The sequence below is a fragment of the Marinobacter sp. genome (genome assembly GCF_033722195.1).
Classification (GTDB): Bacteria; Pseudomonadota; Gammaproteobacteria; order Pseudomonadales; family Oleiphilaceae; genus Marinobacter.
In genome coordinates, this window is the sequence record NZ_JAWVZL010000010.1 from 1 (window position 1) to 56294 (window position 56294).

The window sequence follows — 56294 nt, forward strand, 5'->3', positions numbered from 1 at the left end:
CCCCCCCCCCCCCCACTACCACGCCAATCTTCTGTAATAGCTCGAAATTGAAAACTACGACCCTGTGGCCGCCGAACGATGAATGGCGAATGGCACAGAATCTGAAGCAGAGGGTGTAGGGGACCTTTCTGAAATCGTGAGTGGCCAGGGATGGCCACGCCCGAGCCGTACAGGGACGTATTTACAGGCGTGTTTCCGGAGGGACCCACCCCACTGCCACAAGCACCGGGCCATCAGGCCTGCCGCCGAAAGAAACTTGTTCAGCAATCGGCCCAGACGGCCCCAAAAACGGAGAAAAGAACAAAATGCCATTCACCGAAGCTGCCCTGTTCTGGGGATTCCTGGTGGTCTACGGGGGGGTCATGTACCTCCTGTCGCCCCGCAGCAAAAACGCCGCCTCTTTCTACCGGGGCGCCGACGACAAGGGCAATCCGGTGGGTCAGTGGTCACTGACCGCCAGCATCTTCATCAGCTGGATCTTTGCCAAATCCGTCACCAACGCCGCCAACCTGGGCGCCGCCTACGGCTTGGTGGGCGGCCTGGCCTACGCCACTTACTGGCTGTCGATCCCCGTTGCCGGCTACGTGATCTACCTGATCCGCACCCAGACCGGCGCCACCAGCCTGCAGAACTTCCTGACCTCGCGCTTTGGCCGGCTGGCCGCCCTGAGCTTTGCCGCCGCCATCCTGATCCGGCTCTACAACGAGGTCTGGAGCAACACCGCCGTGGTGGGCGGCTATTTCGGACTGCCGGGGCAATGGGAGTACTACACCGCCGCCATGCTGTTCACCGCTTTCACCCTGGCCTACAGCCTCAAGGGCGGTCTGCGCAGCTCCATCTTTACCGATGTGATCCAGGCCTTTGTGTTCGTGTTCTTCGTCGGCGCCGTGCTTTTCCTGATTATTCCCGCCAACGACACCAGCGTCCTGCTGACCGCCGGTGAATTCCGTCTCAATGCGGGCGTCGACCTGTTGCTTGTGGCCGGGCTTCAGATCTTCAGCTACCCCTTCCACGACCCGGTGCTCACCGACCGGGGCTTCGTCAATCGCGAGAAAACCATGTTGAAAAGCTTCGTGGTGGCCGGTCTGCTGGGTTTCGTGGCGGTCTTCGTGTTCAGCCTGGTGGGCGTGCATGCCCAGCTCAACGGCATCGAGGCGGCCGGCAATGCGCCGGCGGCGGTGGGCCAGTCCCTGGGCCTGGCCGCTCTCTTCTTCATGAGTGTGGTGATGATGACCTCCGCCGGCTCCACCCTGGATTCCACCTTCAGCTCGCTGTCCAAGTCGCTGGCGGTGGACCTGCCGCAACTGGTCAGGCGCAGTGCTGAGCGCATGCCCAGCATGCGGGTCGGAGCGGCAGTGATGATCATCTTTGCCATCCTGGGCAACCTGCCGATGTTTGCCGGCACCGACATCCTCAAGGCCACCACCATCTCCGGGACCATGGTGATGGGGCTGGCACCGGTCTTCCTGTTCTACGGCTTTACCCGGTGGTCCCCCTGGAGCTTCCACCTGAGTTTCTGGACCGGCATTGTGCTGGGCATTCTGCTGGCAGTGGGTCTGATACCCGACAGCTGGGCCATTGGCGAGGGTAATTACGCCACGTTACTGGGGGTCAATGCCTACGGTTTCCTGATCTGTTCGGCCGGCTTCTTCCTGCCCCTGCTGCTGCGCCGGCTTGCCGGCCGGTCGGTAGCGGTCGGTCAGGCCTGACGCCATGTCGGATGCGGCAGGCCGCAGTTGCCCTATCCATTATCGCTATCGGCCGGAAGCGCTGATGGCCGAGCCGGAACACTGGCCGGAACAGGTGCTTTACGTCGTGGGCGGGCTTTACGGCAATCCCTTCGCCCTTGATGAAATCGAGGCCATGGTGAACCGGGAGCGCCGCGCCGGCGCCAGTGTGCGGCTGCTGTTCAACGGCGACTTCAACTGGTTCAACGCTGAGGCGGACTGGTTCGCCGAGATCAACCGGCGGGTCCTGGCTCATGATGCCATGCTGGGCAACGTGGAGTACGAGCTGGCTCACCCCAGCGAAGGCGCCGGCTGTGGCTGCGCCTATCCGGACTTTGTGGATACCGGCGTGGTGGAGCGCTCCAACCGTATCATGGAGCGCCTGCAGGCGGTGGCGGCGGACCAGGGCGAGATCACCGGTCGCCTGGCGCAGCTGCCCCGCTGGCGGGCGGCATTGTTTGGTGGCCTAAAGGTTTTGGTTCTGCACGGCGATCCGGAATCCCTGGCAGGCTGGGGCCTGTCCCATGAGTTGCTGTCTGACGCCGGCGCCGGTCAGCTGGAACACTGGTTTCGCCGCTGCGATGCCGATGTGATCCTGTGCACCCACACCTGCCTGCCGGTGGTCTGGTCCGGCGTGGTGGCCGGGCGGCCCCGGCTTCTGCTCAACAACGGCGCCGCCGGCATGGGCAACCTGCAGCAGGACAGCCGCGGTCTGGTGCTGCGGCTGGCGCCGGGTCCGGCCCCGGCCGGCTCGCTGACCAGCCGGGAGCTGGCCGGAATGAGCGGCTCCCTGGAGCCGGTGGCGTTTGACACCGTTGCGTGGCTGCGGCTGTTCGATCGCCACTGGCCGGCGGGTTCCGATGCAGAGCGCTCCTACCGGGCCCGGATTGCCGGCGGAACCGGGCTGGCGCTGCGGGATCTGGCCCTGGACGGGCTGGCCTGAGGCGCCGGCCCGACCCCGCCGAGGGCCGGCCTTGAGTTCGCTTGCGCCGGATTTCTGGTTGATTTTTATTTCGAGGTCTATATAATTTGGAGGCATCTTAAGCAGATAAACGACCACTTATGACTGATAAAGCCTCGCAAAAAAGCGCCATCGAACTTCGCAAGCCCAACAAGGACGATGGCTTCAGGCTCCACCAGCTCGTGGAGGAATGTCCTCCCCTGGATCCCAATTCCATCTACTGCAACCTCCTGCAGTGCAGCCACTTTGCCGAGACCGGCGTGGCGGCCGAAATGGACGGTGATCTGGTCGGTTTTATCTCCGCCTATATTCCCCCCCTGCAGTCCGACACCATCTTCGTATGGCAGGTGGCGGTCCATGAGAAAGGCCGCGGCCAGGGCCTGGCCAAGCGCATGCTCAAGGAAATTGTGGCACGGGATGCCTGCCGCAACGTCACCCACATGGAAACCACCATCACCTGGGACAACAAGGCCTCCTGGGCCCTGTTCCGCTCCTTCGCCCGGGACATGGACGCAGAACTGACCTACCACGAGCACTTCGAGAAAGAGACCCACTTCGGGGGCAAGCACGACCCCGAGTACCTGCTCCGCATCGGGCCTCTGAAGAAGTCGTAAGCGGTTGAAGCCGGTGGGCGCTTGAGGAGCGCCCACACCCTGGCTTTTCCACGCGCGGATTCCGGGCCGCGACCGAAACCGGCCCCACTCCCCGCATTCCCCCTCGAACCTGACATGCTAAGAGGCAAGACAATGGAACTTCTTAAAGCGACTGAATCCCAGGTACGCGTGTATTCCCGCGCCTTTCCGATGATCTTCAACCGGGCCAAGAACGCACACCTGTACGCCGAGGATGGCCGTGAATACCTGGATTTCCTGGCCGGTGCCGGATCCCTGAACTACGGCCACAACAACGACGAACTCAAGAAGGCGCTGATCGAGTATATCCAGAGCGATGGCGTCAGCCAGGGCCTGGACCTGTGGACCACCGCCAAACACGACTTTGTCGAGGCCTACCAGAACATCATCCTCAAGCCCCGTGGCCTGGACTACAAGATGCAGTTCACCGGTCCCACCGGCACCAACTGTGTCGAGGCGGCGCTGAAGCTGGCCCGAAAGGTCAAGGGCCGTGACGGCATCATCTCCTTTACCAACGGCTTCCACGGTGTTTCCCTGGGTGCCGTGGCCACCACCGGCAACAAGAACCACCGCGGTGGCGCCGGCGTGCCCCTGAGCAGCGTCGAGTTCATGCCCTACTGCGGCTATTACGGCAAGGACATCGACACCATCAAGATGATGGACAAGCTGCTGAGCGACAACTCCTCCGGCACCGACCTGCCGGCTGCCGTCATCGTCGAGGCGATCCAGGGCGAGGGTGGCCTCAACGCCGCCAGCGCGGAGTGGCTGCAGGCGCTGGCCAAGCTCTGCAAGAAGCACGACATCCTGCTGATCCTGGACGACATCCAGGCCGGCAACGGGCGGTCCGGCGATTTCTTCAGCTTCGAGGCCGCCGGCATCGTGCCGGATATTGTCACGGTTTCGAAATCACTGAGCGGTTATGGTCTGCCCATGGCGCTGGTGCTGCTCAAGCCGGAGCTGGACATCTGGAACCCCGGTGAGCACAACGGCACTTTCCGCGGCAACAACATGGCGTTCATTACCGCACGCACCGCCATCGAGACCTACTGGCAGGACGATGCCTTCCAGAACGAGGTGCGCGCCAAGAGCGAGATCCTTGGCAAGCGTCTGAAGGCCATCTGCGACCAGTACGGCCCCAACCAGTTCCGGCTCAAGGGCCGCGGCATGATGCGGGGCATCGCCTGCGCCAGCGGTGAGCTGGCGGACAGGATCACCACCCTGGCCTTCGAGAGGGGCCTGATCATCGAGACCGCCGGTCCCGACGACGAGGTGGTCAAGTGCCTGATGCCGCTAACCATCAGCGAAGCCGACCTGAACAAGGGTCTGGACTTGCTGACCGAATGCGTAAGTGAAATCATGAAGGAAGAAATGAGCCAGGCGTCCTGAGGACGTCCATCGGGGAGGGCGCGGCAAGGCCGGGAAGCCCCAAGCAGGGCCCCTCTCCGATCGCTGTTTTTCCCGGCGCTAAGGAGCCGCTCCGGCGGTTCCCAACATTCATGCGACCGAAGACAGGATTATGACTACCAAACAGCAAGCTCGACAGCATACCGTGGAGAAGATCGGCGGTACTTCGATGAGCAATTACGAAGCCGTCCGCGACAATATCGTTCTGGGCAACCGCAGCAAGGATGAACTGTACAACCGTATTTTCGTGGTGTCCGCGTACGGCGGCGTCACCGACGAACTCCTGGAGCACAAGAAGACCGGGGAGCCCGGCGTCTATGCGCTTTTTGCCGATGCCGAGTCCGACTGGGCCTGGGGTGACGACCTCACCAAACTGGTGAAATTTCTCACCGACCTCAACGCTGAACTTTTCGACGACCACATGCTGCGCCAGCAGGCGGACCAGTTCATCACCGACCGGGTGGAAGGTGTCCGGGGCTGCCTGATCGACCTGCAGCGGCTGTGCTCTTACGGCCAGTTCCAGCTCGAGGAGCACCTGCTCACCGTGCGCGAGATGCTCGCGGGTATCGGTGAGGCCCACAGCGCCTTCAATACCTCCCTGAAGCTCCAGCACGAGGGCATCAATGCCCGCTTTGTCGACCTCACCGGTTGGCGCGACAACGAACTGCTGCCCCTGGACGAAAAGCTCAAGCAGGCCTTTGACGCCATCGACCTGACCCGCGAGATGCCCATTGTCACTGGCTACACCCAGTGCAAGGAAGGCCTGATGCGCACCTTCGACCGGGGCTACAGCGAGATGACCTTCAGCCGTGTTGCGGTCATCACCGAAGCCGCCGAGGCCATTATCCACAAGGAATACCACCTCAGCTCGGCGGACCCCAAGATCGTCGGCGAGGACAAGGTGGTGCCCATCGGCCGCACCAACTACGACGTTGCCGACCAGCTGGCCAACCTGGGTATGGAGGCCATCCACCCCCGTGCCGCCAAGGGCCTGCGCCAGAACGACATCGCCCTGCGGGTCAAGAACACCTTCGACCCGGAGCACACCGGTACCCTGATCACCCGCGACTACATCAGCGAGAAGCCGCAGGTGGAGATCATTGCCGGCCACAAGGGCGTGTTCGCCATCGAGGTGTTCGACCAGGACATGCAGGGTGAGCCCGGCTACGACCGCCGCATCCTGGATATCCTGACCCGCTTCAAGATCCGGTTCGTCACCAAGGACACCAACGCCAACACCATCACCCACTACGTGGATACCACCCTCAAGCACGTCAAGCGGGTGGTGCGGGCCCTCAAGGAGGAGTTCCCCAACGGCGAGATCAGCACCCGCAAGGTGGCGCTGGTATCGGCCATCGGCAGTGACATGCAGGTACCTGGCATCCTGTCCAAGACCGTAAAGTCCCTGGCGGACGAGGAAATCAGCATCCTCGCCATCCACCAGTGCCTGCGGCAGGTGGACATGCAGTTTGTGGTGGAGGAAGAGAACTACAAGCGCGCCATTACTAAACTGCACCAGACCCTGATTGAACCCCACAATCACGAGTACGCCATAGTCGCGGCCTGACCGGCCGCGCTGGCGAGGGCGCCTCAGCCGCGCCCCGACCTGATTGCCGGGGGCTGGAACCGGTCGCTCCGGTCCCGGGCAATGGAGGTGTCTTGCCTCCTGATCGGGCCGCCCGTGCCCCGGGCCGGGCGGGCCCGATCGCCTTCCTTTCCGATGCCGGGAACCCACCCGCCGATACCCTGTCCGACGCTTAGAGCCCGGCACCCGCCGGCAATCCGCCTGCCCATTTCACGCGTATTCTTGACAAACTTTTTCAAAACGGGATCAACGTCATGAACGACATTCAGGAACGGGTGGAAGCTTCCACCGGTGTCCAGAGCGGTGAGCTTGGCTCGCTGGTTGGGCATTACTTCCGGGATGCGGCCCAGCACGAGCTGCTGACCGAGCCGGGTGAGCGTCGCTTGAGCCGGCGCCTGGTTCGCTGCCTCGAGATTCTCGCCGGCGACCAGGGCCTGGCCGCGGACGTCCCCCGGACCATCAGGGACGTGGTGGGGGACCGCGGCGAATCCGATTTCAGCAGCCTGCGTGCCCGCCGTGCTTACCGCCTGGTGCGCGCCAGCCGCGAGCTGCTGATCCAGAGCAACCTGCGCCTGGCGGTTCACATTGCCCGTCGCCACGCCAACCGGGGTCTGTCCATGTCGGACCTGATCCAGGACGGCAACGTCGGCCTGATCAAGGCGGTGGAAAGGTTCGACCCGGGCAAGGGCTTCCGCTTCTCCACCTACGCCTACTGGTGGATCAGTGAAGAGGTCAAGCGCTGTCTCAAGCGCGGTCGGCGGGTGGTCCGGACCCCGGACCACATTGTCGACGAACTCCGCGCCCTGCAGGCCACCACCCTGCGCCTGAACCGCCAGCTTGGCCGCACCCCGCGCCAGAGCGAACTGGCCCAGGAGCTGGAGGTCTCGCCGATACGCATCAGCGAGCTGATGACCTACGCCGGTGCCGAGGTGTCCACCGAGGCGCCCGCCAACGACGACGGCAGCGTGGTGCTGGGGGACGCCCTCACCCTGGGGGACAGCGAGGCGCCGGAAGCAGCGCTGGTGCCCCGGGACCGGCGGCGGATCCTCGACAGTATCCTGGAGAATCTCAATCCGCGGGAGCAGGACATACTGTCCCGGCGCTTTGGCCTGGACCGGCCGGAACCGGAGACCCTGCAGGTCATTTCCGACGAGATGGGCATCAGCCGCGAGCGGGTACGCCAGATCGAGAAGACCGCGCTCGGCAAACTGCGGGAGAAGTTTGCCGGCATGGGGGAACTGGTGGGGAATTGATTTCCCCCCAGGGCCCGAGGGCAGACGCTCGGGCCACAGCCATCACAGCATAAAAAAGGCGCCGGATCAGGCGCCTTTTTCATGGAGAGCGGTTGCTCAGCTCACCAGCCAGCCCGCCACGACCAGCTGGCAGACCACCGCCACCAGGGTGAGCACCAGCCGCAGCTTGCGGTACCAGTCTGGCCAGTACAGGTTCATCCAGCGGATATCCACCAGGTACAGACCCAGGAAGGCCAGCGGGTACACCAGCATCTGGCCGGTGACCGGCAGCAACAGGCCCAGGCCGGCGGCCACAAAGAAGCACTGGCTGATCACCAGGGTGCTGATGGGGGACAGCGGGTAGCAACGGTCCTCCAGCTGCAGCGCAATGGGCCAGTAGACCCCCGCCATGAACGCCAGGATACCGGCGCTGTAGAGGTAGAAGTAGGACACCAGGGTGGCGCCGTACTGGGGCCAGACAAACACGGCCAGGGCGCCGAAAATGAATGGCAGCAGACCGGCAAGGCCGATCGCGATGGCCAGACGGGAGACCGAAATCATGATGGGTCGCCCTGAATGCGGATCCGCATGGGCTCCACATCGCTGGGCGCCATGCCCACCATTTCATGGTAGGCGGAAGGATGGACCATATCGGTTGCGGTGACCTCGAAGGCCCCCAGGGTGTCCTGGATCTCCCAGCTGCTGCGGAACAGGGCGGTTTTGCCGGCCTCATCGGACAGCAGGTAGAGGGCGTCGCCGATGTGGATGCGGGCCATGTAGCGCTGGCCCTCGATGGACACGATCTCCAGCAGGTCGATGGTCACGGTGTCGAGGGAGCGCAGCTCGGCCAGGGTAATTCTCACGTGCTATGACTCCGAGAGTTGAAGACTATGGGAGCCTATACGCCGCCGGTTGGATTCGAGATCAACCGGGGCTGGAAAAGCTCACCCCGGCGCCGGCCGCTGGCCCAGTTGACGGCAGGGCTCGTGGGCCGGGCACCGGACCAGGTGGTCATTGACCATGCCGGTGGCCTGCATGAACGCATAAACGATGGTGGGGCCGACAAAATTGAAGCCGCGCTTGCGCAAGGCATCCGACATGGCTTTGGCCTCCGGCGTGGTCACCGGCACCTCGGCCATGCTGGTCCAGGCGTTCTGTCGTGGCCGACCGTCGACAAAGCCCCACAGGAACTCGCTGAAGGACACACCGCTGTCCTGCAGGGCCAGATAGCCCCGGGCGTTGCGGATGACGGACTCGATCTTGAGGCGGTTGCGGACGATGCCCGGGTCCTGCAGCAGCTGCTGGATCTTGGCTTCGTCGTAGCGGGCAACCAGGGCCGGATCGAACCGATCGTAGGCGGCCCGGTAACTGTCCTGCTTGCGCAGAATCGTGATCCAGCTCAGGCCGGCTTGCTGGCCATCCAGGCAGAGTTTCTCGAACAGCGCCCGATCGTCGTATTCCGGCCGTCCCCAGACATTGTCGTGATAGGCCACGTAGAGCGGATCGGTGCCGCACCAGTCGCAGCGCTGGCGGTCATGGTCGGTCATGGTGAGCCTCGGTATCAATATGGGTGTGGGTCCACCAGGCCATGGCCGCGGGCTCCGGTGGTGGCTCCGGGGCGGGTCCGGTTGTGGCCCGGGTCGGCGCGGTCAGCCAGTGTACCGCCGGCGCACCCCGGCTTTGCCGCTCATCACTGTAGACCACCGCCAGCATCATGTCCGCCACGGTGCCGGTGCCGCCCCGCCAGGGATAGCGCCGGTCATCGCCGTGGAGCTGGCCGCCGGCGCCCACCTCCAGGGTCTGCAGGTGGCCGGCAATGCCGCGGCCGGTGGCTTTGAGCCAGGCTTCCTTGAGGGTCCAGACCCGGAGGAAGTCCAGGTGCTGTCCATCGGCCAGCAGCCAGGCCTGCTCCGCCGGCGTGAACCAGCGCCTGACCACCTGCTGCCAGGCCGAGCGCCGGACCAGGGGCTCCAGGTCCACTCCCACCGCGGTACCGGCGCTGATCGCGCAGGCCGCCACGCCGTGACTGTGGCTCAGTGACAGGCTCCAGCCTTCGGGCCGGGCCGAGCGCACCGGCCGCCCCGGCACCGGTGCGCACAGATCCGGCTCCAGGCCGCTGGCCCGGGCCAGGGCCTGCCGGATCAGCCAGCGGCTGAGGGCGAACTCCTGCTGCCGGACCGGCGCCAGGCCCTGCAGTCGGGTCCGTTCCGCAGCGTCCAGGCAGCGGCCCATGGCCGCCAGGTCCGGCTGCGCCGGCAGCCGACTGAGCCAGACACTGACGTCGCTGCCGCCGACGGTATCAGGGCTGGAGACGCTGGATGGTCCAGCCATCATCGGCCCTCAGGTATTCGAAACGGTCGTGAAGCCGGCTGGGCCGGCCCTGCCAGAACTCGATGCGCTGGGCCATGACCCGGTAACCACCCCAGAACGACGGCAGCGGAATCTCGCCATCGCCAAAGCGCTGTTTGATCTCGGCGACTTTCTGCTCCAGCAGCCCCCGGGAGCTGATGGCCCGGCTCTGCTCCGAGACCCAGGCGCCGATCTGGCTGCCCCGGGGCCGGGAGGCGAAGTACTTCAGGGATTCGGCCTTGCTGACTTTTTCCACCCGGCCCTGGATGGTGACCTGGCGATTGAGCCCGAGCCAGGGGAACAGCAGCGCGGCCTGGGGGTTTTCCGCCAGCTCCGCCGCCTTGCGGCTGCCGTAGTTGGTGTAGAACACGAAGCCGTCGCGGTCGAAATACTTCAGCAGCACGGTCCGTACATCCGGCAGGCCATTGGCACCGGCGGTGGCCAGTGACATGGCATTGGGCTCCAGGATGTCGGCCCGGCGGGCGTCATTGAACCAGTGCTCGAACTGTCGGAAAGGGTCGCTGTCCAGGTGCTCCCGGTTCAGACCCTCGCTTTCGAAGTCGCGCCGCATATCGCTGATATCCATCTACCTCACTCCGTTTCCAATGGCTGCCACACACCGCCGCGCAACGGCGCAGCCGGCCCCGTCTCGGGAGCCTCGCCAACGGCGGTCATCGGTCATGATACGTACTCAACCGGCGAAACGGTACGTTGGCGGATGGTCGTGGCCATGACAAACCGGACGCTCGGCGGCTATCCTTGCGGTAATCGTGCGCCGGGAAAGGCGCAGATCCGGGCCGGCCCAGGCCCCGCAACCCAATCCCACAACAGGAGTGACAACGTGGCCCAGGCCCCGCTCAGAAAACCCTTGCACAAGCGATGGACGGTCTGGCTGCTGGTGATTCTGGCGCTCTACACCCTGCTGGGTTTCCAGGTGCTGCCCTGGTGGCTGGAGCGGGCGCTGCCACAGCAGCTCGAGCAGCGCCTGGGCTGGAGCGCTTCGGTGGAGGAGGTGACCGCCAACCCCTATGCCATGTCGGTCACGGTCCGGGGCCTGGATGCCAGTGACGGCCAGGAGCCTGTGCTGCGGCTCCAGCGCCTGCACCTGGACCTGGGTTTCCTGCAGCTGTTCCGCGGTTTGGTGGCGCTGGAGACCATCGATCTGGACCAGCCCTACCTGCGGGTGGATCTGCTGGAGGATTACGGCATCAACCTGCTGCGGGACTGGCGCGCCCACAACCCCCGGCCCGAGGGCGAACCGCAACCGCCGCAAAGCGGTTCGGAGGGTGAACCCGCCAGGCTCTACTTCGGCCGCATCAGCCTGAACCAGGGCGAAGTCCTGCTGCGGGATTTCAGCAAGGCGGAGGAGGCCAGCTTCGAGATCCGCTCCCTGGACCTGGTGCTCAACGACCTGGCCACCTTCCCCAACGAGAACGGCAGCGGTTACCGCTTCAACGCCACCCTGGGGGAGCAAAGCCTGGCCTGGGAAGGCCAGCTCAATCTTGTGCCCTTCAGCTCCAGCGGCCGGCTGCGATTGGAGAACCTGGCGGCCACCACCATCGGCCACTTTGCCGCGCCCTACCTGCCCTACGAGCTGCGGCAGGGCCGCCTGACGGTGGCGTCGGATTACCGCACCAACACCCGCGACGGCCTGACCCTGGAAACCAGCAATGGCCGCATCGAGATCAGCGACCTGGCGGTGGCCACCGGCAGCGAGGAAGGGGACACCCCGGACCTGGCGCTGGCTGCTCTGGTGGCAGACAGCATTGGCTTCAGCCTAAGCCGGCGCGAACTCGGCGTTGGTGAAGTCAGTCTGCAGGGACTGGACGCCCGCGTGCAGCGGGCCGGCGATGGCAGCCTGAACCTCTTGCGCCCGTTCGCGGACGATGACCAGACCGGCGAAACCGGGAAAGCCGACGGCGAGCCTGACACTGGCGCCGGCCAGCCATTCCGCTGGTCGGTGGCCTGGGTCGGTCTGGAGCAGAGCCGGGTACAGTGGCAGGACGCGGTGCCGGAGCAGGCGATCAGCCTGGACCTGAGCGAGATCCAGCTCAACGTGGAAGGCCTGAGCCATGAGCTGGCCGAGCCGGTGCGCTACGACGCCAGTCTGGTGGCAGCCGGCGGCAGGCTGAGCGGCAGTGGCCAGCTCACCCTGTCCCCTTTCACCCTGGAAGCCGGCGTGTCGGCGCAGGCGCTGTCCCTGGCGGCGGCGGAAGGCTACCTGAAAGAACTGGCGGCGCTGGACGTGAAGGCAGGCCAGCTCACCCTCGATGGCGACCTGGACCTGGACGGCCAGACCGAACCCCTCACCGGCACCTTCAGCGGCCGCGGCGAGCTGACCGGGGTGGCGCTCGCCAGGACCGGGGAGGACCGCAACCTGGTGAGCTGGCAGTCGGTGCGGCTGGAACCCATCGAGTACAACCTGGCGCCGGCCCGGCTGGAGATCGGCAGCATCGCGCTGGCATCACCGGAGGTCCGGCTGGAGCGCTCGCAATCCGGCGCCCTGAACCTGATTGAGGTGTTGGCCGGTGACGACCCCGACGACCCTCAGGGCGCGGATAGCGACCGCGGCGGCGAGGACGGCGACGGCTTCATCTTCCGGGTCGGCGAGGTGGTGTTGCAGCAGGGTACGGTGAACTACACCGACCGCTCCCTGGAGCGCCGTTTTGCCACCCGGCTGCATCAGCTTTCCGGCTCCATGACCGGCCTGAGCAACGTCACCCCCCAGAAGGGCCGGGTCAATCTGTCCGGCAGGGTGGCGGAGGCCGGTGACCTGACGGTGGAGGGTAATCTGGCGGCCCTGGGCAGCGACCAGACCAGCACGCTCGATGTGGACCTGGACCAGCTGTCGCTGCCACTCCTGAGCCCCTATTTCGCCCGCTACCTGGGCTACACGGTGGACGGCGGCAAGCTGGCCCTGGCGCTGGATTACCGGCTGGAGGGCACGCAGCTGTCCGGTACCAACCACATTGTGCTGGATCGGCTGGAGCTCGGGCAGTCAGTGGCCAGTGAACAGGCCGTGGACGCCCCCATCAAGCTGGGCCTGGCCCTGCTCCGCGGTTCCGGCGGCCAGATTGAACTGGATATCCCCATCGACGGCGACCTGGAGGACCCCAATTTCCAGATCGGCGGCGTGGTGATGGGCGCCTTTGCCAACCTGGTGATCAAGGCGGCCACTTCTCCCTTCAGCGTCCTGGGTTCCATCGCCGACCTGACCGGCCTTACCGGACCCGAATTGAGCGCCATCGGCTTCCGACCCGGAAGCGCTGAACTGGGTGAGGGCGAGGCCCGCAAACTGGAGGCCCTGTCGCAAGCCCTCAACCAGCGCCCTGGCCTGGTGCTGGATATCCGCGGTGCCGTGGCGCCAGTGCTGGATGGCCCCGAACTGGCGGCTCAGGGCGGTGCCCTGGAGGAGGCTCTGGACCAGCTCGCCGCGGACCGGGGCGAGACCCTGCAGCGGCAGCTGACCGAGACCTACGATGTCGACAGCAGCCAGCTTTACCTGCGGGATCCGATACGGGACGCCGGCCTGGGCGAGGACGCCGAACTGGTACGCGTGCCTGTTGCTCTGCAGGCGCGCTGATCGGATCTGTTACAAATGGCTACATAAATCAGGCAACTGTGGGCCGTCCCGGCCCGTATTCATGAGCCCAGATTCACTTTTCAGGTGGCGCAGCAGGGGCTGCGCCCTTTCTGGCCATGGAGTTGACTGATGCACGGTTATTACGACCTATCCCTGGTATTCCTGTCTTATCTGATTGCCATCCTGGCGTCCTACAGTGCGCTCTATTTTGGTTCCCAGCTGACCATCGTCACCGACGCCAAGCGGCGACTCTGGGTTACCCTGGGGGCCCTATCCTTGGGGCTGGGAATCTGGACCATGCATTTTGTTGGCATGCGGGCCCACATCATGCCGGTGGCCATGACTTACGATCTGGCGTTGACCGCCACGTCGGTGCTGCCGGCGGTTCTAGCCTCCGCCCTTGCCCTGCTGATGATCAGCAAGCCCCGCGCCAGCCAGTTTCAGATCGCCGGTGCCGGCCTGGTAATGGGGCTGGGCATTGTCGCCATGCACTACACCGGCATGGCGGCCATGAAGCTTTCCCCGGGGCTCGGCTACGATCCGCTGCTGGTGGCGGCCTCGGTGGCCGTGGCCATTGGCGCCTCCTGGGCGGCCCTGACCATCAGTCGGATACTGCAGGGCGTTGAAGGCACCGAGGCGGTGGTCTTTCAGTTTGTGGCAGCACTGATCATGGCCGCGGCCATCTGCGGTATGCATTATGTCGGCATGGCGGCGGTGAGCTTCGCGCCGTCGGCGATGCCGGCCGCCGATAACCTGCTGGCCGGTAACTGGCTGGGGCTGCCGCTGGGCCTGTTCATTGCGGCGTTCATCGTGATGGCGCTGGTAGCGTCGGCCCTGGATGTGCGGCGCCGGCGCCGCAACCTGGCGCAGCTCAGTCTGGAAGAGCAGCGGCGGGACCGGCTGGCCTTCTACGACCAGACCACCGGCCTGCCCAACCGTGCCTCGCTGGATCGCGCCTTGTTGACGACGTTGGCGGAAACGTCCGTCGAGCCCGAGCGCTTCGGTGTGGTCTATCTGGAGATGAGCAATTACCGCAAGCTCTGTGAGGGCATGGAAGAGCAGAAACGAGCGGCGATGCTCAAGGGAGCCACCAAACGCTTGCAGTGGTGCGTGGGCGATGCCTTTCTGGCCCGGCATTCGGCCAGCACCTTCGTAGCCGTGATTCCGGAGCGTTCAGCCAACAGTTTTGTGCACGCATTGAAGCGGCTTGGCAATCTCGCCGAAGATGCGGACGGAATCATCTGGTTTGCGGGTCAGGCGCGCTTTCCGGACGATGGCCGCTCCAGTCGCCGACTGCTGGAAGCGGCCGCCAGGACGCGGCCGGTCCGTGAGCTGGCTAGTGCGGTCAAGGATGAGTCCATGGCCGGGGCGGTGGTGCAGTCTCCCTCTTAGCCCAGATTAGCCGTCGGCATCAGGGCAACTGCAGACCATACCTGGCCACCATTTCGGCGTAGAGCCCGGAGTCCTTGATGGTGGCCAGCAGGGAAGTGAGTGCCGGCAGACTGATGGGCGCGTCGGGCCGCAACAGGGCCCGCATCCGGTAACTCTGGTCGGGGGTCTCTGACACCAGCAGGCGGTCGGCCATGGCGGGCTGGCGCTGCAGGAACAGCTGCAGATACGATTCGCTGACCACCGCCACCTCCGCCACCGATGGGCGGTCCGCCAGGATCAGCTCCAGGTTGCGGCGGTGGCTGTGGGACAGCTCGATATCGAACCGCTGGCGCAGGATCTGCTCATCGGTCACCTCGTCGGAAAAGCCATAGTGGTAGCCCAGCATCGCCACTATTTTGCGCTCGCTGACCGGCTCGAAAAAGGACTGGTCCCGGCCCGGCTTGGCCAGGGCCACGTAAAGCTCACGGTCCATCAACAACGGTTCGGTGGCGAGATGATCCACATCCTGCCAGCTCCAGCGGGGGCTCTCGAAGAAGATCAGGTGGTAATGGCCCTCCACGAAATCCAGCTGCCGCCGTTTCGGTGAGGTGATGTAGGTCTCGAACCGGTACTCCGACTGGCGGGTGTTGAGTTCCGCCAACAGGTCGCCCACCAAGCCGCTGACCTCCCCTGTCGCCGATACCGTGGCAACCGGCGGAAAATGATAGACTCCCACCGCCACCCGGATTGCTGCCAGAGCAGAACCTGAAACGGTCATTAGGGTGATCAGAGCAAGAGTCAAAATCCTGGCATGGGGCATGGTTTCCGGTCGCATCAATTAAAATGAACATTCGTTCAACTGCGGTACCAGATTAGCACTGGAAAGCCGACGGAAGAAGCGACAGACTGAAAACAATCGCAAAAGGATGACCCCCCGGCATGACCCGAAAACCCAGCCATTTCTTCGCCTACATCGCCCGCCTGCGCTGGATCAGGCGCTGGGGGCTCATGCGCAACGCCATCGAGGAAAACGTCGCTACCCACTCCTGGGAAGTGGCCACCATAGCCCACGCCCTGGCGCTGATACGCAACCGCCACTTCGACGGCGAGGTCAACCCGGACCAGGTGGCCACGGCAGCGCTCTACCACGATGCCGCCGAGGTCATCACCGGCGACATGCCCACCCCGGTCAAGTATCACTCCCGGGTCATGCGGGAGGCCTTCGGCGAGATCGAGCACAAGGCCCAGGCCGAACTGCTGGCCCTGCTGCCGGAAGATCTGCAGGCGGATTTCCGGCCCTACCTCCAGGAGGCCCGGTGGGCGCCCGAGGTGCTGGCGATCGTCAAGGCGGCCGACCGGCTGTCGGCCTGGCTCAAGTGCCAGGCGGAGATCCAGGCCGGCAACAAGGAGTTCGAGCCCGCCGCCAGCCAGATTTACCAGCGCATCCGCCAGGAGGCATCGCCGGAGGTGGAGTATTTTCTGGAAGTGTTTGCGCCCAGCTACCTGCAGCCCCTGGACCACCTGCTGGCCTGAGGGGGCTGCCGGATGTCTTCCTGACCGCAGTGACTGCGCGCTGGTGGAATCTCTGCCATGGGCCCCGGGGCACGAGCTGCTACAGTGAGGCTCGATCTGACCAGCATATTTGGGCGAATCCAGGCCACGGCCTGCCCTTACCGACATCAGCAAGAGGTTGCAGTAATGAAGGATCTGAACAACAAGGTGGCCGTGGTGACTGGTGCCGGCTCCGGTATTGGCCGGGCCCTGGCAATGGAACTGGCAGCCCGGGGCTGTCGGCTGGCGCTGTCCGATGTCAACGAGGCCGGTCTGAAGGAAACCGCGGCGCTTTGCGATGCCTCGGAAGTCCGTACCTACCGCCTCGATGTCGCCGACCGTGACGCCATCTACGCCCATGCCGGCCAGGTGACCAAGGACTTCGGCGCTGTCCACCTGGTGATCAACAACGCCGGTGTGGCGCTGTCCGCCACGGTCCGGGAAATGACCGACGAAGACTTCAAGTGGGTCATGGACATCGATTTCTGGGGCGTTGCCCACGGCACCCGCGCCTTCCTGCCCCACCTGATTGCCTCCGGCGAGGGTCATGTGGTGAACATTTCCAGCGTGTTCGGCCTGATCGGTGTGCCCAAGCAGAGCGCCTACAACGCCGCCAAGTTTGCTGTCCGCGGCTTCACCGAGGCGCTGCGCCAGGAAATGAAACTGGAGAAGCAGCCGGTGGCGGTAAGCTGTGTCCACCCCGGCGGTATCCGCACCAACATTGCCAACGCCGCCCGCATGGGCAAGTCCGAGAACGCCGAGGCCCAGCGCAAGGGGTTTGACAAACTGGCGGTTACCTCGCCGGAGAAAGCCGCCCGCATCATCGTCAAGGGCATTCTCAAGGACGAGTCCCGCATCCTGGTGGGTCCGGACGCCTGGGGGATCGAGTTGATCAACCGGGTGCTGGGCGCCGCCTACCAGCCCCTTGTGGAGCGGTTCTCCCGCAAGAATCTCTACGTCTGAGATCCCGCTCCGACGGCCCGCGCCCGTAGGCGGGTGCCGTCGGGGTTATGGCGTTGCGCCTGCAGCGGACCTATACTCAGGCGCAGATGATCAGCCCGGTGCGCCATGAAATCTTCCCTGCCCAGAGAGCCCGATCCGGGTATCCGATACAGCAAGACCGGCCTGCGGGATCTTCACCGCCGGGGCCTGGTGCGACTCATCTTTATCGCCACCGGCGTCACCCTGTCGGTGTTCGCGACCCTGCAGCTGTTCAATGGCAACCATGTCCTGGCAGTCGCCGAGCTTGTGGCCGCTGCGGTGCTGGGGTATGGCGCCACCCGGGTGATGGATTCCGCCCGTTTCCAGCTCTGGACCTACGGCTACCTGGTGACGGCCTTCAGTTTCTTCCTCTACATCATCATGATGCCCGGCGCCTCCAGTTCGGCCTACGTCTGGGTCTTCATCATGCCGATCCTGTCCTACCTGCTGCTGGGACGGGTTGCCGGCTTTTTCCTGGCGGTGCCCTTCATGCTGGCGGGTGGCTATGTTTTCTACATCCAGCTTGACGCCCTGGACAGCGCCCGGGTCATGATCGATCTGCTCAATCCGGCCTTCTGCGGGGTACTGATCCTGCTGTTCATGCATGTCTATGAAAAAAGTCGGGCCGAAGCCCAGGACAAGCTGGTGACCATGGCGGAAACCGATTCCCTGACCGGACTGTCCAATCGCAGCAGCTTCCGCCGCACACTGGAGCGGGTGATCAACGAGTGCCGTCGCAACCACGGCCGCTTCGCGCTGGTGCTGATGGACATCGACCACTTCAAGCGGGTCAACGACACCCTGGGCCACGACGCCGGCGACGAGATCCTGCGCCATCTGGGCCAGTGCCTGAATGCCCGTCTGCGCAACACCGACTGCGTCGGCCGTCTCGGCGGCGAGGAGTTCGGCCTGATCCTGCGGGATGTGGATGTGGCGGACGCCTACCGCCTTGCCAATGAGCTGCGGGAACGCATCGCCACCTCCCCCGCCCTTTACGACGGCAAGCCGGTCACGGTGACGGCGTCCTTTGGCATTGCCTACTGGCCGGCGGATGCCGAACGGCTCAACGAGCTCTACCAGATTGCCGACCAGCGGCTGTATCAGGGCAAACAGGCCGGCCGCAACCGGGTGGTGCCGGCCAGTGACTTCCGCCCCGGCGGCGCCGGTGCCGGCGTGAATCTGGGGGCGCAGGCCTCCGGCGCTATCAGTTAGCAGGCCGATATCCGGCCGCTACCGTGCCAGCGGGTTGATAACCGTCGCCTCGACCGCAGGTAATCCTCAGGAGACTTCACTCCGGGATCACACCGCAAAGGCAAGGAGGAGACGATGGATGTCCCCATAAAGAATCGTAAGGTCGCCGGCGAAGCGCTGGCGGAGAAACTCGGCAAGTACCGTGATCGCGACGATGTGCTGGTGCTGGCGCTGCCTCGGGGTGGTGTGCCGGTGGCGGCCGAGATTGCCGATGCCCTGGACGCCGGCCTCGACCTCATGATTGTCCGCAAGCTGGGCCTGCCGGCCTGGGAGGAACTGGCCATGGGCGCCATAGCCAGTGGTGGCGTCAAGGTGCTCAATGACGACGTCATCCGCTCCCATAATGTGTCGGAGGCGGACATCGAGAAGGTGGCGAAGAAAGAGCAGACCGAGCTTGAACGCCGTGACCGCACCTATCGGGGCGACCGGAAAGCGCCGAAAATCGAGGGTCGCTGCGTCATTCTGGTGGACGACGGCATTGCCACCGGGGCCACCATGGAAGCGGCCATCGATGCGCTGCGGCGCCAGAATCCCGAACAGGTGGTGCTGGCGGTGACGGTGGCGCCCCAGGAAACCCTGGACCGGCTGGCCGGCAAGGTGGACGACATTGCCTGCCTGGCCACACCGGAGCCGTTCATGGCCATCGGCAAATGGTACCGGGATTTCGGTCAGACCAGCGATGAGGAAGTACGGGAGCTGCTGGACCGGGCCTGGAAGCGGGAGAAGCAGTAGGTCCCGGACGCCACCCTGGCAGCGCCCGGAACAGCACCTCAGGCCTCCTGATCGGAGGCCTTCTTTTTGGTGCCCTGCTTGTGGCCGGATTGGCCGGAGTCATCCTTGCTGTCGTCGTCGCTGTCGTCCGACTCCTTCCGCTTTTTCCCGCCGGACCCGGCCTTGTCGCCGTCGTCCTTGTCATTGCCCTTTTTCTTTTCCTTGTCCTTGGGCAGGTCCAGCAGTGAGCGAATGCGGTCGGACTCCAGGGTCTCCTCCTCCATCAGGGTCTCCGCCAGCTTGTCCAGGCGGTCGCGGTTGTCCTCCAGTGCCTTCTTGACGTCGGCCTCGATGTCGGTGATCAGCTTGCGCACCTCGTCATCGATTTTCTCGGCGGTGGCGTCACTGAATTCCTTCTCACGGGAGATCTCGTGGCCGAGGAAGACCTCTTCCTGGCTCGATCCCACCGACACCGGGCCGATGACGTCGCTCATGCCCCAGCGGGATACCATGCGCCGCGCCAGCTTGGTGGCCTGCTCGATGTCGTTCTCGGCGCCGCTGCTGAGTTCGTTGAACACCACCTTTTCCGAGACCCGGCCGCCCAGCATCACGGCGATGCGGTCGCGGGCGTAACTGGCGGTCATGTTGAGGCGGTCCTCATCCGGCGCCTGCTCGGTCAGACCCAGCGCCCGGCCCCGGGGGATGATGGTGACCTTCTCCAGGGCATCGGCCTTGGGATACAGCAGCGCCGCCAGGGCGTGGCCGGACTCGTGGTAGGCAATGACCCGCTTTTCGTCCTCCGACAGCTTGTGCTCCCGTTTGGAGCCCATGAGGATCTTGTCCCGGGCCAGGTCGAAGTGTTTCATGGTCACGGTCTTGCTGTCGTCCCGGCCGGCGTAGAGTGCGGCCTCGTTGGCCAGGTTCTCCAGGTCGGCGCCGGAGAAGCCCACCGTGCGGCGCGCCACGGTCTTCAGTGAGACGTCGTCGTCCAGAGGCATGGCCTTGGTGTGGACCTCTAGGATCTTCTCCCGGGCATCCCGCTGGGGCCGGTCCAGGGTGACCTTGCGGTCAAAGCGGCCCGGGCGCAGCAGGGCCTGGTCCAGCACGTCCGGCCGGTTGGTGGCGGCGATCACCACCACTGCCTCGGTGGGGGAGAAACCGTCCATTTCCGACAGGATCTGGTTCAGCGTCTGCTCACGCTCATCATGACCGCCGCCGACACCGGTGCCCCGGGAGCGGCCTATGGCGTCCAGCTCGTCGATGAAGATGATGGCCGGGGCCTCTTCCCGCGCCTGCTTGAACATGTCCCGCACCCGCGACGCGCCGACACCGACGAACATCTCGATGAATTCCGAACCGGAGATGGAGAAGAAGGGCACATCGGCCTCCCCGGCCACGGCCCGGGCCATCAGGGTCTTGCCGGTACCCGGCGGGCCCACCATCAGCAGGCCGCGAGGCAACTTGGCCCCCAGGCGCTGGTAGTAGGAGGGGTTCTTCAGGTAGTCGACGATCTCGGTGAGGTCCCTCTTGGCATTCTCACAGCCGGCGACGTCTTCAAAAGTCTTCTGGGGTTCGTCCTTGCGGAAGCGCTTGGCCTTGGATTTGCCCATGCTGAATAGGCCGCTGCCCTGCTGGCCGCCGCCCATCTGCTTGGCCATGCGCTGCCAGAAGAAAAAGAACAGGCCGAGGATCAGGATCCAGGGCAGGAAGCTGATCAGCATGCGGGTGAACCAGTCGGTGCCGGACTCCTCGGCATCGATGGTGACGTCGTTCTGCTCCAGCAGGTTGATGATGTCGCTGTCACCCACCTCGGGGATGTGGCTGCGGAACAGGTTGCCGGTCTGGCCGGCAACGCCTTCGGCATCACCGGCCTTGAGGGTACCGGTGACCTGATGGCCCTCGATGGTGACCTCGCTGACCTGGCCGGCAGTGACCCTTTTCTTGAACTCGGTGTAGGTCAGCTGCTGGACGTTGGATTCCGACATCAGCTGCAGGGCATAGAAAATGACGAAGGCCACCAGCAGAATGTGGACCATGCGGGTCCATTGCGGTGGCTGCTGCTGGTGGCCCTGGCTGGCCATGGGGTCTATCGGTTTTTGCTGGCGGCGCCTGTCATCCCCGGAGGAATTGCGGTGAATAGGCGGCTGGTTGGGTCTGTGGGCACCTTGGGACACGTGACGAACCTCCCCGACGTGTTTGCGAAATCAATACCTACAGAGCTGTGTGCGATTCCGGTGGATTTCAACGTCCGGCAGGCCATACATGTCGTTTTAAACGACAAAAGGCACCCGCAGGTGCCTTTGTCCGGATCGCCATCGGCCCAGCCGTTTACTGCAGGGTGCGGCGATTGCCCTGGCGGTACTGGGGCGCGATGTAGTCCTGGATCTGCGCCTTGAAGCGGGCGATCAGCTCGCTGTTGTCATGCTGCCAGGGATGGAAATCCGGCCGGAAATAATCCAGCCAGGTGGGGATCAGGCTGGAGAAGGTGCCGTTCTTGCCCCACATGCGCCAGAGACCCCGGGCCCCGTCCCGCAGGGAAAAGTTCCTGCGGTCGTTCAGCATCATGCGGCCGGTGAAATAGGTCGCCATGACCCCCAGCATGGCGGTGCTGAAGGCCAGGTAGAAGGTGCGCTCGGCGTAGGTGCCGCCCACTTCCTGGAAGACATCGAAGGTAACGCCTTTGTGCTCGGTTTCCTCGATGGCGTGCCAGACCCAGATCGGCCGCATGGACTCGTCCATGTCTTCCCGCACGTCGCTGCGTTCCAGCAGCATGTCCGCCATCATGGCGGTGAGGTGCTCCAGGCCGCAGGTGATGGCCAGCTGGTGACGCTTGGGCAGCTTCTTGGCGATGCCCAGTACCACCTCCAGGTGTTTCTCCAGCTCTTCCACGGGCATGCCCTGGTCGCGGACGTGCTGGTTCATGGCCACGTGTTCCAGCGAGTGCATGGCTTCCTGCCCGATGAAGCCGCGAACCTCCTCCTTCATGGCCGGGTCGGTGATCCGGTCCCGGAAGTGGCGCACCGAGTCCACGAAGAACTGCTCGCCCTGGGGGAAGAGTACCGACAGCGCGTTCATGGTATGGCTCAGGGTGTAGCTGTTATCCAGCCAGTAGCGGGGCGTCTGTTCGCCGAACTCGAAACCCATGCGTTGCGGCTTGATGGTGACGCTGTCCGGCTTGCGGGCGCCGGTCTGCTGCGTAGACGTATTGCTCAGCATAATGCCTCCTCTGCGCATTGGCGCTTTGGCTGATGTCATGGGGCCAGTGTGGCGGGCGCAAGGCGTTTGCGGAATGCGAGAAGAGGACGGCTATCGTGGAGGTTGGGCCAGCGCCCTGGCCTGTATTGACTGAAGTGACGGCACCGCAGGTGGCCCTGGCCTCAATGCCGACGACAGGGCTTCGTGCTAGTGTCCGGGGCAGGTTCCAACAAAGGTGTGCGCCATGGCCAACGTCAGCCCGGAAAAAGAACGCCAGATGCTTGCCCTCTTCCTGGTGCCGGGCGTCTACCTGCGAGTGTTGGCGGAGACGGTCCGCAAGCTGGGTCACGACGACCGCGTTCTCTACGAGGGCCTGGATTTCGGGTCCGCCGACCTGCGCGCCAACGACAGCCGGGTGTTCGTCACCGACGCCATCACCATGGCGGACCGGGCGGTGGCGCTGGCTGGTCACCAGGGTCTGAGCTTCCTGCTGGCCCGGGAGCTGCGGGTGACCATTCACGGTACCCTAGGCTTTGCCGCCCTCACCAGCCCTACCATGGCCGACGCGCTGGATTCGGTGCGGCGCTATCTCAGGCTGCGGGCTCCCTTTCTCGCCATGACCCTGCGGGAAGCGGACGACAGCGTGCTGGTGCAGCTGAAGCCGGAATTCAGTGTCGCCACCCTGGACCCCTTTCTGGCGGAAACCGTCAGCGCCACTCTGGTGCTGCTCACCGAACAGCTGGTGGACCGTGACAGCGCCGCAGCCGAGGGTTGTGAGCTGGTGGCGGGCAAGCTGCCCGGGGTCTCCGTGCACCTGAGGGGGCCGGAGCCAGCCTATTACCAGGATTTCCAGCTGCAACTGCCGGTACGGTTCGAATACGGCCGGGAGGCGGAGATGATGATTTTCCCCAAGGCCCTGCTGCGGGCCCGGATGCGGCTGGCGGACGCCGAGGCTTCGGACATGGCGCGGGAGCAGTGCGAGTTCGAATTGCAGAAGGCGCTCAAGGAGCAGGGCGACATCACCTTCGCCATCCGCAATATGCTGCACGTCATGCCGGCGCCGCTGCCGTCCCTGGACACCATGGCGGAGCGCTTCTGTGTGTCGTCGCGAACCCTCAAGCGCCGGCTGGCGGACCGCAACACCACCTATCGGGAGCTGGTGGAGGCGGTACTGAAGGACCGGGCCATCCAGCTGCTGCGCTACACCAACCGTTCGGTGAGCGAAATTGCCTACGAGTTGGGCTATGCTGACCTGTCGAATTTCAGCCGCGCCTTTCGCAAGTGGACCGGCAAGTCCGCCAGCGAATTCCGTGAAGATGGCCCGGACCCGGCCCCGGAGCTGGGTCCCTGACGCCAGGCGCGCTCATCCACTGGCATTGACGGAGGTTCCATGACCCGGACGGATACCCACAGCAAGCTCATCGGCTACCTGTTATGGCTGTTCGGCTTTCTGGGTGCGCACCGCTTTTACTACGGCAAGCCCATCACCGGCACCATCTGGTTCTTCACCCTGGGGCTGCTGTTCATCGGCTGGATCATCGACCTGTTCCTGATCCCGGCCATGGACCGGGAGGCCGACCTGCGTTACCAGGAAGGCCTGGTGAGTTTCAACGTGAGCTGGATCCTGCTGACCTTCCTGGGGGTGTTTGGTGTCCACCGCATGTACATGGGCAAGTGGATCACCGGCATCATCTACCTGTTTACTGGCGGTCTTTTCCTGATCGGTGTGCTCTACGATTTCTGGACCCTCAATGACCAGATCTCACAGAAGAACAATGAACTGGCGGCCCGCTAAAGGCGTGACCGGGCCCGACCCGGAGCGCTCCATGAGCTATTTCGGCAAGCAGTACCACGCCCCCGGCACCGCACCGGGGACCCTGGTGCCCCACGCCGCCGCTGATGCCCCGCTGGTGATCCATCTGATGGACTACACCGAGACCGAGGTGGAGGAAGTGGTCCTGCGCTCGGCCGCGGACTGCGTACCCTACCTGGACCGTGACTCCCGGACCTGGATCCAGGTCAACGGCCAGGTCAACCCCGAGACCCTGCGCCAGCTGGGTGAGCTCTTCGACCTTCACGACCTGGCGCTGGAGGACGTGCTCAATACCGGCCAGCGGCCCAAGATGGAGGTCTACGACGAACAACTGTTCCTGACCCTGGCCATGCCGGTGCACCGGCACGGGCAATTGCAGACTGTACAGATCAGCCTGTTCGTCGGCCCCGGTTACCTGATCGGCTTCTGCCCGCTGGACCAGGACCTGTTCGAACCGGTTCGCAAGCGTATGCGCAAGCCCAACAACCGGCGTTTCGCCAGCCGCGGCATTGACTACCTGCTCTATGCCCTGATCGACTTGGTCATCGACGAGGGTTACCCGGTGCTGGAGGCGTTCGGTGAGCAGCTCGAGCGGCTCGAGCAGGAGGTGCTGGCCCGGCCCAGCCACCGGACCCTGACCGAGATCCATGGCCTGAAGCGGGAACTGCTGCTGTTGCGCCGGATGCTCTGGCCGCAGCGGGAGCTGGTGAACGAGCTGCTGCATACCGAAGAGGGGCTGATTCAGGCCGACACCCAGGTTTACCTGCGGGACTGTCACGACCACACGGTGCAGATCATCGAGCTGCTGGAAAGTTTCCGGGACATGGCCAGCAGTATGGTGGACATCTACCTGAGCAGCGTCAGCCACCGCACCAATGAAACCATGCGGGTGCTCACCATGATTGCCACCATTTTCATTCCGCTGACCTTCATCGTCGGTATCTACGGCATGAACTTCGAGCACCCCAGCAGCCCCTGGGCCATGCCGGAGCTGGGCTGGTATTACGGCTACCCCATGGTCTGGGGAATGATGATCCTGGTCACCAGCGGCCTGGTCTGGTTCTTCCGGCGCCGGGGCTGGCTGTAGCGGGTCGGGCCGGCCCAGACAGGCCGCTAGGCGGCCTGTTCCGAGGGGGGCTGGCCGGCCAGGTCGATTTCCAGCCGGTCGCCAGCCAGGCGCACCGGGTAGACCGGTACCCTGGCCTGTTCATCTTCCAGGCATTGGCCGGTGCGCAGGCTGTAATGCTGCTTGTACAGCGGTGAGGCCACCACCGGCTCGCCCTTGATGTCGCCGACGATGCCGCGGGCCAGCACATTGGCCCGCCCGATGGGGTCGTAATGGCCCAGGGCGAAGAGCCCCGGTTCCACGTCCGGTACCCAGAACACCGCCACCGGACCCTGTTCGGTCCAGACCGCGATGCCGGAGTCCGGTACCAGGTCGGCCTTTGTGCATACCGCCTGCCATTGCTTGCTGTCAGTCATGGGCTTGTCCTCTCTGTGCTGATCCATCGGAACCCCCGGTTCAGCTGATGTCCTCGGTGACCGGCCGGCGCTGGTCGCGCTCGGTGGTCCACTGCTGCACCGGGTCCCTCTTCTGCGGCGCGTTGACGAACTCACGGAAGCGCTTGCGCTTCTCCGGGTCTTCCACCGTGGCTTTCCACTCACACTGGTAGGTGCCGACGATGTCGTTCATGTGGGCCTCCAGCTCTTCCCCAAGCCCCAGGCTGTCCTCCAGGATGACCTGTTTGAGGTAGTCCAGCCCGCCCTCCAGGTTCTCCAGCCAGACGCTGGTGCGCTGCAGCCGGTCGGCGGTACGGATGTAGAACATCAGCACGCGGTCGATGGTGCGTACCAGTTCCTCGTCGGACAGGTCGGTGGCAAACAGGTCGGCATGGCGCGGCCGCATGCCGCCGTTGCCACAGACATAGAGGTTCCAGCCGTTCTCGGTGGCGATCACGCCGATGTCCTTGCTCTGGGCCTCGGCGCATTCACGGGTGCAGCCGGAGACGGCGAACTTGATCTTGTGGGGCGAGCGGAGGCCCTTATAGCGGTCCTCCAGGAAGATCGCCATGCCGACGCTGTCCTGCACGCCGTAGCGGCACCAGGTGCTGCCGACACAGGACTTAACCGTGCGCAGGGACTTGCCGTAGGCATGGCCGGTCTCGAAGCCGGCGGCGATCAGTTTCTCCCAGATCTCCGGCAGCTCGCTCAGGGTAGCGCCGAACAGGTCCACCCGCTGGCCGCCGGTGATCTTTGTGTAAAGCCCGTACTCCTTGGCCACCTGACCCAGCACGATCAGCTTGTCGGGCGTGATCTCGCCACCGGGCACCCGCGGCACCACCGAATAGGTACCGTTCTTCTGCATGTTGGCCATGAAGGTGTCGTTGGTGTCCTGCAGGGGCACATGCTCGGTGGCCAGGATGTGCTCGTTCCAGCAGCTGGCCAGAATCGAGGCCACCGCGGGCTTGCAGATGTCGCAGCCGCGGCCGCGGCCGTGCTGGTTGATCAGGGTGTTGAAGGTGCGAATGCCGTTGACCCGCACCAGGTGGAACAGCTCCTGGCGGCTGTAGGGAAAGTGCTCGCAGATGTCCTTGGACACCTCCACCCCGCGTTTTTCCAGTTCGTTCTCCACCACGCTCTTTAGCAGGGCGGCGCAGCCGCCACAGCCAGTGCTGGCCTTGGTGTCGGCCTTGACCGCCGCCAGGTCGCCGCAGCCGGCGTCGATGGCGCCGCAGATGTCGCCCTTGCTGACGTTGTGGCAGGAGCAGATGGAGGCGGTCTCCGGCAGGGCGTCCGGGCCCAGGGCCGGGGCGCCGCCCTCGTGCTGGGGCAGGATCAGGGTTTCCGGATGCTCCGGCAGGGCGATGCCGTTGAGGGCATACTGCAGCAGGGTGTCGTAGGGACCGTTGTCCCCGACCAAAATGGCGCCCAGCAGTTTCTTGCCGTCCGCGCTGATCACCATGCGACGGTAGTGGCCGGCGGCCTCGTCGTTGAAGCGGATGCTGCGGGCGCCGTCGGTGGCGCCGTGGGCATCGCCGATGGAGCCCACGTCCACCCCCAGCAGCTTGAGCTTGGTGCTCATGTCGGCGCCGGTAAAGGCGGCCTCGCCATCGCCGTTCAGGTGCGCGGCCAGGGTGCGGGCCATGGTGTAGCCCGGCGCCACCAGCCCGAAGATGCGCTCGCTCCAGAGCGCGCACTCGCCAATGGCGAAGATGCGGGGGTCGGAGGTGGTGCACTGGTCGTCGATCACCACGCCACCGCGCTGGCCCAGTTCCAGCCCGGCATCACGGGCCAGGGCGTCCTGGGGCCGGATGCCGGCGGAGAACACGATCAGGTCGGTCTCCAGGTGGTCGTCGTCGCCGAACTCCATCCGCAGGCGATGGTCCTGGCCCGCCACGATGGCGCTGGTGGCTTTCTCGGTATGCACCCGCACGCCCAGCTCCTCGATCTTGCGCTTCAGCAGGCGGCCGCCGTCGTCGTCCAGCTGCACCGGCATCAGCCGGGGCGCGAACTCCACCACATGGGCTTCCAGGCCCAGGCTCTTGAGGGCATTGGCGGCTTCCAGGCCTAGCAGGCCCCCGCCCACCACCACGCCGCGGCTGGCGCCCTCGGCACTGGCGCGGATGGCGTCCAGGTCGGCCAGGGTGCGGTAGACCAGGCAGTGGGGCCGGTCCTTGCCTGGAATCGGGGGCACGAAGGGATAGGAGCCGGTGGCCAGTACCAGAGCGTCATAGGGGTACTCGCCTTGCCCGGTCACGACCACCTGGCGGTCCCGGTCGATGCCGGTAACCTGCTCGCCCAGGTTCAGGCCGATGCCCTGTTCGCTGTACCACTCCAGTGTGCCCAGGGCCAGGTCGTCGTGGCTGGCATCCTGGAAGTACTCCGACAGGTGCACGCGGTCGTAGGCCAGCAGCGGCTCCTCGCCAAACACCTGGATCCGGTATTGGGCGGCGGCTGGCGTTGCCACGAACTGCTCGAGGAAATGGTGGCCGACCATGCCGTTGCCGATGACGATCAGGTTCTGTGTGCTCATGGTGTCTGCTCTCATGGTGTCTGCCTTGTTGGCATTGCTGAATTCAGGCTGCGGCTTCGCAGTAGGCCCGGCCAAAGGCCAGGTTGGCCCGGAAGGCGGCAATGTCGTCGCCCTGGCGGATGCGCTCGGCGTACCAGGGCCCATCCCGGGTCTCACCGAACAGCACCGCGCCGGTGAGGCGGTTGTTGCGGATCAGGAAGCGGCAGTAGCGGTTACTGTCGTGGTCCTGCCAGACCAGCGATTCGGTGTCGCCGTCCGCCTCCGTCTGGCCACAGGAGAAAATCGGGATACCGCTGATCTTCAGGCCGGTGGCCACCTGGGTGGCCTGGAAACGGTGCTGGTGATGGTCGCCGGTCAGCACCCGGGCCAGGACGTCCGCCTGCTGATAGCCCGGCTCCACCAGGCCAAAGGTGTGCTCGCCGATCTGGCAGCATTCACCCAGTGCAAAGATGGCCGGGTCACTGGTGCGCAGGCGGTCATCCACCCGTATGGCGCGGCCACAGGCCAGGCCGGCGTCTCGGGCCAGCTCGGCGTTGGGGGTGATGCCGGCGGCCACCACCACCAGGTCGGTGCTGACCAGGGTGTCGTCATCCAACTGAACCGCACGCACCCGACGGTTGCCCAGCAGCGCCACCGGCTTCGTAGCGGTCCGGATGGTCAGCCCCCGCTCGGTCAGGGCCCTGGCCAGCAGCTCGCCCCCGACAGCATCGAGCTGGCGGTTGAGCAGGTGGCTGGCGCGGTGCAGCAGGGTCACTGCCATACCGCGACGGCGCAGACCCTCGGCCGCTTCCAGGCCCAGGAAACCGCCGCCGATGACCACCGCCCGACGGTTGCGCTGGCTAATGCGGATGAGCCTTTCGGTGTCCCGCAGGTCGCGAAAGCCCATGACGCCGGAGAGATCCTCACCGGGCAGCCCCAGGCTGGCCGGCCGGGAACCGGTGGCCAGCACCAGGCGGTCGTAGCTTTCCTCGTGGCCGCTGGCGGTCACCACCTGGCGCCGCTGGCGGTCGATACCGACGACGGGGTCGCCCTGGCGGCACCGGATGCGGTGGCGCTCGAACCAGTCGGCGGATTGCAGGGCCAGGCTGTCGGCCGGGGCCTCGCCGGCCAGCACCGAGGACAGCAGGATGCGGTTGTAGGCCGGCGCCGGCTCACCGCTGAGCACCACGATGGGGTCGAAACCATGGTCGGGCAGGTCCGCCAGCTGTTCCAGCAGGCGCTGGGCCACCATGCCGTGGCCGCAGATCACCAGTTTTTGCGGTTGTCTGGGCGTCATACCGGTTCGCTCCAACGAAAAAAGCCGGAGCGCGACTGCCCTGTCAGGGTCAGTTGCGGTCCGGCGCCAATGCCAACAACGATGTTCTGATGGTCCGATCATCCGTGATCGGGACGGTCGTCCTTAACCTGTGATCTGCGATAACCGTGCCAGGTTGAAAACCCGAGCCTAATCAGCGGTCTGTCTGAAACCACCCGGCTCAGCCCCGGGTGTACCTGCCCTGCCCTGGTTCAGCGGCGGCCCCAAACGCACAATCCGGGGGCGTGTGACCCTCAGGCGATGGCCCGCTCGCGCTTTTCGGCTGCAGCCGGCTCCTGCGACGGCGCGGCTTCGGCCCTGACGGCCACGGACCCGCTGGCGGATTCGGCGGGGGCCGCTGCCGGCTCGGCCTTGGGGCCCTTGCCGGGGAAGGTCTGCTTCTCGTACAGAAAGCTCAGCACCGACTGGCGGTAGCGCACGTAATCCGGATGGTCCGCCAGCGCGACCCGGTTGCGTGGTCGGGGCAGCTCGATGCTGAGCTCCTCGCCGATGCCCGCGGCCGGGCCGTTGGTCATCATCACGATGCGGTCGGACAGCAGCACTGCCTCGTCCACATCGTGGGTGATCATGATCACGGTGCTGTTGAGGTCCTGCTGGATCTCCATCAGGGCGTCCTGCAGATGAGCCCGGGTGAGCGCGTCCAGCGCTCCGAAAGGTTCGTCCATCAGCAGTACGCTGGGCTTCATGGCCAGCGCCCGGGCGATGCCCACGCGCTGGGCCATGCCGCCGGAGATCTCGCCGGGGCGCTTGTTGGCGGCGTGCTGCATGTTCACCAGCGCCAGGTTGTGGTGAATCCAGTCCCGCCGTTCGGCCCGAGACATGGTGCGGCGGAACACCTGCTTGACTGCCAGTTCGACATTCTCGTAGACCGTCAGCCAGGGCATCAGGGCGTGATTCTGGAACACCACCGCCCGCTCCGGCCCCGGCGTGTTGACCTCGTGGCCGTCCAGCACGCAGCCGCCCTGGCTGGCCTGCAGCAGGCCCGCGACGATGTTCAGCACGGTTGACTTGCCGCAGCCGGAGTGGCCGATCAGTGACACGAACTCACCCTTGCGGATTTTCAGGTTGATGTCCTTCAGGGCGACGAAAGGGCCATCCGGGGTGTCGAAGGCCATATGGACGCCAGTCAGTTCGAGATGGGACTTGCTCATAGCGTTCTCCTTGCTCGGGGCGAGGGGGTTTATTCGTTCCAGGCCACTTTCTTCTGGATGACAAGCATGATCCGGTCCAGCAGGAAGCCGATGAACCCGATGGCCAGGACCGCCACCATGATGCGGCTCAGAGATTCGCTGCTGCCGTTCTGGAATTCGTCCCAGACGAACTTGCCCAGGCCCGGATTCTGGGCCAGCATCTCGGCGGCGATGAGCACCATCCAGGCGATGCCCAGGGACACCCGAAGGCCGGTGAAGATCATCGGAATGGAGGACGGCAGCACCACCTTGCGGACGTGGGTCCAGAACGACAGCTGCAACACCTTGGACACGTTCAGCAGGTCCGGGTTGACCGCCGCCACGCCGACACTGGTGTTGATCAGGGTGGGCCAGAGGCTGCACAGGGTGACGGTGATCATCGAGGTGATGAAGGCCTTTTCGAACATGGGGTCGTCGCTGACGTAGGTGGCCGACACCACCATGGTGACCAGCGGCAGCCAGGCCAGCGGCGACACCGGCTTGAAGACCTGGATCAGCGGATTGACGGCGGCCGCGAAGTAGCGGTTCAGGCCGATGATGATGCCCAGCGGCACCGCGATCAGCGTGGCCAGGGCGAAGCCGGCCATGACCGTCAGCAGGCTGGTGCCGATCTGGTCGAAGAAGGTGGGTGCACCCGGGTAGGGCCGGATTCTGGTTTCGGCATCCGGGTTGGCGTGCAGGATGCGGGCGTTGCGCTCCTCCTGCATGGTGATGAACTTCTCCGCCCGCTCCCGCTCGGCGGCGTGCTCCTGCCAGAGCGAGCCGGCCTGCTGCCAGACATCCGCCGGCGCCGGGAAGCTGCCCAGGGAGGTGTTGACCTGTGGGGCGGTGAGCTGCCAGAACACCAGAAACAGCGCAATGCCGAGGCCGGGCAGCAGCAGTTGCCGGCCGTAGCCGGCCAGGTTGCGGGCGGACAGGGCCGCGGCCAGTGTGGCCAGGGCCGTCCCGAAGGGCTTGGGTCTGGCGCTGGGGGTCCTTGCCATGGCGGTCATGATTGCTCTCCTGACAAACGTTGGGTCAATGCACCCCGGTTAGGGGGTCTGCTGGCCTTTGAGGCCGATCTCGAAACTGTCGATGTAGGCGTTGGGCGTCCGCGGCGTGAAGGCCACACCGTCAATCAGCTTGCCCTGGTGGGGCCGGACGAAATTCTCCGCGGCCGGATCCGGGAAGTCGGACGCCTGCATCAGACCGTCCGCCACCAGGGACTGGGCGGCCTGCTGGTAGATGTCGGTGCGGTAGACCTTGGCGGCGGTTTCCAGGTACCAGTTGTCGGGCTTGGCTTCGGCGATCTGGCCCCAGCGGCGCATCTGGCTCAGGTACCAGATGGCGTCGGAGGGGTAGGGATAGGTGGCGAAGTAGCGGAAGAAGACGTTGAAATCCGGTACCGAGCGCACGTCGCCCTTCTCGTACTCGAAGGTGCCGGTCATGGAATTGGCGATCACCTTCTCGTCGGCGCCCACGTAGTTGGGGCGGGCCAGGATGCTGACCGCCTCGGCGCGGTTGGCATTGTTGTTCTCATCCAGCCAGTGGGCGGCGCGGATCAGCGCCCGCAGCAGCCGCAGGTGGGTGTTGGGGTATTGCTGCGCCCAGTCCTCGGTGACGCCGAAGACCTTCTCCGGGTTGTTGGGCCAGATCTCGTAGTCGGTGATCACCGGCACGCCAATGCCCTTGAACACCGCCTGCTGGTTCCAGGGCTCCCCCACGCAGTAACCCTGGATGGTGCCGGCTTCCAGGGTGGCGGGCATCTGCGGCGGCGGGGTCACCGACAGGTGCACATCCGCCTGCAGGGTGCCGCTGGTGTCGCCGCGCTGGGGCGCGTAGTAGCCCGGGTTGAGACCGCCGGCGGCCAGCCAGTAGCGCAGCTCGTAGTTGTGGGTGGAGACCGGAAACACCATGCCCATCCGGAAACGCTCGCCCCGGTCCTTGTAGCTGCTGACCACCGGTTTCAGGGCACTGGCGCTGATAGGATGCTCCGGCAGGCCGTCCTCCCGCTTTGGCAGTTGCGGCTCCATCATGGCCCAGACGTCGTTGGAGAAGGTGATGCCGTTGCCGTTCAGATCCATGCTGAAGGCGGTGATGATGTCGGCCTGGGTGCCGTAACCGATGGTGGCGCCCAGGGGCTGGCCGGCCAGCATGTGGGCGCCGTCCAGCTCGCCGGTGATGACCCGGTCCAGCAGCACTTTCCAGTTGGCCTGAGCCTCCAGCTCCACGAACAGACCTTCGTCCAGGAAGTAGCCCTGTTCCCAGGCCACCGCCAGGGGTGCCATGTCGGTGAGTTTGATAAAGCCCAGTTTCAGGTCCGGCTTCTCTGCCGGTCCGATTTCCGCCACCGCCGGGCCGCTGAGGCCGGTGATGAGCAATGCGCTGGCAATCAGGTGTTTCAGTTTCATTGGTCTCTCCCTGTGGGGGTTGCCCACACAAAAAAACGCCTGCCCTCCGTTGCCGGTGGGCAGGCGTCAATGCCTGCAGATCAGTCAGGGTTCGAATTTTCCTGCCGCCTCGGGTGGTCTTGCCAACCGGTCGGGGCAGGTTGCGATCATCTGGTACCGGAGACGCTGCATGGCCCGTGCCAGAAATAAAAAGCCTATTCAGATCAGCGTACTGGCGTTTTTGCGTCGCACAGGAACCGGCGCAGCGGAGTTTTCCGCGGTGCCGCGGAACCGTTATAGGGCGCCCTGCACCATCGCCGGGCGGCTCAGGAGCGGGTGCCGGACCATTCGTGCAGCTGCTCCCCGAGCAGGCTGTCGCTGGCCACGTTGACCGGACCGTGGCGGCCGGCCAACACGAACGGCAGCCGGTGCTGGCCTTCGGTCTTGCCGTCCACCCTGGGGGCATCGATGCCCAGGCCCTCGGCGGCCTGGCGATAGAGGTCGGGCCGCACGATGCCGGTCAGGGCGTCGGCTTCGACGGCCCTGAGCTGGCCCCAACGTACCAGCCGGCTGGCCAGCCAGTGGGCCTGGGAGATCCAGGGGAAGTTGGCGGAATGACGGAAGAAATGCTGGTTCAGGCGCGGGTGGAAGAGGCTGAAGGGGTGGTCGTCCAGCACCTGGATCTGCTCCCCCAGGTATTGGGGACGGGCCAGAACCTGGCGCAGGGCCGGGTGGTTGCCGGGGTCGTCCAGCCAGCGGCAGGCCTGCAGCAGGGCACGAATCAGGCCGCGATGGACGGCAACATGCTGGTGAGCCCAGTCGGCCCGCATGCCCAGTACTTTTTCGGGAGCGTTCTGCCAGATCTGATGGCCGGAGTGAAGAATGCGGCCAAGGCCTTCACACTCCAGCAGACTGTTCCAGGGCTCGCCGACACAGCAGCCTTCAATGGCGCCGGCACGCATGGCATCCACCATCTGGGCCGGGGACACAGGGATGATCTGGATATGCCGGCCGGCGTCCGGCCCGGCCGAGGCCAGCCAGTCCCGCAGTTGCAGGTCGTGGCTGGACCAGGGCGCCACCGACGCCAGCTGGATGGGGCGGCCCCGTTCCCGGGCCAGGGCAATCAGCAGACGGGCGGAGCCGATGGGATCCTGCGGCGAGGCGCCACGGCTGTCCAGCTGCCGGTAGAGCTGACTGCACAGGGTGATGCCGTTGCCGTTTCGGCTCATCACCATGCCGGTAAGGATGGGGGTGGCCGGCCGGTCGTGGGCCAGGGACATGGCCAGCGGCATGGGCGCCAGCATCTGGGCACCATCCAGCAGCCCGAAACTGACCTTGTCACGGATGGAAGCCCAGGAAGCCTCCCGCACCAGCACTACATCCAGCCCTTCGGCATCGAACAGGCCCAGCTCACGGGCCATGATCAGCGGCGCGCTGTCCAGCAGGGGCACGAACCCCAGACGGATCTGGAAACCGGGGTGGCGATGGAGGGGCACGGTCTTGGCCATCTCAAGCGAATTCCACAGCGGGACCCGTGCTCAGGATACCCGCTTGACCTCGGAACCGGCCTGACTCCCGTGGCTGCCACCGGGCGCCAGCATGTCGATCACCCGCTGGGCAATCACCACCAGGCGTTCGCTGTGGTCCATGGCGGAGCTGCGCAGCAGGCCGTAGGCGGTGTCCTCATCACAGCCCTCCCGCTTCATGATCAGGCCCTTGGCCCGCTCCACCAGTTTGCGTTCCTCCAGGGCAGTGCGGGTTTGTGCCAGTTCGTTGCGCAGCGACTGGAAAGCTTCGAAGCGGGCCACCGCGGTGTCGATGATGGACCGCACCCGGGCCGGCTGCAGGCCGTCCACCACATAGGCGCTGACGCCTGCGCGCACCGCCGCCTGGATGGTGGCACGGTCACCGGGCTCGTTGGCGAAGAACACGATGGGCCGGGGGGCGTGGGCGTTCAGCGTGCTCATGTTCTCCAGGGTATCCCGGTCCGGCAGGTCCATGTCGATGATCACCATGTCGGGCTCGTCCCGCGCAACGGCGGCGGTCAGGCCGGTGGCGTCGGGACGCTGGCTGATCACTTCGTGGCCTTCCTTGCGTAGCGCATTTCGGACCAGGTCGGCCCGTTGGCAGTCGTTGTCGATCAGCAGGATGCGAAGCGGTTCAGATGACGTCATGGTGTCTTTCCTTGCGGGCGGGCGATGCCCGGACCCGCGGTTCTGATTCGGGACTTAGGTGTTACCCGGGCCCAGCAAATAGCTTGCCAGCCACCGGCACTTCATGAAAATCAATCACCTGGGTTGAAGCAGCCGGCGCAGGCTGCGGCTGCGGTAGGGGCAGGTCGCTCATTGGTTGGGCGCGATACCGGCCTGTTGCACCCATATGCGGCAGCCGCATCCCCCGACCGGGCACTGGCGCAAGAGTCTGAATGGCGAGGATTGCCGTAAGCTTTTATTCTGGTTTTACCCGAAACCGCCCGTAATAGCCGGAGGCAGGGAGAAGGAGGCAAGCGTGACGGCAATCAGTGTGGGCAGAGCACACCGCGGAATTCGGCTGGGCCTGGCGCTGGCCTGGCTGCAGTGCGCAGCGGTCATGGCCCAGGATCTACCCGGTGTGCAGTTGGCGGAGGTGGTGACCGAGCCGGTCCGGGCCGAGGCCGATCTCAACGGCTCGGTAATGTCCCTGCGTTCCGCCCGGCTATCGCCCTCAGTGGCGGGCCTGGTGGCCCGGGTCGGGGTGGATGCCGGCGACCGGGTGGAGGCTGGTGAGCTGCTCATGGAGCTGGACAGTGAGTTGGCGGAGCTGGCCCTGGCCAGTGCCCGGGCGGAAACACGGGAAGCCGGGGCGCGGCTGGAGGATGCCCGCCGCCGCCTGGCTGAGGCCCGCTCGGTGGGTGCCGGCCGCAACATTGCCGCCAGCGAAGTGCGCAGCCGGGAGAATGCGGTGGCTACCGCCGAAGCCGCCCTGGCCCGGCTGCAGGCCGCCGAGCGCAGCCAGGCCGCGCTGCTGGAGCGGCACCGCATTACCGCGCCCTTTGCCGGCGTGGTCAGCGCCCGGCTCAGCGATGTGGGGGAATGGGTGGCCCTCGGGGACGAGCTGCTGGAACTGGTGGACACCGACAGTCTGCGGCTGGATTTCCAGGTGCCCCAGGGCTATTACCCCTGGCTCAACAAAAATGCCCGCCTGCTGGTCACGTCCGCCACGGGCGAGCCGACCGCGCAAGCCGAAGCGGCCATCGAACAGACGGTGCCGGTGACCGACAGCCAGTCCCGCACTTTCCTGCTGCGGGCGCTGGCACCGGAAGCCCAGCGCTGGCTGCCGGGCATGGCGGTACAGGCCCGGCTGCGGGTGGAAACCGGTGAACAGGGCCTGACGGTGCCCCGGGATGCCCTCAACCGCTATCCGGACGGTCGCATCACGGTCTGGATCGCCGAGCCCTCCGGTGACCAGCGCTTCAAGGTGCGGGAGAAGCGCATCCGCATCGGCGGCGGCTTTGGCCAGCGGGTGGTGGTGCAGGAGGGCCTGGAGGCCGGCCAGCGGGTGGTGTCCCGGGGCAACGAGTCGCTGCGGGAGGGCCTCGAGGTCCGGCTCTCCCGCCGGGAGGCCCGCTGATGCTGGCCGCCGTCATCCGCCACGGCACCCTGGTGACGGTGATCACCCTGATCCTGGTGATCCTGGGCACGGCGGCGGCCTTCCGCATTCCGGTCCAGATGATCCCGGACCTGGAAGTTCGCACCATCACGGTGGAAACCCGCTGGCCCGGGGCCACACCCCAGGACATCGAGAAAGAGATCCTGATCGAGCAGGAGCGCTTCCTGCGCAATGTGCCAAACCTGCGACGGCTGGAGGCCACCGCCGCCAGCGGCAGCGCCGAGATCGAGCTGGAATTTCCCTTCGGCGTGGACATCACCCAGACCCTGATCCAGGTCAACAATGCCCTCACCCAGGTGCCGGACTATCCCCTCAACGTGGATGAGCCCCGCATCATCGCCACCTCCTTCTCCTCCAATGCCTTCATGTATTTCCGTGTCTCCACCCTGGAGGGCAACCCCCGGGAGCTGGATATCGTGATGATGCGGGACTTCATCGAGGACCGGGTCCGGCCCCGCATGGAGAGTGTGCCAGGGGTGTCTGAGGTCACCGTTGGCGGTGGTGCCGAGCGCCAGGTCCAGATCGTGGTGGACGAGCGCCTGCTGGCCCAGCGTGGCCTCAGTCTGATGGACCTGCGCAGGGCGCTGGAGGCCCGCAACCGGGATGTCACCGGCGGTGAGATCGAGTCCGGCAAACGCCGCTACCTGGTGCGCACCGTGGGCCGCTTCCGTGATACCGGCGAGCTGGAGCAGCTGGTCCTGGCCCGAGAGGGTGACAGTGTGATCCGGCTGTCGGAGGTGGCTACCGTGGAGCTGGGCCACGCCGAACTCAGCCAGCTCTCCTTCGTCAACGGCCAGCAGGTGCTTGGACTCCAGGTCCGGCGCGAGCTGGGCTCCAACGTCATCGACATCAAATATGGCATGCTCGATGAGGTGGCAGCCATCAACGAGGAGATACTCAAGCCGGCGGGCATGATCCTGGAGCTGAGCGCCGAGGATGCCGGCTACGTGGAGGCCTCGATAGCCAACGTCTGGACCAACCTGGGGCTGGGGGCGGTGTTCGCCACCCTGGTGATGTTCCTGTTCCTACGCTCGTCCCGGGCCACCTTTGTCGGCGTCATGGGAATTCCCATCTGTGCCATCGCCGCTTTCCTGGGCCTGCTGCTGACCGGTCGCACCATCAACGTGATCTCCCTGGCGGGGGTGGCCTTTGCCATCGGCATGACGGTGGACAACAGCATCGTGGTGCTGGAGAACATCGAGCGCCATCGCCGCCAGGGCCTGGACCGCTTCGAATCCGCCCTCAAGGGCGTGCAGGAAGTCTGGCCGGCGGTGCTGGCCTCCACCACCACCACGGTTCTGGTGTTCCTGCCCATCCTGTTCATCGTGGAGGAGGCCGGGCAGCTCTATTCCGACGTGGCCATCGCCATTTCCGCCGCCATCGTGGCCTCCATGCTGGTGGCCATCAGCCTGATCCCCACCCTCAGCGCACGGCTGCAATTCGGCGTGCGGGGCCGGGAGCGGGACCCCGACGCTGGCTGGGCGGGCCGGGTGGTGGCCGCCATCCACTGGCTGATCGCCCGGCCGTTGCGCCGGGGCGTGACCCTGGTAACCACCCTGGCCCTGAGCGGGCTGATCATCTTCGGCCTCACGCCCCCGGCGGAGTACCTGCCGGAGGGGGAGGAAGCCAAGACCTTTGCCCGCATGAGCGCGCCCCCTGGCTACAATCTGGATGAAATGGCGGCCATCGCGGAACAGGTGGAGGATCATTTCCTGCCCCATGTGAAGGCGGATCCCGGCCCCTATCTGGCGGGTGAGACCGAAGTGCCCCCCATGCAGTACCTCAACCTGGCGGTGGACCCCACCGGTATGCGGATCATTTCCGAAACCGTGGACCCGGATCATATCGAGGCCCTGATGGACGCCATCACCCGTTTTTACGAGCAGTTCCCGGGCATGCGGGCGTTCGCCTCCAAGGGCTCCATCATCTCCAGCAACGACGCCGGTACCCGCAGCATCGACCTGGACCTTTCCGGCCGTGATCTCAGTGAGATCTACCAGGCCGCCAATGCAGTCTATCGCCGCGCCGAGGAGATCTTCGACCAGCCCCGGATCCAGACCCGGCCTTCCAGCCTGGCCCTGGCGCAGCCGCTGATCCAGGTCCGCCCGGACTGGGCCCGCGCTGCCGAGCTGGGGCTGGACACCCAAGCTCTGGGCTTCACCGTGGCCGCCATGACCGAGGGCGCCTACGTCGGGGATTTCTTCCAGGGCGATGACAAGATCGACATCTATGTGTACGGCAGCAGCGCCGGCAACCCCGACCTGCAGGCGCTGCCGGACTTGATGCTGCGCACCGCCAACGGCGCCAGCCTGCCGCTGTCCGACATCGCCACCATCGAGGAAACCGTCGACACCAGTATCGTGCGACGGGTGGACGGGCGCCGCACCGTCACCCTCAACGTGGTGCCGCCGGAGGACGTGGCGCTGGAAACCGGCGTGGCACGGGTTCGCACCGAACTGCTGGAGGAATTGCGTCAGCGTGGTGAGCTGCCCGCCAGTGTCAGTGTGTCCATCTCCGGCGCCAGCGACCAGCTCAACGCCACCCGGGAGGCCCTGAGCGGCAATTTCGTGATCTCCCTGGCCATCGTCTACCTGTTGCTGGTGGCCATCTTCGCCCACTGGGGCTACCCGCTGCTGATCATGACCGCGATTCCCCTGGGCATCGCCGGCGGTATCGTCGGCCTGGCCCTGATGAACCTGGTGGGCAGCCTGCTGCCCTTGATCGGCCTGCGGCCGCTGAACCAGCCCTTCGACATGATCAGCATGCTGGGCTTTCTGATCCTGCTGGGCACGGTGGTGAACAACCCCATCCTGGTGGTGGATCAGGCCCGCCAGAACCTGCGCCAGAAAGGCGTGGAGCTGGTGGAGGCGGTCACCGATGCGGTCCGGGTAAGGCTGCGGCCCATCGCCATGACCACCCTCACCACTCTGTGCGGCCTCTCACCGCTGGTGTTCATTCCTGGCGAAGGCACCGAACTCTATCGCGGCGTCGGGGCCATCGTACTGTTCGGCCTGCTGGGGGCGGCGGTGGTCACCCTGACCTTTCTGCCGGCCCTAACGGTGGTGGCGCTGGGCTGGAGCCGGCGCCGACAACAGCGGCAGTGAAACGCCCCGGGCTGGCGCGTCGGCGCCCGACCTGCACCTTTTTCAGGCGCCCGCCGGAGCCCACCGGTTCGGGAGCTTGCCCCAAGCCCCGCTGAGCCCGCCCACCAACGCCGCGGTCAGGGCATTCGGGGGACATTGGCCCTGTAATTGCTTTGGTCTGCACAGATTCAGTAGACGATCGTTTTGGCAAAGGTGCCCGGCCGGGGTACCACGGCGCAGGCTTGTTCAAGGTCCGCCGTGGTATCCCGCCCGGGCTTTTTTTGTTCCGTTTGAAACGCCCCGCCAGCTCGGGGCCGGCAGACAGGGTGACCCGTGACCGAAGCAGACACTACCAACGTCCGGACAACCTGCCCCTACTGTGGTGTGGGCTGCGGCGTGCTGGCCCGGTCCGGCAGCCCGGTGGCGGGCGACCCGGCGCATCCGGCCAGCCAGGGCCGGTTGTGCGTCAAGGGCACCAACCTTGGTGAAACCCTGGGTCATGGCGAGCGCCTGCTGAAAGCCCGGGTGGCGGACCGCAATGTGGACCTGGACGAGGCGCTGGACGCCACCGCTGACGCGATACGGCAGGCCATTGCCGAACAGGGTCCGGAATCGGTGGCTTTCTACCTGTCCGGCCAGCTGCTGACCGAGGATTACTACGTCGCCAACAAGCTCGCCAAGGGCTTTGTCGGCACCCCCCACGTGGACACCAATTCCCGGCTCTGCATGTCGTCGGCGGTGGCGGCCCACAAGCGCGCCTTCGGTGCCGACGCGGTGCCGGCCTGCTATGACGACCTGGAGCTGGCGGACCTGCTGGTGCTCAGCGGCAGCAACACCGCCTGGAACCACCCCATACTCTACCAGCGCATGAAGGCCTCGGCCCGGCCAGGCCGGCGGGTGGTGGTGATTGACCCCCGCCAGACCGCCACCACCGAACTGGCCGACCTGCACCTGATGCTGCGGCCCGGCAGCGACAGCCTGTTGTTCAACGGTCTGCTGGTGTGGCTGGCGGACCAGGGCCTGGTGGACCTGGACTACCTGGGCCGGCATTGCGAGGGCTACCCGGGCGCCCTGGCGGCGGCCCGGCGCAGCGCTCCGGACATCGCCACGGTGGCCGCCGGCTGCGACCTGCCGGCGGCGGATGTGGAGTGCTTCTACCGCTGGTTCGGCACCACCGCGAAAACCGTCACGGCCTTCTCCCAGGGGGTGAACCAGTCGGTGGCGGGCACCGACAAGGCCAACGCCATCATCAACTGCCACCTGGCCACCGGCCGGGTGGGCCGGCCCGGTGCCAGCCCTTTTTCCCTGACCGGTCAGCCCAACGCCATGGGCGGTCGCGAGGTGGGGGGGCTGGCCAATACCCTGGCGGCCCACATGGACTACGAATGCGATGCGGACCGGGACCGGGTTACCCGCTTCTGGCGTGCGCCGGCGCTGGCGTCGGGGCCGGGCCTGAAGGCGGTGGACCTGCTGGAGGCGGTGCACCGGGGCGACATCAAGGTGATCTGGATCATGGCCACCAACCCGGCGGTCAGCCTGCCGGACAATGCCCGGGTGCGGGCCGCCCTGGCCCGCTGCCCCACAGTGATTGTGTCGGACTGCGTGGCCCGCACCGACACCACGGCTTTCGCCGATATCCTGCTGCCGGCTGCGGGCTGGGGCGAGAAGGACGGCACCGTCACCAATTCCGAGCGCTGCATTTCCCGGCAGCGGCGATTCCTGCCGCTGCCGGGAGACGCACGCCCGGACTGGTGGCTGCTGGCGGAAGTGGGCAAGCGCCTGGGCCACAGCGCGGCCTTTGACTACGACGGCCCGGCCGCAATTTTCCGCGAGCACGCGGCCTTGTCGGCGTTCGAGAACCAGGGCCGGCGGGTGTTCAACCTGGCCGGCCTGAGCCGGCTCAGCGATGCCGACTATGACAGGATGACCCCCCGGCAGTGGCCGATAAGGTCGGCGGAGCAAAGCGCAGGCCAGAGCCGGCGGCTGTTCGCCGACGGCCGCTACTGCCATCCCGATGGCCGGGCCCGACTGGTGGCCATCGACACAGTGCCGCCGGGACAGCAACCGGATCATGCCCGCCCTCTGATCGTCAACACCGGGCGGGTCCGGGACCAGTGGCACACCATGACCCGTACCGCCCGGTCACCCCGCCTCCTGCAGCACCGCAGCGAAGCCTTCATCGAGGTGCACCCGGTCGATGCCGCCGGCCTGGGGCTGGTGGACGGCGGCCTGGGCAGCCTGGAGAACCAGGGTGGCCGCTTCCTGGCGCGGGTGCGGGTCAGCGCGGCCCAGCGCCCCGGTGAGGTCTTCATCCCGATCCACTGGAACCGGCAGTTCGCCTCCCAGGCCCTGGCCTCGGAGCTGATTGCGCCGGTGACCGACCCGGTGTCGGGGCAGCCGGAGAGCAAGCACGGCATCGCCAGTTTGAGGCCCTTTCCGGCTTCGTGGCATGCCCGCCTGCTGACCCGCCACGGCCGGGCCCAGCGCTGGCGTGCGGATTACTGGAGCCGGGTGCCGTTGGCGGCCTGCGACCGTTGGCAGGTGGCGGGTCTGGATCCGGTGCCCTGGCCGGAAGCGGCTGCCGACTGGCTGGGGGGTGCGCCACAACTGGTGATGGCGGACCGGGCCCGGGGTCTGTTCCGCGCCGCCCGGATCGAGGCGGGGCAACTGCAGGCGGTGCTGCTGGTGGACAGCGAAGCCTCCCGGCTGCCGGACACCGACTGGCTGGCGAACTGCTTTGGCGCCGACCCATTGAGCGAAACCCAACGCCGGACCCTGCTGGCCTGCCGGGATGTGGCACAGGAGGACATCGGGCCTGTGGTGTGCAGCTGCTTCCAGGTGGGCCAGCGTCAGATCGAGGCGGCGGTGGCGGCTGGCCACCGGGACGTGGCAGCGCTGGGCAGGGAGCTGCGCTGCGGCACCAACTGCGGCTCCTGCCTGCCGGAACTCAAGGAGCTGCTAGCAACCTCAGCCGAACTCGCCCCTTAACAGGCCGAAGGGCACCCGGTAGGTCAGTCCCTTCGAGGGACCGGTGCCCAGCACTGTGCAGGTCTTGCGGTTGACCTTCTGGATGATGCCCTGATGTCCGCCCGGGTCGCGGCCAAAGCGGACGGCGTCCCCGACCCGCCAGGTGCTGGCGGCGACCAGCGCCGCCGCTTTCGGAAACGCCGCGTCCGGCAGGGGCAGGCCGTGGTGACGGGCGGCGTCGGTCAGGTAGTCGCAGGCGTGTTCGGCGCTGCCGTCCCGGTGCAGGTCGTCCAGCAGGCGGTAGAAATGCCGGTTGTGTACCGAGCCCCGATAGCGGTGGCCGGCCAGCTGCTGCAGCAGGTGGGCAAATTCGTGGCAGCAGGTATGGGCCAGCAGGTGGCGGGTGGACACCACGCCACCGAAGTAGTTGCGGGCCTCGATCTCGCGACTGGAGAGCCAGCCATGAGCGGTCTCAGCCCGGAACTTGGCCACCACCATGCGGCTGCCGTAGGTGATGCTGTGCTGTTGCCGGCCGGCATGGAAACGGTGGTAGGTGGCGTTACCGCTGCCGACCCGGCACACCAGGCTGGCTTCGGGCCGCTGCTGCTGGATTCGCTGGCGCCAGTCCTGCCACAGCACCCGTTCGGTGGTGTCGCACAGCAGGCGTGCCAGCAGGCGGGCCTCCTGGGCACTGAGCGGGGTCTGGGGAGGACGGATGGCTGCGGTCATGATGCCGCTATCATACCGGCCCACAGGCCGCTTCGAAACGTCTATCTGTGCAACCGGCACAACCAGACAGCGGCAGGAAAAAGGCCCGCGGGTGCGGGCCGTTTCAGTAAGCCGTCCCGGTGGCGGGATCAGGCCTCGATGGGCGAGCGCCAGTCGTCGGAGCCGGAAGTGCCGGCCACGCTGTGCTCCCAGGTCACCTTGCGGTAGGCCACCGACACTTCCACCAGCTGGGTGAACTCGGCCTTGCCGGGGTCCTGACAGTGGGGCATCTTGCAGTCGATGTTGATGATGGTGGCGTCCTCCAGGATGGTGGAGAAGAAATGCTCCTGCTTGCCCTCCACCGAGGTGCGGTACCACTTGAGCTCCACCTTGGGCAGCATCTCGCCGGACGCCAGGGCGTTGTACATCAGCGGCGTGGCCTTGTTGAGGGCGGCAGTGAACTTGAAGGGCTTGTGAACGCGCTGGCCCGCGGGCTGGCCGGACTGGGGATCGGTGGGCACGGTCACGATGTGGCTGAATTCCTGCACCAGCACCTCGTCCTCGTGACCTTCCACGTAGATGTTACCGACGGAATCCGAAGTGAATGCGCCAGCGGTGATGTTACCCTGGGTCTTGCCTTCAATGCTGATATAACACGGGGTTGGCATAGTCTGCTCCATGACTTGATTGAGTGGGTGCGTCCCTGCGCGTGAGCGACGCCGACCCAGGACAGTCAAGACCCGTGCCAATCTCTAATATCTCGTGAAAACAAGGATTTGAGGTTTTCGGTGGGCGCGCTTGAGCAAGGCCTTGCTGGCGCGGAGCCAGATCTTGCGCGCCGGGCAAGTTCTTGCCCGGCTACTGCAGCCGGAAACGCACCGGCACCCGCAGGGTGAAGCGCTGCCCTGTCATGTCCTCGGGGACCTCCGGCAAAGGCGCGGCCCGCTCCAGCATGGCCAGTGCCGCCTCGTTCAGCAGGCTGTGGTCGGACTCCCGCACCAGGCGCCTTGCCAGCAGTTCGCCGTTGCGGCCGAAAGTGAACTCCACCAGGGGCACGCCCTCCTGACCCATACGCTGGGCGCGACGGGGATATTCCTGGTGCCGGCTCAGATGGCGGGCAAGGCGGCTCAGGTAGCTGTCCATGGCGCTGGAGACGCCGGCCCGCAGCTCGACCTGTTCCGGCTGGGGTGTGGGCTCGCCACTGGACTCGGCCGCTACGGACTGAGTCTGGGGTGTCTCGGCGACCTCGGCCTTCGCCTCAGGTTGGGCCCGGGGTTCCGGCTTCGGTTCCGGTCTGGGCTCGGGCTTTGGCTGCGGCACAGGTTCTGGCTTGGGTTCAGGCTCGGGCTCGGGTTCGGGTTCGGGTTCGGGCTCGGGTTCCGGCTCTGGCTCTGGCTCAGGTTCCGGCTCTGGCTCTGGCTCTGGCTCTGGTTCTGGCTCAGGTTCCGGCTCGGGCGCGGGTTCCGGTTCGGATTCCTCTGCCGGTTCCGGCTGGGGGGCCTCGGCCCGGGGACGCTCCGCCAGGTTGATGCGTACGCTGGCCGGCGCATTGACCGGGGCCTGGCCGGACAGCTCCGGTACGGTGGGGGCGGCCGGCAGCGCCAGTGCCAGCACCGCCACTGTCAGCAGGCCGGACACCAGCAGCACCAGCCACTGCCGCAGTGGGGTCATGGCTGGGGCTCCGTCAGCAGCAGAACGTCGGTGTGGCCCACGGTCTCCAGACGCCGGAACAGGGCCTCGAGTTCGGCCATGGTGACGTCGCGGTGGGCGGCGAGGCGCAGGGGCTCCTCCGGCCGGGGTTCCGGCAGAACCCGACCCAGGTTGGCGGGCTCCACCGACTGGCCGGCCACCCGAAGACGGCCGTCAGCCGCCATCATCAGGTCGGCGCGGGGGCCTTGCTCGCCACCCTGACCGGCGATGGGCGGCAGCTCCGGCAGGCGGGCCTCGCTCATCTGGCCGGCCACGATGAAGAACATCAGCAGCAGGAAAACCAGGTTGATCAGCGGCAGCAGGCTGTCCTCGACACGGTCGAGCAGGCCCTTGCCGCTACCGGGAGGAGGCGGTAACAGGTCGGACATGGATCAGCGCACCTCCGGGCCGGCGCTGTCACGCTGCCAGCGAGGTTCGATGCCGGCCTGGGTCAGGGCCCCCAGGGTGGTGGTGAAATCCGCCAGGCTGGCGTCGCCACTGGCGGCCAGGTTCACCCGGCGGATGCCCTCCGCCGTCAGTGCCCGGGTCAACTCCGGCAGACGCCAGCTCTGGTCGCGCCAGCGCACGTCACCGCCTGCCTGCAGTTGCAGCGCCGGCAGCGGATCTCCGGTGCTGGTGCCCTGCCGGCTGCTGTTGGCCAGGGAAAGCTCGTCAATGGGCAGCAGCCGGGTGGTAAGCATGAAGAACACCAGCAGGATGAACACCACGTCGATCAGCGGCGTGATGCGGATCGGCATCGGCCGCGCTGGCCGGGGTTCAACCAGCTGCATGGGCCACGCGGGGCTTGCTGTAATGGCTTTCCGGAGCATGGCCGTCGGCCGCCTGCTGGACCCTCACCGGGGGCAGGCCGGCATCAACCGCGGGTGCGCTGATGATCTGCACCAGGGCATCGTTCATCCGGGCATTGATCCGGCGCAACCGGAATTCCACCCAGGCCGCCACGGCCGCGAAGGGGATGGCGAGGACCAGACCGGCCGCGGTGGTGATGAGGGCTTCGTAGATGCCGCCACTGAGCTGGCTGGCGCTGGCACGGCCTTCCGCCGCAGCCATGGCGCCGAACGCATCCATCATGCCCATGACGGTACCCAGCAGGCCCAGCAGCGGGGCCAGGGCGGCAATCACTTCAATGATCTTCAGCGGCGCCTCGAACGGCTGCAGGGCTTTCTGGGCACGTCGCGCCAGGTCTTCCCGCAGGCTGGTGGCGTCCTGGCCGTCCAGGCAGGCGCTCATGCTGTCCCGCAGCATGGGTCGCAAGGGATTGGTGGCGGCAAACCAGCCCGCAGGCTCGCTGAGCTTTGCCGGCCATTGGCGGCCCGGTTGCTGGCGCCAGCCCGCCACTGTCTGTTTCAGTTCGCGGCTGAAGCGGGGCGCGAACAGGGCGCCGGTGATCATCAGGTAGAAAAAGGTAACCAGGCCGACCACCGACAGTGCCAGCAATACCAGCATTACAGGTCCGCCCATTTCTAACAGCTGTTGGATCGGTCCCAGCAGGGCGGTATCGGGTGTGGAGAGAGTGGCTTCGGACATGATGGACCCCACAGAAAAGATGAAGATAAATGATAAGGATTATTATTTGTGATTTCCAGAGGCCATCGCGCTGTTTTCAGGGTCTGTTACACTCCTACCCGTGACAATCGCAAACCGCGCCCTGCCACTGCCAGAACGATCCTGTCGGAGCTGGCCGGTCCGGGGCCAACTGACTGGTCCCCCATGGCCCTGAAGCATACCTTCCATCGCTGGTTCGACAGTCTGGTAAACCGGGCGGTGACCCTGGTGGTCCTGGTGGTCATACTCACCGCCATCGCCGTGACCCTGGTGAACAGCCACCTCGGCCGTGAGGAACTGGAGAGCCAGGTCCGGGAGCAGATGACCACGCTCTCCTCGCTGGTGGCCCGGGAACTGGACGCCAAGCTCAGCACCCGTTTCCAGACCCTGACCAGTGTTGCCTCGGAGATGAACATGGAGGCGGTTACCCTGGAGGGCCGGGCGAAACTGCTGCTGGACCGCCAGATCGCCCTCCGCCACCTGTTCAATGCGCTCTATCTGTTCGATGCCAGCGGCCAGGTGATCGCTGAGTACCCGGGTGCCGGGCTGGTGGGCTTCGACGCCGGACAGAGGGCCTATTTCAAGCTCACGAGCAGCCAGATGACCACGCTGATCTCCGAGCCCTTCATCGCCAGGACGGGGGAGCCCACCATCATCATCACGGCACCCATTTTTGACAGTGGTCAGCAATTTATCGGCGTGCTCGGCGGCGCGATCCATCTGTCGGAAGACAATTTCATGGGGGGTCTTCTGCGCACCCGTCTGGGTGAGCAGGGCTACATCGCGGTGGCCACCCGCAGCGGCATCACCCTTGCCCACCATCGGCCGGATGAGGTCATGGCACCGGCGCCCCGGTCCAACCCCGCTGTCGCCGCTGCCCTGAAGGGTTACGAGGGGGTTCGCTTTACCCGCAACAGCCAGGGTATCCGGACCATGATGGCGGTGCGCCAGCTGGACCAGGCGCCGTGGTTTGTCGCGGCAGTGTGGCCGGTAACCGATGCCTTCGCCCCGGTGGAGCGGCTGACCGACACCATGTTCTGGCTGGCCCTGGCGGTGGCAGCCCTGGTGGCGCCGATTGCACTGGTCACCTATCGCCGCCTGCTGGTGCCGCTGGCGGACCTGTCGGATCAGATCAGCCAGCATCACCAGGGTGACCGGCAGCGCCCGATCCGGGTTGGGGGTGGTCGTGAGATCCGCCAGGTGGCGGAGACCTTCAACCAGATCAATGCCGAGCGTAATGAGGTGCTGGCCTCGCTGCAGGAACGGGAGGCCTTCTTCCGGGCCCTGTCCCAGAGTTCTCCCATCGGCATTGTCCAGACCGACGCCCTGGGCCGTATCGAGTTCGTCAACCCGGCTTTCGAGAGCATTAGCGGCCTGAGCCAGGACCAGCTACACAACCGCTACCTGGTTTCCGGGGTCTACGAGGCGGACCGCGCCGAGGCCCTGCAGGCCTGGCGGGATGCCCTGATCCAGCAGCGTCATTACCGGGGCAAGTTCCGGCTCCGTGACGCCCTGTCGGGCCGGGTGGTCTGGGTGGACGCCATGACCTCCGCCATCCAGACGCCGGACAAGTGTATGGGCACCATAACGGTGCTGCGGGACATCACGCAGGAACTGGAAGTGGAGGAGCAATTGCGGGCGGAGCAACAGCGCGCGGACAGTATCCTCGGCGTCCTCCACGAGGGCGTTCTGCTGATGGACAAGGCCGGAGGCATCCGCTTTGCCAACCAGGCCGCCCGGGACTTCATCGGCGCCAACCTGGATGAGGATGCCGGTTCGCTGTTCGATACCGTGCAGTTCCGGGATCTCGATGACCGGCCCTGGCAGCTTGCCGATTTCCTCGCCTTCGACGAAATCGGCAGTCTCGACACGGTGCTGCACAACCGCCAGGGCCAGCACCTGGATATCGAGCTGACCATGCTTCGGGTCAACCGGGACACGGCCCGCGAGCGCCTGGTGCTGGTGCTGCGGGACGACAGCGAGCGCCGGCGCCGGGAACAGCGCCTGTCCTGGGAGGCCAGCCACGACAGCCTGACGGGTCTGCTCAATCGCAGGGCGTTCAATGCGGCGCTGGATAAATGGCTGGCGGAGGCCCCGGGCCTGGGCACGCCCAGTGTGGTGATGCTGGTGGACCTGGATTATTTCAAGCCGGTCAATGATCGCGGCGGCCACCTGCTGGGGGACGAGATGCTGCGCCAGCTGGCCCAGCGACTCAGCGAGGCGGTGAGGCAGTCGGACTCGGTCGCCCGCATCGGCGGCGACGAATTCGCGGTGCTGCTGCCGGCCTGCGGTCTTGAGCGCGCCGAAACCATTGCCGAGAACCTGCGGGCGGCGGTGGCGAGCGTGGTGCTGGAGCGCGAGGGGGAGCGTTTTTCGGTGACCGCCAGCATCGGTGTCACCACACTGTCAGCGCTCGACAGCGGCCCCAAGGAAACCCTGGCCCGGGCCGACGAGGGTTGCTACGCGGCCAAGGCCCGGGGTCGCAATTGTGTGGTCACGGTGCCGGAGCCACCGGCTCCGGACCGGGTTTAATGGTGGTCGGCGATATCGCCCTCGGTGAAGAGGAATTCCCGCAGGTGACCGTCGAAGTCCTTGCTGTTGCGGCGTAGCCATTCCAGGGCCATGGCGGCGTGCTCCATCTCCTCGCGCATGTTGTGCAGCAGTATCGCCTTGAGGGATTCGTCATCGCAGTCATCGGCGCGCTGGCGGTACCAGTCGACAGCCTCGAACTCCTCCATGATGGAGACGATGCAGTGGTGCAGGTGGAGGGTTTCCTTGCTCAGGCGTTCGCGGGGGGCGTGCAGGTTTTCGCTGGACATGGTCGGTCTCTCCCGGACTGAGTGTGTTGGGTCCTGACATTGTTAGGGTCAAAACAGCATAACAGGGATAAAGCATGGCCGAGAATGCCGTCAAAAACAGCCCCGATGAGTCCCTGCGTCATCTTCGCCGCAAGGGCTTCCTGATTGCCGGTCTCGGTGTGCTGCTGCTGTCGCCGGATTCGCTGCTGGTCAAGAGCACCTCGGTGACGCCCCTGGTATTCCTGTTCTGGCGTGGCCTGCTGCTGGCGCTGGGGTTTCTGGTCATCAACGGCCTGCGCTATCGCGGCCGGCTGGTTCAGGAAATGGTCCGTTGTGGCTGGCCTGGGCTCTACTGCGGGCTGGCGTTCGGTCTCAGTACCCTGGGCTTCGTCACCGGGGTCAAGTACACCGCCGCCGGCAATGTTCTGGTAATCCTCAACACCGCCCCGGTGATCGCCGCCCTGCTGGGCTGGCTGATCTGGAAGGAGCGCCTGCCAACCCGGACCTGGGTGCTGATCGTGGTGTGTGTCGGTGGCGCCACCCTGATGGCGGTGGGGGAAATGGGCAAGGGGGAGCCCCTGGGGCTCTTGATGGCGGGGCTGGCCGCCTTTGCCCTGGCCTCCAACCTGGCGGTTGCCCGCTCCCGCTCCGGCGTCGATATGAGCGTGATGCTGATCGTGGGAGCCCTGGCGTTGGCGCTGGTCTGTGCCCTGCTGGGCGGCGCCCAATGGCCGGGCTGGCGGGATATGGGTCTGATCCTGCTGCTGTGTCTGGGTTTCCTGCCGGCGGCCAGCATCCTGATCCAGACCGGCCCGCGTTACCTGCCGGCCGCCGAGGTCAGCCTCCTGCTGTTGCTGGAAACCGTGATAGGAACCTTCCTGGTCTGGCTGTTCCTGGGGGAAGTGCCACCGGTGCTCGGGTTCATCGGGGGCGGGCTGATTCTGGCGTCCCTGGCGGCCAATGCGATCTACGAGGAGTGGCGCGGGCGCCGGGCCCGGATTAGGCCGGCGCTACCCCCAAAATGAGCTGGCGGCCTGCCAGAGAAGCCGCAGTGCCAGCAGGGTCAGGATCCAGTTGAAGGCCTGCTGGAAGCGCCGGTCGGTGAGCCGGTGCAGCAGGTGCAGGCCCAGCCAGGTGCCGGCAAAGCCAAAGCCAATCATCGCCGCGGTGAACACCAGCCACTCATGGAACACAAAGCCCGCCAGTCCGAACACCACCGCCTTCGGGGCGTGTTGCAGGACCATGGCGGCGGCAAAGGTGGCGACCGTGACGAAGCGGTCCTGGTGCATCTGCTTGATGAAGGCCGCCACCAGGGGGCCGCTGGCCCCCACGAAGAGACTGATGAAGCTGGTGATCGCAGAGGCGACAAAAGTGCCCGGCAGACCCAGTGCCTGAGTGGGAAGGGCCGGCCCCCAACACAGGTAGAGCACGAACAGGCCAATGGTCAGCTGCCAGACCGCGGCCGGCAGTGCCACCAGCAGCCAGGCTCCCAGCAGTACTCCCGCCAGCACCCCGGGTGCGAAGGCGGCGATCGCCCGCCAGTCCACCTGGCGCCAGGTCATGGCGGCCCGCCCGGCGTTGGAGCCCAGCTGGATCAGGCCGTGGACCGGGATGATCGCTGCCGGCGGCAGCCACAGGGCCATCAGGGCCAGCAGCATGACGCCACCGCCGGCCCCCAGGCTGGCGGTGATCATCGAGGTCAGCGCGGAGCAGGCCAGCAATATCAGCGCCAGGCCGGCGGGCAGGGAATCGGGCAGCAGCGGCAGATCCAGGATGGCAGGCCTCCGGTCAACGGCAGAAATCGGAGCCCCGCAGGCGCGGTGAGTTGCAGAGCGCGGCGGTGGCCAGTTGAACATCCGCCACATAATACAGCGACGCCAGGCCAAAGCGATCCCGGCCCAGGTTGTGGAAAATCAGGCCAAAGGCGATATCGCCGGCGCTGAAGCGCTCATGGTAGCGGGCGAAATAGCGCGCCGGACGGGCCAGGTTGTCGTCGCTGAGCAGGGAGGTGATGCGCCCCAGGCCGCCGTGGTAGGCCTGGATCAGCAGCAGCGTGAACAGGCGGTCGCGTTTGTCCGCGGGCAGCCCGCCGAAACGCTCCTCGAACGCCGGCCGCAGGTTGCGGGCGTTCTGGTGCATCAGTTTGAGGGCGCAGTCAATCTGGGCCATGCGGTGCCAGTGACTGGCCACCGGCACGCCGCAGTCATCCAGGGCCGCCGGCAGAAGCTGCAGTATGCCCCGGGCGCCGGCTATGGAATGGGCCCGCACCTGGCCGCCACTCTCAATCAGGATCTGGCCGGCAAGGTAGCGCGGCAGGGCCTCCGGCAGCTCCAGGCGGCCCTGGGCCTGACGGGTCCGGAATACGTAGTCGAGGGCCTCGTGCAGGGGCCTGGGGTCTTCGGGCGTACCCAGCACCAGATCGTCCCAGGTGCCCCAGACCCGGTCCGCGGGCAGTGTGCCCAGGTAGCGTGCCCGGGCTTCGTCCAGATTGACGTGGGGCTGGTCGCAGGCCAGTGCGAAGGGGTAACCGGTGGTGCCGTCGTCGCCCCGGGCCCAGGCCGACACCCGGCCGTCGGCGGCCAGCCTGGCGCGGGTCTCGTTGAGGAGGGTCTGGGTGGCGGCGCGGGTCGGCGCGTCCTCGATCCAGCCCAGGAACTCGCCGCGCACATCGAACAGGATGTGGCGGTCCGGCTCGTCGCAATAGGCGGACTCGGTGAGTACCCAGCGCCGGATGGTGAGGATGTTGTCGTGGACCCCCTGGCTAACCCAGTAGGGGCTGCTGCGGACGATATCGGTCCAGTCATCCACCGGCTCGGGCGCGGCGGCCGGACCTGCCGGCGCCGCCAGGGAGGCCATGGAAAGGGTGCCGGCCAGCAGGGCGGTCAGTGCTACTGCGAACATCGCCATCCTTCAGAACCGTGGGGCGGAGAATTGAAACCGCTTCGATCCACAGATCGTATAACCTGGCAGGAGGATCGTCCATGAATGCCTTGCATCCTGTCCGTTTCGTCATCGCCGGCCTGTCGGCCCTGTTGCTCTCGCCCGCGGCTCTGGCCGAATGCCCGGCCTGGCTGGACCACGAGGTTAACAAGCTGCGCTCGGTGGAGTCGGTGAATCCCTGCCAGGCGTTCGAGGGCAGGCCGTTGCTCATCGTCAACACCGCCAGTTTCTGTGGCTACACCGGTCAGTTCGAGGGTCTCGAGGCGCTGCACCAGCGCTACCGTGACCGTGGTCTGGTGGTGATCGGCGTACCGTCAAACGATTTCCGCCAGGAGGCCAGCAGCGAGGCAAAGACCGCCGAGGTCTGCTTCGTGGACTACCAGGTCACCTTCACCATGACCGCGCCCCAGAGTGTACGCGGCGCCAACGCCCACCCCATCTTCCGGGGCCTGGCGGAGGCCAGCGGCGAGATGCCCCGCTGGAATTTCAACAAGTACCTGGTGGACCAGCGCAGCGGTGAGGTGTGGCATTTCACCAGCCAGGTCCGCCCGGATGATCAGGCCCTTATAGACAGGATCGAGTCGCTTCTATAAACCCTCCGTTGCGGTATGCTTGTGCCAGTTTTGAGGACACAAGACCACCAGCCAACGGATACCACCATGAAGCCATCCGAATACCTGCGCTACGATGCCGTTGCCCTGGCAGACCTGATCCGGCGCGGCGACGTTTCCGCCCGCGAAGTCTGCGAGGCCGCCATTGCCCGGGCCGGCGCTGTCAACGGCCGCATTAACGCCATCTGCCAGCCCCAGTTCGAACAGGCCCTGGCGCAGCAGCCACCGGCCGATGCGCCGCTGGCCGGTGTGCCCTTCCTGCTCAAGGACCTGAGCCAGCACCAGGCCGGTGAGGCCTGCACCTATGGCAGCCGCGCCTACCGCAATTTCGTGCCGCGCCAGGATTCGGACTATGTGCGCCGCAGCCGCAAGGCCGGGCTGGTGTTCCTGGGCCGCACCGCAACGCCGGAATTCGGCCTCAAGGCGGTGACCGAATCCGAACTCTGGGGCCCGAGCCGCAACCCCTGGCGCACGGACCTGACTCCCGGCGGCTCAAGTGGCGGCTCCGGCGCCGCGGTAGCGGCGGGTATCGTGCCCATGGCCGGCGCCAACGATGGCGGTGGCTCCATCCGCATCCCCGCGGCCTACAATGGCCTGTTTGGTCTCAAACCCTCCCGTGGCCGGATTTCCGCGGGTCCCGACATGGCGGAGCACTGGACGGGTGCCTCCTGCGACCACGTGGTCAGCCGCACGGTCCGGGACAGCGCGGCCATGCTGGATGCCCTGGCCGGCCCCGCGCCGGGGGATCCCTTCGAGATCGCACCGCCACCGGGCGCCTACGCCGACCTGATGCAGCGCGCTCCCGGGCCGCTGCGGATCGGCCTGTTCACCGCGTCCCCCTACGGCACCGAAGTGGACCGCCAGTGCATCGAAGCGGTGGAAGCCACCGCCCGCACCCTGGAGAACCTGGGCCACCATGTGGAACTGGCAAAACCGGAGTTCGACGGCCAGGCGCTGGCGAAATGCTACCTGGGGCTCTATTTCGGGGAAGTTTCCGCGCTGATGCAGAAGGCCCGCCAGGAACTGGGAGCCAAGTCATCGGACTTCGAACTGGATACCCGACTGATCGGTATGCTGGGCAATACCCTGCCGCTGCCGGACTACGTCCGCCTGCGCCAGCGCTGGAACGAATTCGGCCGAGCCCTCGGCGTGTTCTTCGAGCGCTTCGATCTTTATCTGTGCCCCACCACCGGTCGCATGCCGGCGCGGATCGGTGAGCTCAATACCCCGGCCCACCTGCAGCTGGCATCACGGCTGATGCTGCTGCTCAAGGCGGGCAAGCTGGTGCACCGCAGTGGCCTGGTGGATGAGCTGGCGCTGGAGAGCCTGGCCCGCACGCCCTTTACCCAGCTGGCAAACCTGACGGGTACGCCGGCCATGTCGGTGCCCATGCACTGGACCGCCGATGGCCTGCCGGTGGGCGTGCAGTTTGGCGCCCGCCACGGCGGCGAAGCCACTCTGCTGCAGCTTGCCGCCCAGCTGGAGGAGGCCAACCCCTGGTTTGCCCATTATGAGCGGCTGGAATAGCAGCAGCCGGGGGTGATCCGCTCGTCCAGTCGACACGTTTATCTTTATGGCGGGAACAGGCTATGCTGTGTGTGAGGGTGAAACCTTCACCCTCCACCATGATGGCATCGAGGAGGCGAGGGTATTATGAACCAACCGATGGCAATCGATGAACTGGTGTCTGTAGCGCAGGCGGAAGCCATGGGTGAGCTCGACGCGCCCATGATGGCGATCGTCCTGTCCAGCGATCAAAGCTACGACCTGCCCATTAACTCCCTGGAAACCGATGCCGACAAGGCGCGCTGGGCCCTGATCCTGAGGGCCGCCCGCGAACACGTGGAAGGCGATGCCGTGGCGGTCCTGTATCCGGCCTGGACCACCATCCGTGAGAAGCAGGAGGGTGCTGCCAGCGGCGGCGAAACCAGCGATCCCATCGACACCCTGTTTGTGCAGCTCCACACCCGGGACCGCATCTACTGGCGTGGTTTCGAACAGATCCGTGACCCCCGCCACCAGCGCATCATCGGCTTCAAGCGGATCCGTGCCCTGTCCACCGATTACGATCGGGACGAGGCGCCGAACGTGGCAGCCTGGCTCAACACCCTGTTCGAGCCGTTGCCGGAGGAAGGCGAGGAAACCGACGTCGATATGGAGCTGGCGGACCTGCTGGAAGAACCCGAGGTCAGCGCGGCCCTCTATCCGCGCCAGATGCGGGCGTTGCACTGAGCAGCAATCAGCCCGGAGTGGTCGTCGCCGAGCACTCCGGGAAGCCCCCTGGCCGGAGCGGTTGACCGACCCTAGAGGCCGGCGGCCCGCTCCACCACCCAGTACATGCTCACCGCCGAGACCCCAAGGGCCATGGCGGGAACGGCTGCGCGCTGATAGAGCCGGTAGCGGCCGAACCAGAGCAGTAGCGGAAACACCACCACCAGCAGCGCCAGCTGCCCTAGCTCCACACCGAGGTTGAAGCCCGCCAGCGCCAGGACCGTCTGCGAGGTTCCGCTGGTCAGATCCCCCAACACGCTGGCAAAGCCAAAACCGTGGATCAGTCCGAAACCGAACGCCAGCTTCCAGGTCTTGCGGCCAAGAATGGGCCAGAACAGGTTGACCGCGGCCAGGCCGATGGACAGCGCGATGATGATCTCCACCCAGGTGATGGGCGGGCGCACGATGTCCAGCGCCGCCAGCCCCAGCGTGACTGAGTGGGCCAGGGTGAAGGCCGTCACTATGCCGGCCAGCTCCAGCAGCCGCCGGCCGGTGCCGGCATCGCCCCGGTCGGGACGGGCAAGCGTGGCCGGCAGGATCAGCACCAGCAGGAACAGCACATGATCGTAGCCCAGCACCAGGTGCACCACGCCCTGGTAGAGGAAATCGCTGAAGGTTTTCAGCCAGCCCGTCTCGGAGGGGTCCAGGGCAAGGGAGGGGGACTGGGGGCCGATGACCATCAGGCGCTCACCCTGCGGCCCGGTGTGCTGGACCAGGGCCCGGTGCAGCGGGTCGGTATCGAACAGCAGCCGGTAATCGA

Annotated in this window: 49 protein-coding genes; 23 read left to right on the forward strand and 26 right to left on the reverse strand. The window is 65.8% G+C overall.

Annotated elements, in window-relative coordinates; translation table 11 throughout:
* The first annotated feature begins 305 nt into the window (after positions 1 to 305).
* The 6 genes from R3280_RS03340 to R3280_RS03365 all read left to right on the forward strand — a co-directional run bounded on the left by R3280_RS03340 (position 306) and on the right by R3280_RS03365 (position 7562).
* Positions 306 to 1709 (forward strand): sodium:solute symporter family transporter, encoded by a 1404-nt coding sequence (locus R3280_RS03340; protein WP_318997162.1) that lies wholly within the window; start codon positions 306 to 308, stop codon positions 1707 to 1709.
* Between the two features lie 64 nt (positions 1710 to 1773).
* Positions 1774 to 2670 (forward strand): hypothetical protein, encoded by an 897-nt coding sequence (locus R3280_RS03345; RefSeq protein WP_318997163.1) that lies wholly within the window; start codon positions 1774 to 1776, stop codon positions 2668 to 2670.
* A gap of 119 nt (positions 2671 to 2789) precedes the next feature.
* The gene (ectA, locus tag R3280_RS03350; protein ID WP_318997164.1) at positions 2790 to 3302 is read left to right on the forward strand and encodes a diaminobutyrate acetyltransferase; all 513 of its coding nucleotides are present in this window, start codon (positions 2790 to 2792) and stop codon (positions 3300 to 3302) included.
* Positions 3303 to 3434: 132 nt separating this feature from the next.
* On the forward strand, positions 3435 to 4706 hold the full coding sequence (ectB, locus tag R3280_RS03355; RefSeq protein WP_318997165.1) for a diaminobutyrate--2-oxoglutarate transaminase: 1272 nt from the start codon (positions 3435 to 3437) through the stop codon (positions 4704 to 4706).
* A 130-nt stretch (positions 4707 to 4836) separates the two neighbouring features.
* The gene (locus R3280_RS03360; protein ID WP_318997166.1) at positions 4837 to 6291 is read left to right on the forward strand and encodes an aspartate kinase; all 1455 of its coding nucleotides are present in this window, start codon (positions 4837 to 4839) and stop codon (positions 6289 to 6291) included.
* A gap of 272 nt (positions 6292 to 6563) precedes the next feature.
* Positions 6564 to 7562, forward strand: coding sequence for an RNA polymerase sigma factor RpoD/SigA (locus tag R3280_RS03365; protein ID WP_318997167.1), 999 nt, complete (start codon positions 6564 to 6566; stop codon positions 7560 to 7562).
* Positions 7563 to 7658: 96 nt separating this feature from the next.
* Here the strand turns inward: R3280_RS03365 and R3280_RS03370 are convergent, their stop codons facing one another.
* The 5 genes from R3280_RS03370 to pdxH all read right to left on the reverse strand — a co-directional run bounded on the left by R3280_RS03370 (position 7659) and on the right by pdxH (position 10476).
* Positions 7659 to 8102 (reverse strand): DUF3429 domain-containing protein, encoded by a 444-nt coding sequence (locus R3280_RS03370; RefSeq protein ID WP_318997168.1) that lies wholly within the window; start codon positions 8100 to 8102, stop codon positions 7659 to 7661.
* Complete coding sequence (locus R3280_RS03375) at positions 8099 to 8404, reverse strand: DUF6482 family protein (RefSeq protein WP_318997169.1); 306 nt, start codon at positions 8402 to 8404, stop codon at positions 8099 to 8101. Before R3280_RS03375 ends, R3280_RS03370 begins: the two co-directional genes overlap by 4 nt.
* An 81-nt stretch (positions 8405 to 8485) precedes the next feature.
* On the reverse strand, positions 8486 to 9088 hold the full coding sequence (locus R3280_RS03380) for a DNA-3-methyladenine glycosylase I (RefSeq protein WP_318997170.1): 603 nt from the start codon (positions 9086 to 9088) through the stop codon (positions 8486 to 8488).
* The gene (locus R3280_RS03385; RefSeq protein ID WP_318997171.1) at positions 9075 to 9875 is read right to left on the reverse strand and encodes a 4'-phosphopantetheinyl transferase family protein; all 801 of its coding nucleotides are present in this window, start codon (positions 9873 to 9875) and stop codon (positions 9075 to 9077) included. Before R3280_RS03385 ends, R3280_RS03380 begins: the two co-directional genes overlap by 14 nt.
* Positions 9841 to 10476 carry a pyridoxamine 5'-phosphate oxidase gene (gene pdxH / locus R3280_RS03390; RefSeq protein ID WP_318997172.1) on the reverse strand — a complete coding sequence of 212 codons (636 nt, stop codon included), beginning with the start codon at positions 10474 to 10476 and terminating at the stop codon, positions 9841 to 9843. Before pdxH ends, R3280_RS03385 begins: the two co-directional genes overlap by 35 nt.
* Positions 10477 to 10758: 282 nt before the next feature.
* Between pdxH and R3280_RS03395 the strand changes: the two genes are divergently transcribed.
* Complete coding sequence (locus tag R3280_RS03395; protein ID WP_318997173.1) at positions 10759 to 13473, forward strand: DUF748 domain-containing protein; 2715 nt, start codon at positions 10759 to 10761, stop codon at positions 13471 to 13473.
* Positions 13474 to 13602: 129 nt separating this feature from the next.
* A complete protein-coding gene (locus tag R3280_RS03400) occupies positions 13603 to 14865 on the forward strand; it encodes an MHYT domain-containing protein (protein ID WP_318997174.1) in 1263 nt (420 codons plus the stop codon).
* 19 nt (positions 14866 to 14884) lie between these two features.
* Here the strand turns inward: R3280_RS03400 and R3280_RS03405 are convergent, their stop codons facing one another.
* Positions 14885 to 15622 carry an amino acid ABC transporter substrate-binding protein gene (locus R3280_RS03405; RefSeq protein WP_318997175.1) on the reverse strand — a complete coding sequence of 246 codons (738 nt, stop codon included), beginning with the start codon at positions 15620 to 15622 and terminating at the stop codon, positions 14885 to 14887.
* 161 nt (positions 15623 to 15783) lie between these two features.
* On the opposite strand from R3280_RS03405, the gene yfbR reads away from it, so the two are divergent.
* The 4 genes from yfbR (at position 15784) to R3280_RS03425 (ending at position 19359) form a co-directional block, all read left to right on the forward strand.
* Positions 15784 to 16377 (forward strand): 5'-deoxynucleotidase, encoded by a 594-nt coding sequence (yfbR, locus tag R3280_RS03410; RefSeq protein ID WP_318997176.1) that lies wholly within the window; start codon positions 15784 to 15786, stop codon positions 16375 to 16377.
* A gap of 165 nt (positions 16378 to 16542) precedes the next feature.
* Entirely contained in the window at positions 16543 to 17358 is an 816-nt protein-coding gene (locus tag R3280_RS03415) for an SDR family NAD(P)-dependent oxidoreductase (RefSeq protein WP_318997177.1), read from the forward strand.
* Between the two features lie 105 nt (positions 17359 to 17463).
* Positions 17464 to 18588, forward strand: a complete 1125-nt coding sequence (locus tag R3280_RS03420) for a GGDEF domain-containing protein (RefSeq protein ID WP_318997178.1) — start codon at positions 17464 to 17466, stop codon at positions 18586 to 18588.
* A gap of 114 nt (positions 18589 to 18702) precedes the next feature.
* Positions 18703 to 19359: a phosphoribosyltransferase gene (locus R3280_RS03425; RefSeq protein ID WP_318997179.1), complete on the forward strand. Its 657-nt coding sequence runs from the start codon at positions 18703 to 18705 to the stop codon at positions 19357 to 19359.
* 38 nt (positions 19360 to 19397) lie between these two features.
* Here the strand turns inward: R3280_RS03425 and ftsH are convergent, their stop codons facing one another.
* Together ftsH and R3280_RS03435 are read right to left on the reverse strand one after the other, a co-directional pair.
* On the reverse strand, positions 19398 to 21419 hold the full coding sequence (gene ftsH / locus R3280_RS03430; RefSeq protein ID WP_318997180.1) for an ATP-dependent zinc metalloprotease FtsH: 2022 nt from the start codon (positions 21417 to 21419) through the stop codon (positions 19398 to 19400).
* A gap of 247 nt (positions 21420 to 21666) precedes the next feature.
* Complete coding sequence (locus R3280_RS03435) at positions 21667 to 22554, reverse strand: metal-dependent hydrolase (RefSeq protein WP_318997181.1); 888 nt, start codon at positions 22552 to 22554, stop codon at positions 21667 to 21669.
* A 223-nt stretch (positions 22555 to 22777) separates the two neighbouring features.
* On the opposite strand from R3280_RS03435, the gene R3280_RS03440 reads away from it, so the two are divergent.
* From R3280_RS03440 to corA, 3 genes are read left to right on the forward strand one after another with little or no spacing between them, the layout of a single operon-like run.
* Positions 22778 to 23884: a helix-turn-helix domain-containing protein gene (locus R3280_RS03440; protein ID WP_318997182.1), complete on the forward strand. Its 1107-nt coding sequence runs from the start codon at positions 22778 to 22780 to the stop codon at positions 23882 to 23884.
* A gap of 39 nt (positions 23885 to 23923) precedes the next feature.
* Complete coding sequence (locus R3280_RS03445) at positions 23924 to 24328, forward strand: TM2 domain-containing protein (RefSeq protein WP_318997183.1); 405 nt, start codon at positions 23924 to 23926, stop codon at positions 24326 to 24328.
* Positions 24309 to 25433, forward strand: coding sequence for a magnesium/cobalt transporter CorA (gene corA / locus R3280_RS03450; RefSeq protein WP_318997184.1), 1125 nt, complete (start codon positions 24309 to 24311; stop codon positions 25431 to 25433). Before R3280_RS03445 ends, corA begins: the two co-directional genes overlap by 20 nt.
* A 26-nt stretch (positions 25434 to 25459) precedes the next feature.
* On the opposite strand, the gene nirD is transcribed toward corA, so the two are convergent.
* The 8 genes from nirD to R3280_RS03490 form a co-directional block, all read right to left on the reverse strand.
* Positions 25460 to 25828: a nitrite reductase small subunit NirD gene (nirD, locus tag R3280_RS03455; RefSeq protein WP_318997185.1), complete on the reverse strand. Its 369-nt coding sequence runs from the start codon at positions 25826 to 25828 to the stop codon at positions 25460 to 25462.
* A gap of 40 nt (positions 25829 to 25868) precedes the next feature.
* Positions 25869 to 28379 carry a nitrite reductase large subunit NirB gene (gene nirB, locus R3280_RS03460; RefSeq protein ID WP_413468736.1) on the reverse strand — a complete coding sequence of 837 codons (2511 nt, stop codon included), beginning with the start codon at positions 28377 to 28379 and terminating at the stop codon, positions 25869 to 25871.
* A gap of 43 nt (positions 28380 to 28422) precedes the next feature.
* Positions 28423 to 29655, reverse strand: a complete 1233-nt coding sequence (locus R3280_RS03465; RefSeq protein WP_318997187.1) for an NAD(P)/FAD-dependent oxidoreductase — start codon at positions 29653 to 29655, stop codon at positions 28423 to 28425.
* Positions 29656 to 29927: 272 nt separating this feature from the next.
* Positions 29928 to 30809: an ABC transporter ATP-binding protein gene (locus R3280_RS03470; RefSeq protein ID WP_413468737.1), complete on the reverse strand. Its 882-nt coding sequence runs from the start codon at positions 30807 to 30809 to the stop codon at positions 29928 to 29930.
* 65 nt (positions 30810 to 30874) lie between these two features.
* Positions 30875 to 31867 (reverse strand): ABC transporter permease, encoded by a 993-nt coding sequence (locus R3280_RS03475; protein ID WP_413468738.1) that lies wholly within the window; start codon positions 31865 to 31867, stop codon positions 30875 to 30877.
* Positions 31868 to 31915: 48 nt separating this feature from the next.
* Positions 31916 to 33274: a CmpA/NrtA family ABC transporter substrate-binding protein gene (locus R3280_RS03480; protein WP_318997190.1), complete on the reverse strand. Its 1359-nt coding sequence runs from the start codon at positions 33272 to 33274 to the stop codon at positions 31916 to 31918.
* A 305-nt stretch (positions 33275 to 33579) separates the two neighbouring features.
* Positions 33580 to 34761 (reverse strand): CmpA/NrtA family ABC transporter substrate-binding protein, encoded by a 1182-nt coding sequence (locus tag R3280_RS03485; protein ID WP_318997191.1) that lies wholly within the window; start codon positions 34759 to 34761, stop codon positions 33580 to 33582.
* Positions 34762 to 34791: 30 nt separating this feature from the next.
* On the reverse strand, positions 34792 to 35427 hold the full coding sequence (locus R3280_RS03490) for an ANTAR domain-containing response regulator (RefSeq protein WP_318997192.1): 636 nt from the start codon (positions 35425 to 35427) through the stop codon (positions 34792 to 34794).
* A 334-nt stretch (positions 35428 to 35761) separates the two neighbouring features.
* Here R3280_RS03490 and R3280_RS03495 point away from each other — a divergent pair, with 334 nt between their 5' ends.
* The 3 genes from R3280_RS03495 (at position 35762) to R3280_RS03505 (ending at position 42972) form a co-directional block, all read left to right on the forward strand.
* Positions 35762 to 36862, forward strand: a complete 1101-nt coding sequence (locus R3280_RS03495) for an efflux RND transporter periplasmic adaptor subunit (protein ID WP_318997193.1) — start codon at positions 35762 to 35764, stop codon at positions 36860 to 36862.
* Positions 36862 to 40005, forward strand: coding sequence for an efflux RND transporter permease subunit (locus tag R3280_RS03500; protein ID WP_318997194.1), 3144 nt, complete (start codon positions 36862 to 36864; stop codon positions 40003 to 40005). The genes R3280_RS03495 and R3280_RS03500 overlap by 1 nt, the downstream gene beginning before the upstream one ends.
* Positions 40006 to 40317: 312 nt before the next feature.
* Entirely contained in the window at positions 40318 to 42972 is a 2655-nt protein-coding gene (locus R3280_RS03505) for a molybdopterin-dependent oxidoreductase (protein ID WP_318997195.1), read from the forward strand.
* Here R3280_RS03505 and R3280_RS03510 read toward each other — a convergent pair.
* From R3280_RS03510 to R3280_RS03535, 6 genes are all read right to left on the reverse strand, one after another.
* Positions 42952 to 43680 carry a hypothetical protein gene (locus R3280_RS03510; RefSeq protein WP_318997196.1) on the reverse strand — a complete coding sequence of 243 codons (729 nt, stop codon included), beginning with the start codon at positions 43678 to 43680 and terminating at the stop codon, positions 42952 to 42954. The two genes, R3280_RS03505 and R3280_RS03510, sit on opposite strands and share 21 nt — an antisense overlap.
* 128 nt (positions 43681 to 43808) lie before the next feature.
* Positions 43809 to 44327 carry an Hcp family type VI secretion system effector gene (locus tag R3280_RS03515; RefSeq protein WP_318997197.1) on the reverse strand — a complete coding sequence of 173 codons (519 nt, stop codon included), beginning with the start codon at positions 44325 to 44327 and terminating at the stop codon, positions 43809 to 43811.
* 190 nt (positions 44328 to 44517) lie between these two features.
* On the reverse strand, positions 44518 to 45330 hold the full coding sequence (locus R3280_RS03520) for an energy transducer TonB (protein ID WP_318997198.1): 813 nt from the start codon (positions 45328 to 45330) through the stop codon (positions 44518 to 44520).
* Positions 45327 to 45737, reverse strand: a complete 411-nt coding sequence (locus R3280_RS03525; protein WP_318997199.1) for an ExbD/TolR family protein — start codon at positions 45735 to 45737, stop codon at positions 45327 to 45329. The genes R3280_RS03520 and R3280_RS03525 overlap by 4 nt, the downstream gene beginning before the upstream one ends.
* Before the next feature lie 3 nt (positions 45738 to 45740).
* The gene (locus R3280_RS03530) at positions 45741 to 46139 is read right to left on the reverse strand and encodes a biopolymer transporter ExbD (protein WP_318997200.1); all 399 of its coding nucleotides are present in this window, start codon (positions 46137 to 46139) and stop codon (positions 45741 to 45743) included.
* Positions 46126 to 46896: a MotA/TolQ/ExbB proton channel family protein gene (locus R3280_RS03535; RefSeq protein ID WP_318997201.1), complete on the reverse strand. Its 771-nt coding sequence runs from the start codon at positions 46894 to 46896 to the stop codon at positions 46126 to 46128. Before R3280_RS03535 ends, R3280_RS03530 begins: the two co-directional genes overlap by 14 nt.
* A gap of 183 nt (positions 46897 to 47079) precedes the next feature.
* Between R3280_RS03535 and R3280_RS03540 the strand changes: the two genes are divergently transcribed.
* Entirely contained in the window at positions 47080 to 49446 is a 2367-nt protein-coding gene (locus R3280_RS03540) for a diguanylate cyclase (RefSeq protein ID WP_318997202.1), read from the forward strand.
* On the opposite strand, the gene R3280_RS03545 is transcribed toward R3280_RS03540, so the two are convergent.
* Positions 49443 to 49733, reverse strand: coding sequence for a ferritin (locus R3280_RS03545; RefSeq protein ID WP_318997203.1), 291 nt, complete (start codon positions 49731 to 49733; stop codon positions 49443 to 49445). The two genes, R3280_RS03540 and R3280_RS03545, sit on opposite strands and share 4 nt — an antisense overlap.
* Before the next feature lie 74 nt (positions 49734 to 49807).
* On the opposite strand from R3280_RS03545, the gene R3280_RS03550 reads away from it, so the two are divergent.
* The gene (locus R3280_RS03550; RefSeq protein WP_318997204.1) at positions 49808 to 50737 is read left to right on the forward strand and encodes a DMT family transporter; all 930 of its coding nucleotides are present in this window, start codon (positions 49808 to 49810) and stop codon (positions 50735 to 50737) included.
* On the opposite strand, the gene R3280_RS03555 is transcribed toward R3280_RS03550, so the two are convergent.
* Entirely contained in the window at positions 50723 to 51484 is a 762-nt protein-coding gene (locus R3280_RS03555; RefSeq protein ID WP_318997210.1) for a sulfite exporter TauE/SafE family protein, read from the reverse strand. The genes R3280_RS03550 and R3280_RS03555 overlap by 15 nt on opposite strands.
* Before the next feature lie 16 nt (positions 51485 to 51500).
* Positions 51501 to 52613: a hypothetical protein gene (locus tag R3280_RS03560; RefSeq protein WP_318997205.1), complete on the reverse strand. Its 1113-nt coding sequence runs from the start codon at positions 52611 to 52613 to the stop codon at positions 51501 to 51503.
* Positions 52614 to 52693: 80 nt separating this feature from the next.
* Between R3280_RS03560 and R3280_RS03565 the strand changes: the two genes are divergently transcribed.
* The 3 genes from R3280_RS03565 to R3280_RS03575 all read left to right on the forward strand — a co-directional run bounded on the left by R3280_RS03565 (position 52694) and on the right by R3280_RS03575 (position 55495).
* Positions 52694 to 53245: a glutathione peroxidase gene (locus tag R3280_RS03565; protein WP_318997206.1), complete on the forward strand. Its 552-nt coding sequence runs from the start codon at positions 52694 to 52696 to the stop codon at positions 53243 to 53245.
* 66 nt (positions 53246 to 53311) lie between these two features.
* The gene (locus R3280_RS03570; RefSeq protein WP_318997207.1) at positions 53312 to 54790 is read left to right on the forward strand and encodes an amidase; all 1479 of its coding nucleotides are present in this window, start codon (positions 53312 to 53314) and stop codon (positions 54788 to 54790) included.
* Between the two features lie 126 nt (positions 54791 to 54916).
* Positions 54917 to 55495 carry a hypothetical protein gene (locus R3280_RS03575; RefSeq protein WP_318997208.1) on the forward strand — a complete coding sequence of 193 codons (579 nt, stop codon included), beginning with the start codon at positions 54917 to 54919 and terminating at the stop codon, positions 55493 to 55495.
* A 71-nt stretch (positions 55496 to 55566) separates the two neighbouring features.
* On the opposite strand, the gene R3280_RS03580 is transcribed toward R3280_RS03575, so the two are convergent.
* The coding region (locus tag R3280_RS03580; protein ID WP_318997209.1) for a HupE/UreJ family protein at positions 55567 to 56294 on the reverse strand (728 nt) is incomplete at its 5' end.

Excerpts from the sequence above, each read along its gene's own strand:
- R3280_RS03340 (WP_318997162.1), top strand. The coding sequence starts at position 306 with ATGCCATTCACCGAAGCTGCCCTGTTCTGGGGATTCCTGGTGGTCTAC.
- R3280_RS03345 (WP_318997163.1), top strand. The coding sequence starts at position 1,774 with ATGGCCGAGCCGGAACACTGGCCGGAACAGGTGCTTTACGTCGTGGGC.
- ectA (WP_318997164.1), top strand. The coding sequence starts at position 2,790 with ATGACTGATAAAGCCTCGCAAAAAAGCGCCATCGAACTTCGCAAGCCC.
- ectB (WP_318997165.1), top strand. The coding sequence starts at position 3,435 with ATGGAACTTCTTAAAGCGACTGAATCCCAGGTACGCGTGTATTCCCGC.
- R3280_RS03360 (WP_318997166.1), top strand. The coding sequence starts at position 4,837 with ATGACTACCAAACAGCAAGCTCGACAGCATACCGTGGAGAAGATCGGC.
- R3280_RS03365 (WP_318997167.1), top strand. The coding sequence starts at position 6,564 with ATGAACGACATTCAGGAACGGGTGGAAGCTTCCACCGGTGTCCAGAGC.
- R3280_RS03370 (WP_318997168.1), bottom strand. The coding sequence starts at position 8,102 with ATGATTTCGGTCTCCCGTCTGGCCATCGCGATCGGCCTTGCCGGTCTG.
- R3280_RS03380 (WP_318997170.1), bottom strand. The coding sequence starts at position 9,088 with ATGACCGACCATGACCGCCAGCGCTGCGACTGGTGCGGCACCGATCCG.
- R3280_RS03385 (WP_318997171.1), bottom strand. The coding sequence starts at position 9,875 with ATGATGGCTGGACCATCCAGCGTCTCCAGCCCTGATACCGTCGGCGGC.
- pdxH (WP_318997172.1), bottom strand. The coding sequence starts at position 10,476 with ATGGATATCAGCGATATGCGGCGCGACTTCGAAAGCGAGGGTCTGAAC.
- R3280_RS03400 (WP_318997174.1), top strand. The coding sequence starts at position 13,603 with ATGCACGGTTATTACGACCTATCCCTGGTATTCCTGTCTTATCTGATT.
- R3280_RS03405 (WP_318997175.1), bottom strand. The coding sequence starts at position 15,622 with ATGACCGTTTCAGGTTCTGCTCTGGCAGCAATCCGGGTGGCGGTGGGA.
- yfbR (WP_318997176.1), top strand. The coding sequence starts at position 15,784 with ATGACCCGAAAACCCAGCCATTTCTTCGCCTACATCGCCCGCCTGCGC.
- R3280_RS03415 (WP_318997177.1), top strand. The coding sequence starts at position 16,543 with ATGAAGGATCTGAACAACAAGGTGGCCGTGGTGACTGGTGCCGGCTCC.
- R3280_RS03420 (WP_318997178.1), top strand. The coding sequence starts at position 17,464 with ATGAAATCTTCCCTGCCCAGAGAGCCCGATCCGGGTATCCGATACAGC.
- R3280_RS03425 (WP_318997179.1), top strand. The coding sequence starts at position 18,703 with ATGGATGTCCCCATAAAGAATCGTAAGGTCGCCGGCGAAGCGCTGGCG.
- ftsH (WP_318997180.1), bottom strand. The coding sequence starts at position 21,419 with ATGGCCAGCCAGGGCCACCAGCAGCAGCCACCGCAATGGACCCGCATG.
- R3280_RS03435 (WP_318997181.1), bottom strand. The coding sequence starts at position 22,554 with ATGCTGAGCAATACGTCTACGCAGCAGACCGGCGCCCGCAAGCCGGAC.
- R3280_RS03440 (WP_318997182.1), top strand. The coding sequence starts at position 22,778 with ATGGCCAACGTCAGCCCGGAAAAAGAACGCCAGATGCTTGCCCTCTTC.
- R3280_RS03445 (WP_318997183.1), top strand. The coding sequence starts at position 23,924 with ATGACCCGGACGGATACCCACAGCAAGCTCATCGGCTACCTGTTATGG.
- corA (WP_318997184.1), top strand. The coding sequence starts at position 24,309 with ATGAACTGGCGGCCCGCTAAAGGCGTGACCGGGCCCGACCCGGAGCGC.
- nirD (WP_318997185.1), bottom strand. The coding sequence starts at position 25,828 with ATGACTGACAGCAAGCAATGGCAGGCGGTATGCACAAAGGCCGACCTG.
- nirB (WP_413468736.1), bottom strand. The coding sequence starts at position 28,379 with ATGAGCACACAGAACCTGATCGTCATCGGCAACGGCATGGTCGGCCAC.
- R3280_RS03465 (WP_318997187.1), bottom strand. The coding sequence starts at position 29,655 with ATGACGCCCAGACAACCGCAAAAACTGGTGATCTGCGGCCACGGCATG.
- R3280_RS03470 (WP_413468737.1), bottom strand. The coding sequence starts at position 30,809 with ATGGCCTTCGACACCCCGGATGGCCCTTTCGTCGCCCTGAAGGACATC.
- R3280_RS03475 (WP_413468738.1), bottom strand. The coding sequence starts at position 31,867 with ATGGCAAGGACCCCCAGCGCCAGACCCAAGCCCTTCGGGACGGCCCTG.
- R3280_RS03480 (WP_318997190.1), bottom strand. The coding sequence starts at position 33,274 with ATGAAACTGAAACACCTGATTGCCAGCGCATTGCTCATCACCGGCCTC.
- R3280_RS03485 (WP_318997191.1), bottom strand. The coding sequence starts at position 34,761 with ATGGCCAAGACCGTGCCCCTCCATCGCCACCCCGGTTTCCAGATCCGT.
- R3280_RS03490 (WP_318997192.1), bottom strand. The coding sequence starts at position 35,427 with ATGACGTCATCTGAACCGCTTCGCATCCTGCTGATCGACAACGACTGC.
- R3280_RS03500 (WP_318997194.1), top strand. The coding sequence starts at position 36,862 with ATGCTGGCCGCCGTCATCCGCCACGGCACCCTGGTGACGGTGATCACC.
- R3280_RS03510 (WP_318997196.1), bottom strand. The coding sequence starts at position 43,680 with ATGACCGCAGCCATCCGTCCTCCCCAGACCCCGCTCAGTGCCCAGGAG.
- R3280_RS03515 (WP_318997197.1), bottom strand. The coding sequence starts at position 44,327 with ATGCCAACCCCGTGTTATATCAGCATTGAAGGCAAGACCCAGGGTAAC.
- R3280_RS03520 (WP_318997198.1), bottom strand. The coding sequence starts at position 45,330 with ATGACCCCACTGCGGCAGTGGCTGGTGCTGCTGGTGTCCGGCCTGCTG.
- R3280_RS03525 (WP_318997199.1), bottom strand. The coding sequence starts at position 45,737 with ATGTCCGACCTGTTACCGCCTCCTCCCGGTAGCGGCAAGGGCCTGCTC.
- R3280_RS03530 (WP_318997200.1), bottom strand. The coding sequence starts at position 46,139 with ATGCAGCTGGTTGAACCCCGGCCAGCGCGGCCGATGCCGATCCGCATC.
- R3280_RS03535 (WP_318997201.1), bottom strand. The coding sequence starts at position 46,896 with ATGTCCGAAGCCACTCTCTCCACACCCGATACCGCCCTGCTGGGACCG.
- R3280_RS03540 (WP_318997202.1), top strand. The coding sequence starts at position 47,080 with ATGGCCCTGAAGCATACCTTCCATCGCTGGTTCGACAGTCTGGTAAAC.
- R3280_RS03545 (WP_318997203.1), bottom strand. The coding sequence starts at position 49,733 with ATGTCCAGCGAAAACCTGCACGCCCCCCGCGAACGCCTGAGCAAGGAA.
- R3280_RS03550 (WP_318997204.1), top strand. The coding sequence starts at position 49,808 with ATGGCCGAGAATGCCGTCAAAAACAGCCCCGATGAGTCCCTGCGTCAT.
- R3280_RS03560 (WP_318997205.1), bottom strand. The coding sequence starts at position 52,613 with ATGTTCGCAGTAGCACTGACCGCCCTGCTGGCCGGCACCCTTTCCATG.
- R3280_RS03565 (WP_318997206.1), top strand. The coding sequence starts at position 52,694 with ATGAATGCCTTGCATCCTGTCCGTTTCGTCATCGCCGGCCTGTCGGCC.
- R3280_RS03570 (WP_318997207.1), top strand. The coding sequence starts at position 53,312 with ATGAAGCCATCCGAATACCTGCGCTACGATGCCGTTGCCCTGGCAGAC.
- R3280_RS03575 (WP_318997208.1), top strand. The coding sequence starts at position 54,917 with ATGAACCAACCGATGGCAATCGATGAACTGGTGTCTGTAGCGCAGGCG.